Here is a 54,077-nt window from a genome sequence, read left to right on the forward strand (position 1 = left end):
ACCAGCACCACCGGCCCCTTGACGCTCTTGACGATGTCCGACACCACCGCCGCATCGCCCTTGACGCTGCGCAGCGGGTTCGCTGCGCCGATCACGCTGTAGCCGTCGGCGCGCAGCCTGGCGGCCACGCCGTTCCAGCTGCCGGCGTCGGCAAAGGCGCCGTGCACCAGGATGACGGTCGGCTTGAGGGCGGCGGCAGCACTCGGAGCGGCCATGACAGGGGCTGCGGCGGCAGCGGAAANNNGCAGCACTCGGAGCGGCCATGACAGGGGCTGCGGCGGCAGCGGAAATCGACAGGGCGAGGGCGATGGTGTTGATGGCTTTCATGGTGGTTCCTTTTTAAGAGATTAAAATAGTAAGCTATTGTATAGTGCACTACATTTTACGGCGGTCGCTTGTGTTTGTTTGCCGTCCATGTGAAACAGTATAAGTAGCGCGCTATCGAATAGCAAGCTATTTTTTAACATGTTTACTTGCCGGGTTTTCTTCGCTCCCGCAACGCGCGCCGCTCCGCCCCACCCGCCGGGCACAGTCCCCCGATACGACTGGCCCGGCCGATGGCACGAAGCGGCCCGCGTCCCGCTTGGACCATGGCGGTGACGCGAAAGTGCGATTGATGCAGCTCAGTCCTGGCCCTTGATTTCCAGCGCGCGGTCGTACAGGGCGTTTTTCTTGCGGCCGGTAATCTGCGCCGTCAGGTTGGCGGCCTGCCTGACCGAACACTCGGCCAGCAGGATATGGAGGATGCGCTCGGCCTCGGCATCCTCGGCATCGCCCTCGGCCTGCGCCCCTTCGAGCAGGACCACGTACTCGCCCTTTTCACGGTGGGCGTCGGCCTTGACCCAGGCCAGCGCCTCGGACAAGGGGCAACGGTGGATTTCTTCGAACAGCTTGGTCAGTTCGCGCGCAAACACCACCTGGCGCGCCGGCTCGAACACGCCCGCCAGCGCTTCCACGCAGTCCAGGATGCGGTGCGGCGCCTCGTAGAACACCATCGTCGCGCCGACCGTCAGCAGTTTTTGCAGGGCGCTTTCGCGCTGCCTGGCCTTGGCCGGCAGGAAGCCGACGAAATAGAACTGGTCGTTGACCAGCCCGCTGGCCGAGAGCGCCGTCACCGCCGCCGAAGCGCCCGGCAGCGGCACCACGCGCAGGCCGGCGGCGCGCACGGCGTCGACGATGCGCGCGCCGGGGTCGGACACGCCCGGCGTGCCGGCGTCCGACACCAGCGCGATGCGCTCGCCGGCCTGCAGGCGCGCGATCAGCTTGTCGGCCGCTTCGCGTTCGTTGTGCTGGTGCGCGGCGATCAGCGGGCGCGACAGGCCGAAGCGGGTCAGCAGGTGGCCGGTGTTGCGGGTGTCTTCGCAGGCGACCGCGTCCACCAGCGCCAGCACGTGCAAGGCGCGCACACTGATGTCGGTGACGTTGCCAATCGGAGTAGCCACGATATACAGGGTTGCTGTAGGATAGGACTGATGCACGGCCTCGCCAATGACGGGAAGCTGGGCGATCGGACTGGTCTGGGATTCTGTCATTTGGGAGTGGTAATGCTGATTAAAAGTCTGAAGGGTTTGTTCGCCGTGAGTGCGCTCGCCATGCTGAGTGCCTGCAGCACGCCCTGCGACAGGCCGGGGGGATTGTGCGCGCCTATCGAGCCAAACACAAGTGTCGCACCGGTCCCGCCGCGCGCGCCGGAAATCGTCGCGCCGGTCATCCCCGAAGCCGAGGTCGAGACCATGCCGGTCGATGCCCCGCCGGGCGCCAGCGTCCCCGGCGCCCAGCCGCGCGCGGCCGGCCAGGCCGCCGACAGCACGCCCGCCACCCGCATCGGCCTGCTGCTGCCGACCCGTTCCGACGCGCTCGGCCCGCCGGCCGGCGCGCTGCGTGCCGGCTTCATGGCCGCGTACGAGCGCGACCGCACCGGCTTCGAAGTAAACCTGATCGAAACCGGCGACAGCCCGCAAGACGTGCTGGCCGCCTACACTACGGCGCTGGAACAGAACGATATCGTGGTCGGCCCGCTGGCGCGCTCGGCGGTGAGCGCGATCGCCGGCGCCGGCGTGGCCGTCAGCAAGCCGACCATCGCCCTGAACCACCCTGAAGGACGCGGCACCGGCGGCGCGCTGCCGCACAATCTGCTGGTGATGGGCCTGTCGATCGAAGACGAGGCGCGCCAGGTGGCGCAGTGGGCCGCGAGCGAACATCCGGGCGCGCGCGCGCTGGTCGTGTCCGGCGCCAACGCCTGGCAGCGCCGCATCGCCAACGCCTTCGCGGCCCAGTGGAAGCAGCTGGGCAACGCGTCGCAGACGGTGGAGCTGGCCGCCACCAACGGCTACCTGAGCGAATCCGGCATTTACCAGTTGAAAGGCCGGGTCGATGCCGACCTGCCGACCCTGCTGTTTACGGCGCTCGACGCCGACCAGCTGCGCCAGGTGCGCGCCTCGCTCGGCCCTGCCCTGCCGACCTACGGCACCTCGTCGGTCAATCCGGGCACCGAGCCGGGCACGGCGCTGGCCGAACTCGACGGCGTGCGCCTGCTCGACCTGCCGTGGGAAGTGCAGCCCGATCACCCGGCCGTGATGGTGTATCCGCGCTGGAACGCCAGCCGCCGCACGCTCGACCTCGACCGCCTGTACGCGCTCGGCATCGACGCCTTCCGCGTGGCGCGCGAGATCACCCTGCATCCGGGCGCGCCGTTCACCATGGACGGGGTGACGGGCCGCCTGTCGGTCGGCTTCGGCGACGGCCCGGCGCGCTTCGAGCGGGTGCAGCCGAGCGCGGTCTACCAGAGCGGCGGCTTCAAGCCGTCCAGCGGCGTGCAGTAAGATGTGGCCGGCCCGGCTGAGCGGCAAGCAGCGCCAGGGCCAGCTGTGGGAACGCAAGGCGCTCGACTACCTGGCCGGCCAGGGCTTGCGCCTGGTGGAAGCCAATTACCGCTGCAAGGGCGGGGAAATCGACCTGATCCTGCGCCACGGCGAGGAACTGGTGTTCGTCGAAGTGCGCCAGCGCGCCAGCGCCAGCCACGGCGGCGCGGCCGCCAGCATCACTGCCGCCAAGGTCGCCCGCATGGTGCGCGCGGCCCAGACCTACCTGCTGCGCTTTCCCCATGTGCCGCCATGCCGCTTCGACGTCATCGCCATCGACGGCGAACGCATGGCCTGGCTGCGCAACGCCATCCAGTTGTAAGCAATTTTAACCGTACTTCTCCGGCTTCCCGGACTGCTGCACTATAATCCTCGACTATGAATACTCAACGCATCCTCGCCCACTTCCACGAAAGCGCCGAACTCAAGATTCAGGCGGCTTCTGCCCTGGCTCAACCCATCTCGCAGGCAATCGACCTGATGTTTTCCGCTTTGTCGAACGGCAATAAGATTCTTGCCTGCGGCAATGGCGGTTCGGCGGCCGACTGCCAGCACTTCGCGGCCGAGCTGGTCGGCCGTTTCGAGCGCGAGCGCTTTCCGCTGCCGGCGCTGGCGCTGACCACCGATACCTCGATCATGACGGCGGTGGGCAACGATTACAGCTACCGCGAGATTTTCTCCAAGCAGGTGCAGGCCTTCGGCCAGGCCGGCGACGTGCTGCTGGCCATTTCCACGTCCGGCAACTCGGCCAATGTGATCGCGGCGGTCGAAGCGGCGCTGGAGCGCGAAATGCGCGTCGTGGCGCTGACCGGCAAGGATGGCGGCGCACTCGGCAAGATGCTCACCGACGCCGACGTGCATATCTGCGTACCCCATTCGCGCACCGCGCGCATCCAGGAAGTCCACCTGGTCACCATACACTGCATTTGCGACGGCATCGACGTCGCGCTGTTCGGAGGAGATGTGAATGAATGATTCCACCTTGCGCGTCCTGCGCCCGCTGGCCAGGGCGCTCGCCGCCGTGGCCCTGCTGGGCAGCCTGCAGGGCTGCGTCGGCCTGTTCGTGGGCGGCGCCGTCGCCGGTGCCGTCGCCACGGCCGACCGCCGCACGCTCGGCGCGCAGGCCGACGACAAGGCGATCGCGCTCAAGGCCGAGATGCGCTTGCCTAAGATCACCGGTGAAGACGTGCACATCAATGTGAACAGCTTCAACCGCAAGGTGCTGCTGACCGGCGAAGTGCGCGACGACGCCATGAAGGCGGCGGTCGAGCGCGAAGTGGCCGGCATCGATGGCGTGACCATCGTCATCAACGAACTCGAGGTCGGCCCGCCCGCCACCTACACCTCGCGCTCGAGCGATTCGCTGATCACCACCAAGGTCAAGGCCAGCCTGGTGGACATGAAGACCATTTCAGCCACCTCGTTCAAGGTCATCACCGAGCGCGGCACCGTGTTCCTGATGGGCCGCGTGACCCAGCGCGAAGGCCAGGTCGGCGCCGATGTGGCGCGCGGCGTGTCGGGCGTGCAGAAAGTGGTCAAGGTGCTGGAATACATCAGCGAAGACGAACTCAAGGCGATTTCGCCACGCTCCTCGTCGGTCCAGCTGTAAGGTCGATGTCGGTACCCGCTGCGCCACGTCCGTCCCCCGGGCGGGCGCCGAGGGCCGCGCGGGCAGCGATTTTGCAGCGCGGCTATAATGACTTTCTGTTCCATACCCGCATCCACTGCCATGTCCACCCAGACTCCGCCCCGTTCTTCCTGGCTCAAACCGGCGCTCATCGGCGCGGCGCTGGTGGCCATTGCCGCCATCGGCTATTCCTCGCTCGCGAGCAGCACGCCGGCGCCGGACGTGACCTTCATCGACATCAAGGGCCAGAAGATCAGCTCGCAGAGCTTGCGCGGCAAGGTGTTCATGGTCAACTTCTGGGCGACCTCGTGCGCAACCTGCGTCAAGGAAATGCCGCAGATGGTCGAGACCTACAACAAGTTCAAGGGCCAGGGCATGGAGTTCGTGGCGGTGGCGATGAAGTACGACGCGCCGAATTACGTGCTCAATTATGCCGAGACCAACCGCCTGCCGTTCACCGTGGCGCTCGACAGCGGCGGGGACATCGCCAAGGCCTTCGGCGATGTGACCTTGACGCCGACCACCTTCCTGATCGACAAGAACGGCAAGATCATCAAGCGCTATGTGGGCGAACCGGACTTCCCGGCGCTGCACAAGCTGCTGGAAAAGACGATCGCGGGCTGAACCTGAAGACCGCCGTTCCTGCCATGCGCCGCTAGACTTCCTGCGCGGGAGCGACGATGTCGGCGATAGCGCTTAAAACCCGGCCTGCACCGACAGGTAGGCGCCGCGCTGGCGCGTCGGGTTGAACACGGTGATCTCGCCCAGCACCGCGTAGGCCGCCGTCACCGACACATGCTTGCTCGGGAACCAGGCCACGAACACGTCGTAATACGCCTTTTCATTGTCCACCCCCAGGTTGTGCGGCTTGCGCCGGTATTCCACCCCGGCCACCAGCTGGCGGTCGACCAGGTAAGCGGCCGACACCTCCAGCATGGCCTTGTAGGAATCGCCCTTGTCGCCGCCGAAGCCAAGCAGGCCCATCTGATTGGCCCTGGTCGCGCGCACGGTGCCGTTCAGCAGCAAGCTCTGCTGCAAGAGCAGCTTGGTCGCGGCCACGTACACATCGGTCCCGCTGTCGTCCCTGGCGCCCAGCTGCGTGACATTGTTCACGCCCAGCGCCCCCAGCCCGCCCACGCCCTTGTTGCGCTTGTACATCGCACCGACCGCGATCTGCGGCATCAACACATCCTGCCCGTACACCGCGTCGCCAGCCAGCCTGAGCTTCACGCCGAGGATATCCTGCTTGATGCTGAGCTGGTTCAGCGGCGCCAGGCTGCCCTTGAAGTGCTGCTGCGCCAGCGATACTTCGATGCGGTCGGCCAGCCCCACCGCCACCCCGGCCGTATCCAGGGTGTAATCCTGGGTGCGCACGCCGGTGTAGTGCGCGTTCGCACCCCAGCTGTCGCGGCTGCCGTAGCCGGTGATCAGGGCCCACGGCGCCAGCCCGCCCCCGCCCGCCCCTTCGAGCTGGCTGACGCCGCCCGTCGCCATGAGCTTGCCCATGTCGGGCCGGCCCTGCGCCTGCGCCGCAGCGCTTGCCAAACTTGCCGCCAAGAACAAACCACCCAGGCGCATGATCCGCATACTGTCTCCTCGATAAGGTGTCGCACGAAGCAAGCCGTCTCTACAATACTGCGTACGCGGGCGGCGCCCGATTGGATTCAACTATTTTGCTATATTTTGCAAATAAGTTTGTTGTATTCCGGGATGCCTTTGAGATAACCTCACCGAGCACTCCGCGCCACGCCGCGGCCACCCGAACCCACTTTCAAGGCGCTCAGTGTCCACCGACGTCAACCCGCTCGACCCGCAGCAATTACGCACCTGGCTCCTGGCCGCCGGCAAACGCGATGGCGGCGCCTTCCGTTCCCTCTACGATGCCACGTCGCCGAAACTGTTTGGCTTCGCGCTGCGTATATTGCACAAGCGCGAGCTCGCTGAAGAGGTTTTGCAAGAGAGCTATGTCGCGATCTGGAACAATGCCGCCAACTACCAGAGTCATCTCGCAGCGCCGATGACCTGGATGGCGACGATTGTCCGGAACAAGGCGTTCGACCACCTCCGGCGCAGCGATGCCGCGGTTGAAATCGATGCGGAACAGTTTGATAGTGAAGTCATGAATGCTCTACAGGATCCGCAGGCAACGCCGATCGAGGCCTTGCAGATGAGTGGCGATGCGAAGGCGCTGGCGTGGTGCATGTCCGCGCTCGAAGGCATGCATCGCCAGGTCGTCGCGCTGGCCTATTACCACGACCTGTCGCACAGCGAAGTGGCCGAGCGGATGAAACTACCAGTCGGAACCGTGAAAACCTGGATCAGGCGCAGCCTCGACAAACTGCGCACCTGCCTCGCGAAACGGGAGCAAACATGAATATCCGACATAACATCGTCCTGCGTCAGAAACTGGCGGCCGAATACGTGCTGGGCACGCTCAGGGGCGGCGCGCGCCGCCGTTTCGAAGGCTGGATGCACCAGGACGCGGACTTGCGCAACATCACGGCCCAGTGGCAGCAGCGGCTGGCGCCCATGGCCGAATTCGCCGGCGACGTGAAGCCGCCCGACAGCGTCTGGACCGGCATCGAACGGCGCCTGAACCTCAAGCCGAAGGCGGCCGCCGGCTGGCGCTTCTGGCTGAACGAGAACCTGGCCTTCTGGCGCAGCCTGGGGATGGTCTCGACCGCCATGGCGGCCATGCTGCTGGTGCTGGTGCTGAGCAACCGTCCGGTCGACGCGCCGGTGATTTCGTACGTGGCGACCCTGAGCGACGACAAGGCCCAGACCGCCATGGTGCTGACCGCCGACCGCAAGCACCGCGCACTCGATGCGCGGGTGGTCGGCGGCGACCCGGTCGCGGCCGACAAGAGCCTGCATCTGTGGGCGGTGCCGAAGGCGGGCAAGCCGCGTTCGCTGGGGGTGTTGGCCGACAACAAGGGCAAGTTTGCCTTGCCGGATAATGCGATCGGCGACGATGTGGCGCTCCTGGCCGTGACCCTGGAGCCGAAAGGCGGCTCGCCCGATCCGAACGGACCGACCGGGCCGATCGTCTACAAGGGGCATTGGGTAAGCTTGTAAGCGGAGACATTCCGTTACCGGCAACACCGTCGTTCCCGTCCCTGGCGCGACCCACGCCAGCGCCGGAGCGCCCTGCCGCTCCACTCACCTGGGTTCCCGCCTGCGCGGGAACGATGGTTGTCGGGATGGCGGGGATGGCCGGGATGGCCGGGACGGCCGGGACGGCAAGAGCGCATTACTTCGTCACGATCTCCCTCTGCATCGGCGCCAGCCTGGCGACCAGCTTGTTCTGGACCGCCGGCGCCACGCCGTGCCTGTCCATGGCCGCCTGCAAATCCTCGGCCAGCGCGTTGAACTGCGCGTTGGTGATGTTCAGGCCATCGTGGATCTCTTTCATGTCCTTGCCCCTGTACGTGCAGGGACCGCCGGACAGCGCGCAAAACTGCTCTTCCAGCCGCATCGACAGGTTCTTCAGGTCGGTATCCCTGAACGAATCCCTGATGCGCGCGTCCGCCAGGATCAGCGGCACGAAGGTGTCCACGATCTTCTTGATGCCGCCCTGCCCGCCCAGCCCCTGGTAGGTGCTGTCGTCGGCGGCGGGGCCGTGCGCGCAGCCGGCGGCCAGCGCCAGCGTGCCGATGCAAACAAGCTCAGTCAGCGTTCTCATGCGTGCTCCTGTCGTGGTTGGAAGGATGGTCAGACGGAAGGATCGGCCTGGTCCGCCTTGGGCGCCAGCGCCTTGTCCACCGCCGCCGTGAAGGCGTCGATATCGATCGGCTTGGTGAGGTAGGCGAAAAAGCCGGCCGCGATGCTGCGCTTGACGTCGCGCTCCATCGCGTTCGCACTGAGCGCGATCACCGGAATGTGCGCCGTGCGCGGGTCGTCGCGCAGCAGGCGCTGGGCCTCGTGCCCGTCCATGCCGGGCAGGTTGATGTCCATCAGGATCACTTGCGGCAGATAGCTCTGCGCCAGGGCGATGCCGAGCTCGGCGCTGGGCGCGGAAATCAGCGCCAGGTCGGGCCGGAAGCCGACGATTTCTTCGACCAGCATCAGGTTGGCCGGATTGTCTTCCACGTACAGCACGGTGGCCACCGAGGGGTCGCCCGCCGGGGCCGCCGGCAAGGCGCGCGGCGCCGCCGCGGCGGCCGCGCCATTGACCGGATGGGCGCTGCCGCTGAGCTCGAGCTCGATCCAGAACACGCTGCCGATGCCGGCCGTGCTCGACACGCCGATGGTGCCGCCCATCAGCTCGACCAGGCGCTTGGTCACCACCAGCCCGATGCCGGTGCCCTCCTCGCTGCCGCCTTCCTGGCCGAGCCGGTTGAAGGGCTGGAACAGGGCGCTTACCTGGTCGGGCCGCAAGCCCTTGCCCGTATCCTGCACCGAAATGCGCACCCGCGCGCTGCCGATCAGGTTGACGTTGACCACCACCACGCCCTGCTCGCGGTTGTACTTGATGGCGTTCGACAGCAGGTTCAGCATGATCTGCTTGAGGCGCGTGTGGTCGGCCACCACCATCAGCGGCTCCGGTTTCGGAAACACCATGCGGATGCCGCGCTGGGCGGCGCTGTCGCCGACCATGGCTTGCACTTCCTCCAGCAGGCCGGACAGGATCACCGCTTCCAGCGACACGCTCAGGGTGCCCGACTCGATCTTGGCCAGGTCGAGGATTTCGTTAATCAGGGTCAGCAGATGCTCGCCGGCGGTCAGGATATTGCGCACGAAGTTGCGCTTTTGCACGGCGGTCGAAGGCAGCTTTTCGTTGGCCAGCAACTGGGCGAAGCCGAGTATCGCGTTGAGCGGGGTGCGCAACTCGTGCGACATGCTGGTCAGGAACAGGTCCTTGGCCTGGTTGGCGCGTTCCAGCTCGACCTTCTTGTCGTTGAGGGCGCGCTCGATGCGCTTGCGGTCGGTGATGTCGCGGATCGCCGAGGACACCAGCACCCCGTCCTCGGTGTCCAGCGGCGACAGGCTGATTTCGACCGGAAACTCGCTGCCGTCGCGGCGCAGGCCGTACAGCTCCAGTCCGGCGCCCATCGAACGCGGACGGGGGCCGGCCGAAAAACTGCTGCGGAAATGCGGATGCTGCTCGGCGAAGCGTTGCGGAATCAGGATTTCGACCTTCTTGCCGAGCAGCTCGCTGCGCGGATAGCCGAACAGCTTTTCGGTCTGCGAATTGACGAGTACGATTTCGCCGTCGCGGTTGACGATCACGATCGCGTCCGGCGCCGATTCGAGCAAGCCGCGGAATTTCTGCTCGGCCTTCTTGCGCTCGCCCACATTGCGGATCGCGCTGATGACGAAGGTGCCGGCATCGGTGCTGATGGGCGAAAGGCTGATTTCCACCGGGAACTCGACCTGGTCCTTGCGCACCCCGTACAGTTCCAGCCCCGCGCCCATGGTGCGCGTGCGCGACTGCTCGAAGTAGCGCGAGCGGTGCCCCACGTGGCCATGCTGGAAGCGGGCCGGCAGCAGGACCTCGATCAGTTGGCCGTTCAGCTCGCCCGGCGCATAGCCGAACAGGCGCTCGGCCTGGGCGTTGGCCAGCACGATGGTGCCGGTCGGGTTGGCCATGACGATGCTGTCCGGGGTCGACTCGAGCAGGTCGCGGAATTTCGCTTCGATCAGCAGGGTGTCGCGCGCGGCCTTCGCTTGCGTCATGTCGCGCTTGGTCGAGACGATGTAGGCGATCGTGCCATCGTCGCCGTACACCGCCTTGCTGGAGGCGTCGACGTAGATCAGGGCGCCGTCCTTGCGCCGGCGCAAGCCTTCATGGTCGGACACACCGCGTTCGAGCACCCTGCGCGCGTAGACGTCGTCGAGTTCGCGCTGGCCGGGCAATGCGATCAGCTCGCGCAGGTCGCGCCCCAGCGCTTCCTCGCTGGTATAGCCGAAGATGCGCTCGGCGCCGTTGGTCCAGCGCAGCACCGTGTAGCCCGGCGTGGTGACGATGACCCCGCCAGGGGCCTCGGTGAGTATGAGCTGATCGAAGTCGATGGGCATCCGGCATTCTCTGGCTGATGGACAGGGCGTCCGGCCATGATGCGCTTTTCCGTGCAATTGTCAAACGTAAGTTGTTGTATGTGAAACATAAAAAACACGTCCGCGCAACGCACCTGATGCCTTATTTGGGATACAAAATCATCTGGGTGCAGCGGAACAGGGCGATGGTCTTGCCGTTCGCTTCGTTGCTCACCACCACGTCCCAGACCTGGGTGGTTTTGCCGAGGTGGGCGGCCTTGGCCACGCAGGCGATCGCGCCGTCGCGCGCGGTGCCCAGGTGGTTCGATTTGATTTCGATGGTGGTGAAGCTGTTCGCCCCTTGCGGCAGGTTGGCCACGCAGGCGTAGCCGGCGGCGGTGTCGGCCAGGGTGATGACGGTGCCGGCGTGCAGGAAGCCGTTGGGCGCGAGCAGATGCGGCTTGATCTCCAGGCGCGCCGCGACTTCGCCGTCGGCCACTTTGGTGATTTCCACGCCCAGGTAACCGGGAAGCGTGGCGGCGCCGAAACTGTTCATCGATTCAGGGGTAAACTGCTGTTGCGTGCTCATGGTGTGCCCGTTCGTGTGAGAAATAAGCACGATTGTACGTTTTTATTCCCGGCGCGGTGAACAGAGGTCCGATCTTGAAAAAACTGGTGTTAACACTGATGTGCACGTCCGCCCTGCTGGGCGCGCGCGGCGCCCTGGCCCAGGACGCCGCCCCGGCGCGCCTGGTGGAGGCGGCGCGCGCCCAGATCGGCGTGACCGTCCGCTACGACCCGCGCTACGAGCGCATCGCCTTTCCCGGGGGCGACGTGCCGCAGGAGCGCGGCGTGTGCACCGACGTGGTCGTCCGCGCCTACCGCAAGGTCGGCGCGGACTTGCAGGAACTGGTGCATCGCGACATGAAGACGGCCTGGAACGCCTATCCGAAGCTGTGGCAGCTCAAGCGTCCCGACCCGAACATCGACCACCGGCGCGTGCCCAACCTGGCCACCTTTTTCACGCGCCACGGCAAGGCCATGAGGCCGGCGCGCGAGGGCGCCGCCTACCAGGCCGGCGACGTGGTCACCTGGATGTTGCCGGGCAACCTGCCGCACATCGGCATCGTCTCCGGCCAGCGCAGCGCGGCCGGGGTGCCGCTGGTGATCCACAACATCGGGCGCGGCACCCAGATCGAAGACATGCTGTTCGCCTATCCCCTGACCGGGCATTACCGCTGGAATCCCGCCGCTAGCGCAAGCCGCTGACCGTGCCTTCCTTCGGATAGTCGATCTTGTACTCGACCTGGAAGCGGGCGCTGGCGCCCGCCGCCAGCGTCTTTTTCCAGGCGACCACACCGCGGCGCTGCTCCCAGGTCGTGGTCAACGGCGCCGGATCGAACGCCGCCTCGACCCTGACTTCCTCGGACGTGCTGACCGGCGAGGAATCGAACACCAGCAGCTCGACCGGCGTCTTGCGGCGGTTGGCCACGGTGAACACGTCGGCGCGCACGCTGCTGGCGCGGCCGCCGAAGAGGCCCTTGCTGCCGGTCTTGCCGGCCACCGGATCGAGCGAGACCACCACCCGGTCGTCGCGCCCGAACGAGAACAGGGCTTTCTCGCCCTCCTGCAAGTTCCACTGGGTGGCGCCGATGTAGCCGCCGTCGCGGAACAGTTGCATGCTGCCGGCCGGCCACACGCCTTCCGGACGGGCCGCTTCGGCCATGACGATGGCAAATTTTTCCAGGCGCGGGGTCACGCGCAGGTGCTGGGTGACCGGCAGCGCCAGGGTGGACAGCGTGACCGAGGTGGCGCGCCCGTCCGAGGCCAGGTTGACCCGGCCCGGCACCTCGAATTCGGTGGCGAAGGCGCCCTGCAGTTCGGCCACCTCGTCGTCGTTCGCGCGCTTGCTGGCGCTGCCGGCGAGCTCCACTTTCTGGCGCCGCTCCATCAATGCCGGCGCCGGCGCCGGCGCCGGCGCATACTGCATCGGCGGCTGCGGCGGCTGCGGCGGATAGTATGTCAGCAGCCACGGCTGCGGCTCGCGCCCGCTCGGCGACAGGCGCGGCTGGCTGGTCGAGAGCGTCAGCTTGACGTTGCTCCAGTCTTCCCCGGTGCTCTGCGAGATGGTGGCAAGGCGCTCCAGGTCGACCCGGGACGCGGCCGAGTCGAGGCTGGCGCGGTAGCCCGGCTTCCAGCCGGCATTCTCGCGCTGGTAGCTGATGCTCAGGCTGCCGGCCCTGGCTTCCGACAGGCGCACCACCAGGCTGCGCACCTGCTTGCCGCCGGAGCGCAGGCCGGCCAGGTCGCTGTCGAGCGCCGCGATTTTCTTGTCGAGCGCGCGTTGCTGCACCGCCAGCTTTTCGATCTTGAGCAGCGCCTCGCTGGCGCCCCGTCCCAGGGTATCGATCACGCCCGCCAGCGCCCTGGCTTGGTCCGGCCCCTGGGCCTTGCCGCCCTCGGCGGCGCCGCCGTTATAGCGCTCCAGGTAAGCCTTGACGATGCCGGCCGACCTGGCCTCGGCTTCCAGCATGGCCTTCTGGTCCTTGAGACGCTCGATCTCGCCCGCCAGCCTTGCCTCGGCCGGGTTGACCGCGTCGCTGCCGGCGCTGTCGCGCGAGACCACGTCGGCCACGCGGATGCCGGGAGCGGCCTGCACGCGCACCGATTCGATATTGAAATTGGCGGGCAGGCCGTCGATGACGACCTCGGTGGCGCCGGCGGCAACCTGGGCGGTGCGCACCACGGTGGCGCTGCCGGGATACAAGGTGACCGCCGTGACCGGGGCATTGGCGTGTGCCATGCCGGACTGCACCAGCAGGGTGGCGGCGGCGAGGAAGGAATAACGCATGGGGTGCCTTTCAGACAGGAAGAAAGAAAAATCGCTCCTCACTGAAACGGATGAGGAAGAAAAACGGGGTGAACCGGCGATGAACAACATGCAGCGTATCGGAGTTTCATATTTACAACATAACTGACGTAATGACATGAACAACTTGCAACTTGACCGACCGTCGGTTAGGCTTCCGCTTTGATTTCAAATCAGAAATATCTATTTCAACATTACAACGGAAAAAACACCATGACGAACCGTCCGATTGCGCGCGCGCGCACCGTCAGCACCCTGCTGGCAAGTTGCCTGCTGGCTGGCGCGGCCCTGCTGACCGGCTGCAGCACCCCGATGCACCTCGATACCTCCACCAAGGAAGTCCCGGTCTCGGAAATGAAAAAAGTCGCCAATCCGCAACCGGTCCAGCTGACCTTCGAATTCCTCAGCCGCGGCGCCCCATCGGCCGCCGCCACCGCGTTCCTGAAAGACGCGGTGACGGCCCAGGTGGCGGAAAGCGGCCTGTTCGCACAAGCCGGCAGCGCCGCGCCCGCCGCGATGCTGATGATTTCCATGGACAACATCAAGGTCGGCGACGACAAGACCGGCAGCGCCTTCCTGACCGGCATGACCTTCGGCCTGTCCGGCACCGCCGTGACCGACGGTTACATCTGCACCGTATCCTACCTGCCCGCAGGCCAGGCCAAGCCGATCGTCAAGGTGGCGCGCCACGCGATCCACACCACCATCGGTAACGCCAGCCCGCCGCCGAGCGCCGGCAAGCCGATGGCGCCCGAAGTCGCGGTCAAGACCATGGCCCGTGAAGTGCTCAGCAACGCCCTGCGCGACCTGTCCTTCGACCCCGCCTTCAATCCACAATAAGGAATTCACATGCACCCGATCTTCCGCCTCACCTCCCTGGTCGCCACCGGCATCCTGGCCGTTCAACTGGTCGGCTGCGCACCGATGAAAATGTCGGCGCCGGCACCGTCGATGGACAATACCGTCAAGCTGCGCAATCCCGCTTTCGACAAGGTTGCCGTCGGCAGCTTCGTGCTGGACGCCAGCAAGAGCGCCAGCATCGACCAGAGCCACAGCCTGCGCGCGGCCGCGGTCGCCGCACCGGGCGGCTCGTTCGCACAATACCTGGGCGAGACCCTGAAAGTTGAACTGCAATCGGCCGGCCTGCTCGACGCCAGCGCCGCCACCACCATTACCGGCACCCTGACCGAGAGCGAGGTCGACGCCGCCATCGGCACCGGCAAGGGCGTGCTGGCGGCGCGCTTCGTGGTCACCCGCGCCGCCCAGGTGCGTTTCGACAAGGAAGTCAAAGTCGAGTCGAGCTGGGATTCGTCCTTCATGGGCGCTGTCGCCATTCCACTGGCGGCGCGCGAATACGAAGCGCTGCACCGCAAGCTCGTCAGCAAGCTGCTGGACGACGCCGCCTTCCGCCAGGCCCTCGGCAAGTAAGCGCTTTTTTATCCAGTAACATGCTGTGACAGCGCCTGCGTCCGCAGGCGCTTCCAGGCCCCGGCGGCGCGCCAGCGTCAGCCGCCCGGGTCTTCTCCTTTTCCTCCCGCTTCATGCGCCAACAGCGCGCTCTCCCAGTACGGCGGCGTCCCCACGCGCTCGCGCAGCCAGGCGATGAACAGCTGCGCCTTGACCGGATGCGAGCGCCCCGGCAGCCGCACCGCGTGGATGCCGTCGTCCACCACCGCTTGTCCCTGGCTGGCCGGGCCGAACAGCGGCACCAGCTGCCCGGCCACCAGCGCCTCGCTCGCGAGCCAGCTCGGCAGGTGCGCCACGCCGGCCCCGCCGACGGCCGCGTCCAGCATGAAATCGACATCGTCGCTGCGCAGGGCGCCGCTCACCGGCAAGGGCTTGTTGCGGTTGACGCCCTCGAACGTCCACCAGCATGCCAGGGCGCTGCGGCTGATATAGCTCATGCAATTATGGTCGAGCAAGTCGAGCGGGGTGGCCGGCGTGCCGCGCCGTTCCAGGTAGGCCGGACTGGCGCAGGCGATGCGGCGGCGCGGCGCCAGCCAGGTGGCCAGCAGGTCGCTGTCGGGCAAGGGGCCCAGGCGGATCGCCACATCGACGCGCTGGGCCGACAGGTCGACCACGTCGTCATTGAGTTGCAGCTCCAGTTCCAGCAGCGGATAGCGGTGCAGGAAGTCGCCCAGCAGCGGGGCGATATGGCGCCGCCCGAACGCGCGCGGGGCGGTCACCGTGAGCACGCCGCGCGGCTCCGGATCGACCGCCGTGACGGCCGCCTTGGCCTCGGCCAGCTCGGCCACCAGGTGGCGCGCGCGCGGCACGAAGCGTTCGCCGGCATCGGTCAGCAGCACCAGGCGCGAGCCGCGCACGAACAGGCGGGCGCCGACGTCGGCTTCGAGCCAGTCGATCCGGCGCGACACCGACGACACCGCCAGCTGCAGGGTCTTGGCGGCGCGCGACAGGTTGCCGCTATCGACCACGGCGAGAAAGCAATGCAGGGCATCGAACATGGACAAGGTTCCGGTGAGGTTTGCGCACAACGCAAAGATAGTTTGCACATTGCCATATTGTTCCGCGCGGCGCAACGCTGCATACTGCCCTTGCTGCTGCAAATTAGCATTTTCCCATCACCCTTACCGAAAGACGCCATGAGCAATTTCTCCCGCACCCCGCGTACCCTGATCCTGGCGGCCGCCCTGGGCCTTGCCGCCTTCAGCGCCGGCACCGTCCATGCCGCCGCGCCGCTGGCCAAGGTGTCGGCGCCGGGCTACTTCCGCATGATGCTGGGCGAGTTCGAAGTGACGGCGCTGTCGGACGGCACCACCGAACTGCCGGTCAACAAGCTGCTCAAGACCGCCCCCGCCAAGGTCGACAGGGCGCTCGCCAGATCCTTCCTGGCCAGCCCGCTGGAAACCTCGTTCAATGCGTACCTGATCAATACCGGCGGCAAGCTGGTGCTGGTCGACAGCGGCGCGGGCGGCCTGTTCGGCCCCAACCTGGGCAAGCTGGTGGCGAACCTGAAAGCGTCCGGCTACCAGCCCGAGCAGGTCGATGAAATCTACATCACCCACCTCCATCCGGACCATGTGGGCGGGATTGCGAAAGAGGGTGCGGCGGTATTTGCCAACGCCGTGGTGCGGGCCGACCGGCGCGACGCCGACTTCTGGCTGAGCCAGGAGAACATGGAGAAAGCCCCGGCCGAGGCCAAGGGCTTCTTCCAGGGTGCGATGGCCTCGCTCAAGCCCTACATCGATGCCAAGCGCTTCCAGCCGTTCGAAGGCGACACGCAGCTGGTGCCGGGCGTGAAATCGACCTCCACCTACGGCCACACGCCGGGCCACACCAGCTACCTGGTCGAGAGCGGCGGCAAGAAGCTGCTGCTGGCCGGCGACCTGATCCACGTGGGCGCGGTGCAGTTCGACGAGCCGACGGTGACCATCGCCTTCGATACGGATGAGAAAGCCGCGCGCGCCCAGCGCCTGAAAGCCTTCGGCGCCGCCGCCAGGGAGGGCACCTGGGTAGCGGCCTCGCACCTGCAGTTCCCGGGCATCGGCCACCTGCGCAGCAGCGGCAAGTCGTACCAGTGGGTGCCGGTCAATTACACGCAGCTGCGTTAAGGGCGGGCTGGGCGGTGTATCGATAGCGCAAGCATGTGCACGGCGCGGCGGTCCGGTCCGGATCGCCACAGGACACGGCGTGATGACCTCGACCGTCACGGCCGGAGTCTATGACGGGCTACGCTGACGATATGTGCGAGATGGGCCGCTCCCAACCGGGGAAGCAGATCTTATGCCTGACTGCCACGCAAGCAGGAACAGGCGGACACGCAATTCCTTCCTGAGCGCTTTGGTCAGGCCAAGGTCGTTGGCGACAATGTCGCCATGGCGCAAATCATCCGGCAAGGCCGTATCGTAGACTCGGACACGCGCTGCGGTCGCATCGACCTGGACGGCGCGTACGTGTGCAGCGACAAAGGCGACTATCCCCACATACGTCCGGTCCGGCTGGGGTGCCCGCTCTGGCGAACCGCGACGGACCGACGCAGCCCGTGCTTCGCCATTCCGATGAAGCGCTGGCATACTCTGCTGCAATTCGTCCTGCAGGCGCTGGACCGACGCACCATACCTGAACGCATCGAGAACGAAGGTCTCATCGAGTTCACCCCTTGTCGTCGTGCGAGCAGGAGAAAATACAAACCGCACGAGCGTCTCGTCGTCACGGACAGGACCAGGGGAGATGCCAGTGACGCTGACTTGCTGACAGTCACCTGTCCTGTCAATGCCGAGCACATGGGTAACGAAATCGCGCCGCGGTCCCTGGTAGCTGCCGATCGCTTCGCAGTCCATACGCACCCTAGATATCAATGACGGCGTGTAGCGGCGCGGGTAGCGCGCCGCCAGTCCAGGTACCGGACGTGACATTGCCGCGATTTGCCGCCGACCACGCAAATTCGCCGTCCGCATCGAAATCCATGCTCGCGTATGCTTCGGCCCGACGCCAGAATGCCGCCACCGTCCCATCGTTCAACAGCATGAGTGTGGGGGCCGGGACCCCTGCCAGCAACAGCATGATCAGTCCGCGCTGGGCGGCATCGGTCCGGGCCGAATCAGGCGCCGTGACCGGCGCTGCCGACCAGTTCGCCGGTTTGGCACGCAGGCGCTCGATGGCACTGAACTGGGCCGCATAGGCATCGATATGGGCTGCGCCGAACGCCTGCGCCCGTGTCGGAATCGAACAAAGCAAGGCGCAGGAAGCATCTGACAGGGTGCCGACCTTGCGTCGCAACTCATCCAGGGCCCGTAGCGGAACGCCAGGCTCGTCGTCAGCGGCGCGAGGGGCCAGGCCGGCCCATGACGCAGGTTTCGGTTTCATGCTAACTCCACGGTCCCAGGTTTGCCATAGTGAGGTCGCAAAACGGACCCCATCGACATATTGGACCTGATAGCGAGCTATTGGTTCATTGCCGGCCTGATGTGGCCCACGAAATCGCGCACCAGCGTTGCCGTGTGACGAGGAGATGCTTGCAGCAGCAGATGCGGCCCCGGCAGCGCCACCAGGCGCCAGTCCGGGCACAGCGACGCCAGCAGGCGCGCGGCGGCGGGCGGGACGATCCGGTCGTGCAAGGCTTGCAGGTACAGCACGGGCACCGCGATCGCTTGCGCGCTTGCCGTGTAGTCGACCGCCATCACTTCCTTCAAACGCTGGCGCAGGCGCGCGGGCCGGACCTTGTCGAGCGCGCCACGCAAGGCTTGCCGCAGCGCCGCCGGCGCGCCGAAGCCGAGCAGGAAAGGGGCGATCAGGGGAGTCAGCACGGGCCACATCGGCAGCACGCCGACCAGGGGTCTGAGCGGCGCCAGCAGCGGGCGCGGCATGCGCGCAAAGGTGCAACACAGCACCAGCGCGATCAAACCCGGCGGCGTCGATGCGGCCAGCGCAATGGCGACCGGCCCGGAGAACGATTCGCCGAGCAGCACGAACGGGCGATCGCGCGGCAACTGCGCGCGCGCATGCCCGGCCAGGCCGGCGTAGCCGAGCGCCGGCGCGGCAGGATACGACACGACGATCACGTCGAACCGGTCGCCGAGCGCGGCAATGAAGCCGGCGAACAGCTCGCCGCTTCCGTCCATTCCCGGAAGCAGCACCAAGGCGGGCACCAGGGTGGGTACCGGCGCCGTGTTTAAGCGCTGATGGCCACGCCCGCGTTATGCGCCTGCTCGTCCGCGTGGTAGGAGCTGCGCACCATGGCGCCCACGGCCGCGTGCACGAAGCCCATCTTGTAGGCTTCTTCCTCGAACATCTTGAACACGTCCGGATGCACATAGCGGCGCACCGGCAAGTGGTCGCCCGACGGCGCCAGGTACTGGCCGATGGTCAGCATGTCGACGTTGTGGCTGCGCAGGTCGCGCATCACTTGCAGGATTTCCTCGTCGGTTTCGCCCAGGCCGACCATGATGCCGGACTTGGTGACCGCGTTCGGATACAGGGCCTTGAAGTCGCGCAGCAATTCCAGCGAGTGGGTGTAGTCGGAACCCGGACGGGCTTCCTTGTACAGGCGCGGCACGGTTTCGAGGTTGTGGTTCATCACGTCCGGCAAGCCGTCGGCGAAGATCGCCAGCGCCTTGGCCAGGCGGCCGCGGAAGTCGGGCACCAGCACTTCGATGCGGGTGTTGGGCGAGAGCGCGCGCGTCTGCTTGATGCACTCGACAAAGTGGCCGGCGCCGCCGTCGCGCAGGTCGTCGCGGTCGACCGAGGTGATCACCACGTACGACAGGCGCAGCTCGGCGATGGTCCTGGACAGGTTGACCGGCTCGTTGACGTCGAGCGGGTCGGGGCGGCCGTGGCCGACATCGCAGAACGGGCAGCGGCGGGTGCACTTGTCGCCCATGATCATGAAGGTGGCCGTGCCCTTGCCGAAGCACTCGCCGATGTTCGGGCAGCTCGCTTCTTCGCACACGGTCACCAGCTTGTTGGCGCGCAGGATGTCCTTGATTTCGTAGAAGCGCGTCGACGCCGATGCCGCCTTGACGCGGATCCAGTCCGGCTTTTTCAGGCGCTCGACTTGTCCGATCGGCACGATCTTGATCGGAATGCGCGAGGTCTTGCTGGCGCCTTTTTGCTTGTCGCTGGCGTTGTAGACTGGGGCGATGCTGGTATCGGTGTCGGAAGTCATTTGGCTGTTTGCCCGTGGGGCTCTGTGGTGTTGTTCGATTCGGTAGGCGATTCGTTGTCCGGTGCATTGCCTGCGCCAAGCTGCTGCACCAGTTCGCGCGCCAGGGCTTGCTGCACGTCGGCCAGCGCGGCCGCGGCGCCCATGCTGCGCATGTCGACCGTTTCCAGGCCCGCATAGCCGCACGGGTTAATCCAGGAAAACGGCGCCAGGTCCATCGCCACATTCAGCGACACGCCATGGTAGGTGCAGCCGTTGCCGCGCACCTTGAGGCCGAGCGCGGCGATCTTGGCGCCCTTGCGCGGCCCGCCGGCGACATAGATGCCGGGCGCGCCGGCGATGCGCTCGCCAGCAAGATTATACGCCTCCAGCACATTGATGATCGCCTGCTCGATTTTTTCGACGAACTGGCGCGCGTACAGCTTGCCGCCCGGCTTGTTGCGGCGCAGGTCCATCAGCAGGTAAATCACCGCCTGGCCGGGACCGTGGAAGGTCACTTCGCCGCCGCGGTCGGTCTGCACCACGGGGATGCCGTGGGCGGGCGTGCCGGCGCCGGCCAGCAGGTGGGCGCGGTCGGCGCCCAGGCCCAGGGTGAACACGGGCGGGTGCTCGACGATCCAGAGTTCGTCGGTAGTGTCAGGCGTGCGGGCGTCGGTAAACGCGCGCATGGCGGCAAACACCGGCTCGTAGTCGGCACGGCCAAGGTTGCGGATGATCGCCTGCGCAGGGCGGATGGGGGGCATGGGTCGTCGATCGGGGATAAGGGAGCCCTGCCATTATAAGCCAGCGCCGGGCCGGATGCCGGCCGGGGGCCGCATGAGCACCGTCGGCTTTCGCCGCCTGTGCGGCATTCGCGCATCCGGGATGGACGTCTTGAACAATGCCGATCCATGCCTGGATTGAGCCGAAGATCGCGGCATGCGTCCCGCAACGCGAAAAAACCGGTGATGGGCCCTGCCCGGCCTCCCTGGTCGCTCATCCCGCTAGCATGTCAAGGCGCGCGGGCCGCCGCCGCACACCGCGCTTCGATCGAACGCCGGTCCATCCGGCTGGAGGCACAAAACCGATTGTCGCCGCCTTGATCCCGGACAAGCAATCGCCTCCCGCACCGCGCCATCAGCCGCATTAGCATAGTTGAAATGCTTCGTTGCCGCGCCAAACGGGCGCCGATAAGCTGGGTGCTCGATCATCACCCGTTCACCGCCATGGCCGCCGTCCTCGACACCCGTTTCGACATCGTCCCCTTCGACGCCCCGCTGGGCGCGGCCATCATCGGACTCGACCTGTCGGTCCCGCTGAGCCGGGACGACTTTGCCCTGATCCACCGCGCCCACCTCGAGCACCATGTGCTGGTGTTGCGCGACCAGCACATCACGCCGGCCCAGCAGGTGGCGTTCAGCCGCCGCTTCGGTCCGCTGCAAATCCATGTGCTGCGCCAGTTCCAGCTGCCCGCCGCGCCGCAAGTACTGCGCATTTCCAACATCAAGGAAAACGGCCAGCCGATCGGCCTGGGCGACGCCGGCCATTTCTGGCATTCGGACCTGTCCTACAAGCCCACCCCCAGCCTGGGCTCGATGCTGCACGCGCAGGAGTTGCCGGCCGAGGGTGGCGATACCCTGTTCGCCAACCAGCACCTGGCCTGGGACAAGCTGCCCGGCTACCTGCGGCGCGCCATCGACGGCCGCAGTGCCGAACACAGCTACCTGGCCAAGTATGCCGAACTGCAAAAGCGCAGCCCGTGGCGTCCCAACCTGACGCGCGCCCAGATCGAGGAAGTCAAGCCGGTCACCCATCCGATCGTGCGCACCCATCCGGAAACCGGGCGCCGCGCGCTGTTTGTCAGCGAGCATTTCACCACCCGCGTGATCGGCTTGCCGGACAGCGACAGCCGCGCCCTGCTCGATGCGCTGTTCGCCTTCAGCACCCGTCCCGAGTTCATTTACCGCCACCAGTGGCAGGCGCGCGACATGGTGTTCTGGGACAACCGCTCGGTCGTGCACCTGGCCGCCGGTTGCCCGGAACATCAGCGCCGCTTGCTGTACCGCACCACCATCGAAGGCAATGCGCCGTTCTGACCGGCACCGACCAAGGACCCCACCATGACTCTGTTGAAGAAAGCCGCCATCGCCCTGGCCTGCTGCGCCACCCTGGCCGCCAGTCCGGCCCGGGCCGAAGGGCGCATCCGCATCGCCGAGCAGTTCGGCATCGTGTACCTGCTGCTGAACGTGGCGCAGGACCAGAAACTGATCGAAAAGCATGGCCGCAAGCAGGGCGTGGAGATCGACGTGGACTGGGTCAAGCTGTCGGGCGGGGCGGCCATCAACGATGCGCTGCTGTCGGGCTCGATCGACATCGCCAGCGCCGGCATCGGTCCCCTGCTGACCGTGTGGGATCGCACCGCCGGCAAGCAGAACGTCAAGGGCGTGGCATCGCTGGGCAACTTTCCGTATTACCTGATCAGCACCAATCCGAACGTCAGGACCATTGCGGACTTCAGCGACAGGGACCGGATTGCGCTGCCGGCGGTGACGGTGTCGGTGCAGGCGCGGATTTTGCAGATGGCGGCGGCGAAACAGTGGGGCACGGCCGAGTTCAAGAAACTCGACCGCCTGACGCAGGCGCTGCCGCATCCGGACGCGGCCGCCGCGATCATCGCCGGCCAGACCGAAATCAATGCCCATTTCGCCACCCCGCCTTACCAGGAACAGGAACTGGCGGCCAATCCCAGGGCCCATATCGTGCTCGATTCCTACGCGGTGCAGGGCGGGCCCGGTTCCTCGACCGTGCTGTACGCCACCGAAAAATATTTGAAGGACAATCCCAAGACCTACCGCGCCTTTGTCGACGCGCTGGCCGAGGCGGCGCAGTTCATCAGCGCCAGCCCCGAAGCGGCAGCCGATGCCTACCTGCGCGTGAACAAAAGCAGCATCGAGCGCGCCCTGCTGCTGAAAGTCATCAAGAACCCGAAAATCCAGTTCCAGGTGGCGCCGCAAAACACCTTCGGCCTGGCGCAATTCCTGTACCAGGCCGGCGCGCTGAAAAAGCAGCCCACCAGCTGGCGCGATTACTTTTTCCAGAGCCCGGCCGTGGCCTCGGGGAGCTGACATGGACGCGCACCGCTTTCCCATCGGCCCCGGCGACGCGCTGCTGCGCGCCGAGGGCGTCACGCTCGACTACCGCAGCGGCACGCGCATCGTGCGCGCCACGGACCGGGTGAGCTTCGACGTGCACCGGGGCGACCGCCTGGTGCTGCTGGGGCCGTCCGGCTGCGGCAAGTCGACCTTGCTCAAGGCCATCGCCGGCTTCATCACGCCGCGCGCCGGCAGCCTGACCCTGGACGGCCAGCCCATCCTGCGCCCCGGACCGGACCGGATCGTGGTGTTCCAGGAATTCGACCAGTTGCCACCATGGAAGACGGTCAAGGGGAATGTCATGTTTCCGCTGCTGGCCGGGGGCATGGCCAGGGCCGAGGCCCAGGCGCGCGCGCTGCACTGGATTAACAAGGTTGGCCTGTCGCAGTTCGCCGATGCCTTTCCGCACACCTTGTCGGGCGGCATGAAGGCGCGCGTGGCGATTGCGCGCGCGCTGGCGATGCAGCCGGCCATCCTGCTCATGGACGAGCCCTTCGCCGCGCTGGACGCGCTCACGCGCCGCAGCATGCAGGAGGAATTGCAGACCCTGTGGGAAGAAATCCGCTTCACGATGCTGTTCGTCACCCATTCGATCGAAGAAGCCCTGGTGGTCGGCAACCGCATCGTGCTGCTCTCGCCCCATCCGGGCCGCGTGCGCGCCGAACTGAACAGCCACCAGTTCGACCTCGGCAGCGCCGGCGGCGAACAGTTCCAGGCGGCCGCCCGGCGCATTCACCGCCTGCTGTTCGGGGACGATGCGCTGGCGACCGGATCGCCAGCGCAATTGTCCACACCGTTGCCCACAGACTTATCCGACCACTTATCCGACCACTTATCCCAGCGCTTATCCACCGGTTTATCCACCGGGCTCAACCAGGAGTTATCCCCCCACTTATCCCACCAGTTATCCGCGCGCTTGTCCAGTCACTTGCCCACAGAGTTATCCACGCAGTTATCCACCGGGCTGCACGCATGAGCGCGCGCCTTCTGCCGCCGATCCGGCCGGAATATGTGGTGCCCCTGAGCGCGCCCGCCCCGGCCGTGCAGGCCGATCCGCCGGCGCCGCTGCGGCGCGCGCTGGGGCACGCCTGGCTGCGCAAGTCGCTCCTGCTGCTGCTGCTGGCGGCGCTGTGGGAGGCGCTGGCGCGCTGGCAGGACAAGGACTTGCTGCTGCCGGGCGCGCTGCAGACGGCGCGCGCCTTTGCCGCCGGCATGGTCTCGGGCGAATTGCCGGGCTACGTGGCGGCCTCGCTGGCGGTGCTGGTGCAGGGTTACGCGCTGGGCGTGGCCGGGGCGCTGGTGCTGACTTCGCTGGCGATCGGCACCCGCTTCGGGCGCGATCTGCTGGAAACCCTGACCGCGATGTTCAATCCCCTGCCCGCCATCGCGCTGCTGCCGCTGGCGCTGCTGTGGTTCGGCCTGGGCCGCGCCAGCCTGGTGTTCGTGCTGGTCCATTCGGTGATGTGGCCGCTGGCGCTGAACGCGTATGCCGGATTCGGCAGCGTCCCCGAGACCTTGCGCATGGCCGGGCGCAATTACGGCCTGAACGGGACGCGGCTGGTGTTCCAGGTGATGATTCCGGCGGCGTTGCCGGCGATTCTGTCGGGCCTGAAAATCGCCTGGGCCTTCGCCTGGCGCACCCTGATTGCGGCCGAGCTGGTGTTCGGGACGACCTCGGGAAAAGGCGGGCTCGGCTGGTATATCTTCCAGAGCCGCAACGAATTGTTCACCGACAAGGTGTTCGCCGGACTGGCGGCGGTGATCGTCATCGGCCTGCTGGTCGAGGGCCTGGTGTTCCAGACGCTCGAACGCCTGACGCTGCGGCGCTGGGGCATGCAGCGCCAGGCCTTGGGCACGCCCTGACGATTACATGACGATCTTGACCATCGGGTGGGCCGACAGCGCGCGGTACAGATCGTCGAGCTGGGCGCGGCTGGTGGCGCGCACGGTGACGGTCAGCCCGGTGTAGTTGCCTTTCGGCGAAGGGCGCACTTCCATGCGGCCGATATGAAAGGTGGGATCGAATTCGAGCACCACGTCGACAATGGTGGCGGCGAAATCGTCGTGCGTGGCGCCCATCACCTTGATCGGGAAGTCGCTCGGGTATTCGATAAGGGATTCAGTCGGTTCCATACACATTCCAATTCTAAAAATGACAACACAGCCGCGCTCCCCGCATGGGAACGCGCTTTGCGACATTGTAGCCAAAAAAAGGCCAGCGCTAGGCTGGCCTTGAACTATTCCCTTGGGGGGGAACAGGTGAGACTGGTACGGATCAGCGGATCTGCTGCTGCACGTTGTCGCGCCGGTCCTGGCGATCCTGGCGCTGCTCGCGCGCGCGTTCGCGCTTGTCGGCCTCTTCGGCCTGCTTCTGCTGCTGGGCCTGCTGCTTGGCCTGCTGCTGCTGGGCCTGCTGCTGTTGCTGGGCCTGGCGAGCCTGGGCCTGCGCCGCTTCGCGTTGCTGGGCGTCGCGCTGCTGGGCTTCACGTTGCTGGGCTTCACGCTGCTGGCGCTCGGCCTGCTGGCGGCGTTCGTTATCGGCATCGCGCTGCTGGCGTTCGGCCTGCTGGCGGCGCGCATTCTCGGCATCCTGCTGTTGCCGCTCGGCCTGCTGGCGGCGCGCGGTCTCGGCCTCGCGCTGCTGACGCTCGGCCTGCTGCTGGCGGTCGGCCTGCTGCTGGCGCTCGACCTGGCGCAAACGTTCCTGGTCGGCGTCGCGCTGCAGCCGCTCGGCGATCTGGCGGTTGCTGGCGTCGCGCTGCAGGCGTTCGGCCTGCTGGCGGTTGAGGGCGTCGCGCTGCCCTTGCAGCTGCGCTTCGGCTTCGCGCTGACGCCGCTCGCTGTCGAGGGCGTGCTGGCGCTGTTCCCTCTCGGCGCCGCGCAGGCGCTCGCCGTCGGCCTGGCGCTGGCGTTCGGCCAGCTCGGCTTCACGCAGGCGTTGCTGGGTTTCGAGGCTGCGGCGGCCGTCCGTTTCCATCTCGCGCAGGCGGCGTTCGTTGACCTGGTCGCGCTCGCGCCGCTCGATCTCGGCTTCGCGCTGGCGCCGGTCCTTCTCGGCCAGGCTGCGCTGCGGCTCGTTGGTGGTGAGCACTTGCGGCGGCGTGCGCACGAAGCGCTCGTTGTCGCCTGGGCGGCCGTCGCGCCGGCTGAACGGCTGGCCGTCGCCGGACGGCACCGTGATCACCCGGCCCGGCCCGTTGCGGTCGGAGCGGCCGTCGCCGTCGCGGTCGAAGCGGTTGCGCCAGTTGCCCTGCGGGCGCGGCGGCGCGCCGAACGGCGCATTCTGGGTCGTCAGCGGCGTGAGCAGCGGACGCGGCGCGCGCGGCACCACGATCTGGCCGCGCCCGACGAACAGGTTCAGGCCGACCACGGTCAGGCCGTCGTGCCGGCCCGGACGATAATCGGGACGCGCGTGGCGGTTGTGGTGGCGCAGGTGCTCGGGCGGCAGGTGGTAGCCGGGCACGTAGGATTCGCCCGGATTGAGCGGATACCAGCCCTGCGCGGGCGCGTTGCGGCGCGTGCCGTTGTCGTTGAAAGCGAGGTTCCAGTTGTTGCCGCCGACCCAGCCGACCAGCGCCGGCGCCCAGACCGGACGGCCGATATTGCGGCCCGGCGCCCACGACCAGCGCTGCCTGACCAGCACCCAGCGCCCGTAGTGCGAGGGCGCGTAGCCCCATGGCGCGTTATCGACCCAGGTCCAGCCCCACGGGGCCAGGTAGGTCCAGCGGCCGTCGCGGTAGGGCACCCAGTCGGCCGCCACGCTGCGCGGGGTCCACAGGGGGCCGTAATCGCTGTCGTCGCGCCAGACGCCGTGCTGGTCGAGTTCTTCGTAGCCGGTCATTTCGGTGGTGACGTAGCGGTCCGAGGTGGTGCGCTCGTCGCGCGCATCGCGCTGCAGCGACCAGTCGTCGAAACTGTCGCGTACCGCCAGGGCCGTGCGCACATCGTCGTCATGCACGTCGACCCGCTTGCCGGCGCGCACCGCCAGGCTGGAACCGCCGCCGTCGACCTGGGCCGTGCCCTCGAACACCGAGACGTTGGTGGTGTCGCGCACGCGTTCGGCGTCGATGCGCAGGCGGCCCGGTTCGCGCATGCGCACCACGCCCTGCGGGGTCGAGATGTCGAGCCCGCGCAGCACCTCGGCGTTGCGCACGCGCAGGCTCAGGCTGCCGTAATGCAGGTGCAGGCGCAGCGTATCGTCATCGAGTTCGACGACGTCGAGCGAGGAGTCGCCGTCGAGCCGCACCGAGGTCGAGCCGATCCGGATTTCGGTGCGGCCGTTGCGCTGCGTGACGATCTGGTTGCTGGTCGTCACCGGCCAGTTGACCAGCGCCGCCGTGGCTTCCTCGCCCACCTCGCTGCTGATGTTGACCGGCCCCTGGGCCAGGGCGATACGGCCGACGCGCGCTGGCGTATCGGCCAGCGCCAGGCCCGACAGGGCGGAGAACGCCAGCACCATCAGGGTTTTACGGAAAGGAATAATCATACAAGCTCCAGGGCGCACGAGGGACGTCGTCCCCCTGTAACGCGCGAACGCGGCGGCGGACGACAGGGGTTACAAACAGTTGCACATTCTGCGCTACTGTTACCCGCGAAGCAACTCAGGCGGGATGGCCGCCGCGCTTGACGAAGAACAGGGCGCCGCCGATGCAGGCCAGCACGGCGCCGAAGAAACGGTTCTGCTTGCGCAGCGCGCCGGCATCGCGGAAATACTGCTGCATGGACGAGGCCAGGAAGGCATAGCCGTGCATGACGATGGTATCGATGGTCACCATGGTGGCGCCCAGGATCGCCAGCTGCGGCAGCAGCGGCAGGGTGTTCGAAATAAATGTCGGCAGCACCGCGACCATGAAAATGATCCCTTTCGGGTTAGTCGCATTGGTCAGGAAGCCGGTCAGGAAGCGCTTTTGCCAGGCCGGATGGGCCGCCACGGGCGCGTCGGCGCGGCCGGCGCCGGCGACCACCGGTGCGCGCCACTGCTGCACGCCGAGGAAGATCAGGTACAGGGCGCCGAGCGTCTTGACGATGTTAAATGCCAGTTCCGAGGCCAGCAGCAGCGAGCCGACGCCGGCGCCGGCGATGGCGAACACCAGCAGCAGCCCGCATTGCAGGCCGGCCACGGTGGCGCTGGCCTTGCGCAAGCCGTAGGCCAGGCCGTGCGACATCGACAGGACCGCGCCCGACCCGGGCGAAATGGCAATCAGCGAGCCGGCGATGACGAAGGCGATCCAGTTGGCGAGCGGCATGGGGAAATCGGGGAAGAAAGATGAGAGGGGTACGGCGGTGTCAGGCAAGGGGCGGGACCGGCGCGGTCCCGAAGCCAGGCGGAAAACACGCGGCAGCTGAAGCGGCGAAGCCGGTCGGGGACCGACGTCGCCGCTTCAGGCCGCGCGCAGGGCCTGCGTGCTTCGCTTACTTCTTCTTCGGGTTGACCGCAGCCTTCAGGGTCGCGCCAGCCGAAAACTTAGGCGACTTCGACGCCGCGATCTTGATCGCTTCGCCAGTCGATGGATTGCGGCCCTTGCGCGCAGCGCGCTTGGCAACGGAGAAGGTACCGAAACCGGTGATCCCTACCGTGTCGCCTTTTTTCAGACGCTCGGTGATGATCTCGATGATCGTGTTCACCGCGCTGTTGGCAGCTGCGCCGGACATTTCTGTACGCTTCGCAAATTCCGCAATCAGTTCGCCTTTTTTCATAAAAATCCTCCCGTGTTAAAAGAGCGGGAAGATTAGCATAATTATTGCCTAATGTAATAAATTCTAAAGTGTACGCACAAAAGTAAGCCCCGCTGTGACTGGATCACGACGAGATCGGGGGCCATTGCGCGCAGCCGCGACGGCGGCGCGCGCGGCTTACTCGGCCAGTGCGGTCTCGGGACGCGCCTGCGGCAGGCGCATGCGCAGGGCCGCGTTGATCAGGGTCTGGTAACCCTTGCCGCTCTGCTCGGAGAGCGAGCGGAACTGCTGCAACACCTCGTCGTCGAGGTAGATGGTGATGCGGGTCTTGCGCTTGGCCGGACGGCCGGCGGCTGGGGTTGCATTGGAAAAATCGTACTCGGATTTCATGGTTGCCTCGCTTTACATCGTGTGGTTGGCTTGCGTCGCTTGGTATCGATCGTGACAGGCCCGGACTGGCGTGGTGAAGGGCCGGGGCCTTGTACTGATACGACTATACGTACATGCCATCGCGACAAGGGGCGGAAAGCGACGAGTTGCAGATTTTGGGGGGTGAAACGCAAAAAGCCGGGCTGGACGGACTCGGGTTAAGATGCACGCTTTCGACCAACATTGGAGCAGGACAGATGGCTGCAAGCAGTTTACTGGCATTAATCGACGATATCGCGACCATCCTCGACGATGTCGCCGTGATGAGCAAAGTGGCGGCCAAGAAGACCGCCGGCGTGCTCGGCGACGACCTGGCGCTCAATGCCCAGCAGGTGACGGGCGTGAAAGCCGACCGCGAACTGCCGGTGGTGTGGGCGGTGGCCAAAGGTTCGTTCGTGAACAAGGCGATCCTGGTGCCGGCCGCGCTGGCCATCAGCGCTTTCTTGCCGCAAGCCATCACGCCGCTGCTGATGATCGGCGGCGCTTACCTGTGCTTCGAGGGTTTCGAAAAGATCGCCCATAAATACCTGCACAGTCCGGATGAAGATGCGGCGCACCACGACCAGCTGGTCAAGGCGCTGTCGGACGAATCGGTCGACCTGGTGGCGCTCGAGAAAGAAAAGATCAAGGGCGCGGTGCGCACCGACTTCATTCTGTCGGCCGAGATCATCGTCATTTCGCTGGGCACGGTGGAGGGAGTCGATTTCGGGCGCCAGGTCGCGGTGCTGACGACGATTGCGATCGTGATGACGGTCGGCGTGTACGGGCTGGTGGCGGGCATCGTCAAGCTCGACGATGCCGGGCTGTACCTGAGCCAGCGCGCCAGCGCCGCTGCGCGCGGCTTCGGGCGCCTGCTGCTGGCGGCCGCGCCCAAGCTGATGAAGACCTTGTCGGTGGTCGGCACGGCGGCCATGTTCATGGTCGGCGGCGGGATTCTGGAGCATGGCTTCCCGGTGCTGCATCATTTTGTCGACGACGCCTCGGCGGCGGCCGGCGCGGTGGCGGGCATCGGACCGGTGCTCAAGGCGATCGTGCCGACCCTGGTCGACGCCATCATCGGCGTGATCGCCGGCGCGCTGGTGCTGGGCGTGGTGATGGGCGCCAAGCGCCTGTTCAGAGGCAAGGGCGGCGCCAAGCCGGCGTAACGTCTCCTGATGTCCACCGCGGTGCCTGGCACCGAAGTGGACATTTCCCTCCCCGATGTCCACCCCGGTGCCTGTCCACCCCGGTGCCTGTCCACCCTGGTGCCTGGCACCGAAGTGGACAATTTTCCCCTGATGTCCACCCCGGTGCCTGTCACCGAAGTGGACAATTTCCTCCGCTTTCCATCCCGTGTCCACGCTGGCGCCTGCCGCCGTGTCCACTCTGGTGCCTGGCACCGCAGTGGACACGACGCCGTCGGGTCGCCGGCTTCCTTACGCGGAACTGACGAATAAATCCAAACTGTTGTTATCAGATCTGCATAGCCGGTTCTGGAATTGACATTGCTTTCTCTTCGTTCCAGTATGGATTAGCAAGTTTTCCACTATTTAGACGGCTGAGTTGATAGGTGTTTTAAAACAATATTCATAGTTAACCCGAGGGAGCAGGTATGCAGAAACGATTCGCACCGCAGAAGCACGTACTGGCATTATCGATTGCAACGTTGTTTTCCACCGGCGCCGCCGTGGCGCAGGATGCAGCACCGAATGACACGTCGAATACCGTGGTCGTGACCGGTACCCGGGTCGCCAACCGCACCGCCCTCGACACCGCCTCCCCGGTCGATATCATCTCGGCCGACTCGCTCAAGAATTCCGGCACCACCGAAATCAACCAGGCCCTGGCCGTGGCCCTGCCCTCGCTGAACTTTCCGCGCCCGGGCCTGGCCGACGGCACCGATACCATCCGCCCCGCCACCCTGCGCGGCATGGCGCCCGACCAGACCCTGGTGCTGGTGAACTCGAAACGCCGCCACGCGTCCTCGCTGGTGAACGTGAACGGCACCATCGGGCGCGGCTCGGCCGCCGTCGACCTGAACACGATCCCAACCGCGATCGTCAGGAACATCGAAGTGCTGCGCGATGGCGCGGCCGCCCAGTACGGCTCGGATGCGATTTCCGGCGTGGTCAACCTGCGCCTGCGCAACAACCGCGACGGCGGCGAGGCGACCGTCAATTACGGCGCGCGCCTGACCGAATACGATTTCCTGACCGGCGGCGCGCCCGCCAACGCTACCTGGCAGGCGCAGAACTCGCGCAAGCGCACCGACGGCCAGACCGCCACCGTCAGCCTGTGGAAGGGCCTGGCGCTGGGCGACACCGGCTACCTGACCATCGCCGGCGAATTCAAGGACCAGAAGCACACCGAACGCAGCGGCTACGACATGCGCCAGCAGTACGCGCTGGTGGGCGGCGCCTTCGACCCGCGCGAAAACACCATCAACCGCTTCAATACCTGGTATGGCGAGCCGGAAATGAAGCAGTCCACCGTGTTCGCCAACGCCGGCGACACGCTCGGCAACGGCGTCAAGGTGTACGGCTGGGCCAGCTATCAGAAACGCGAGGCCAGCTCGGCCGGCTTCTTCCGCTGGTCCAACGACCCGCGCAACATCCCGTCGATCTATCCGGACGGCTTCATGCCGATCATTTCGCCCGTGGTCGACGACTTTGCCGCCACCGGCGGCGCCAGCTGGACCATGGGCGAGTGGGAAATGGACAGCTCGCTCGGCTACGGCAAGAACAAGATGGACTTCACCATCGAGAACACCCTGAACCGCTCGATCGGCCCGAGCAGCAAGACCTCCTTCGAGGCCGGCGGCTTCGAATACGACCAGCTGGTATTCAACCTGACCGGGGTGCGCTCGATCGCGCTGGCCAGCCTGTCGTCGCCGTTGAACGTGGCGGTCGGGGCCGAGGCGCGGCGCGAAGGCTACAGCCTGTTCGCGGGCGAGCCCGATTCCTACCGTTTCGGCGGCCAGCTGTTGCCCAACGGCCAGCCGACCGCGCCGGGCGCGCAAGTGTTCTCGGGCTTCCGTCCGCAGAACGAATCGGATACGCACCGCACCGCCGTGGGCGCCTTCGTCGACCTGGAAGCGAACATCACGCCGGAACTGCTGACCTCGATCGCGGTGCGCGCCGAGCGCTATTCGGACTTCGGCAACAGCCTGGCCGGCAAGCTGGCGGGCCGCTACGATTTCAGCAAGGCCTTCGCGCTGCGCGCCTCGCTGCAGAACGGTTTCCGCGCACCCTCGCCACAACAGCAGAACTTCACCTCGACGGCGACCAACTTCATCACCGGCGTGCCGTTCGAGATCACCACCTTCCGCCCGACCGATCCGGTCGCGGTGGCGCTCGGCGCCAAGCCGCTCGACGCCGAAAAATCGGTCAATGCCTCGCTCGGCGCGGTGCTGCGCCTGGGCAGCGCCAACGTGACCATCGACGCCTACCGCATCAAGGTGCGCGACCGCATCGTGCTGTCCGAAAACCTGACCTCGGCCGACGTGCGCAACTTCCTCACCAGGCAGGGCTTCATCGGCGTGGGCGGCGGGCGCTTCTTCATCAACGGCGTCGACACCACCACCGACGGCGTCGACGTGGTGGTGAACTGGGCGGCCAATGGCGGCGATATCGGCAAGTTCGACTTCACGGTGGCGGGCAACTTCACCAGCACCGATGTGACCAGTGTCCCGGCCACGGCGCAGCTGGCGGCGCTGCCGACCCCGACCCCGCTGTTCGACCGCCTGAATGTGCTGTCGCTGGAACAGGGCCAGCCGAAGAACAAGTTCAACGCCAGCACCAACTGGAAGCTGGGCCAGATGGGCGCCACCCTGCGCGCCACCCGCTACGGCAAGGTCCTGTCGCCGAACGCTTCGCCGGCGCTGGACGTGACCCTGGGCGCGAAAACCGTGATCGACCTGGAAGGACGCTATGCGCTCACGTCCAAGCTGAACCTGGCGCTCGGTGCGGAGAACCTGTTCGACAAGTATCCTGAATCGGTCGGCAATGCGCTCAATCCGAGCGGCAATGCGCCGTTCCCGAACTACGCGCCGTTCGGGCGTGGCGGGCGCTACGTGTACGCGCGCGCCACCTACGCGTTCTGACATGCGCCTGAGGCCCTTATTGCCGCCCGCGCGGCAATAAGGGTGCAAGACCAGGGCCGCGCGCTTCGCCGGCCCGTCTCTTTCCCTTCCCGCGCTCTCGATCCCGCCCCAATTGCGCCACGCCCATCAGCGCGGGCGCAAAACCCGCTATCATCCCGACTCCCGCAAACCGGTCGCCCCGCCTGGCAAGCGCCCCTGTTGCCAGACCCGGCGCCAGCGGGGGCCGCGACAGGCGCCGTCGGTCGCCGGGCTGGCGGCGCGCGGGCGTCATGCGGTCGTCGACGAAGCAGGCCACGGCCGAGGCGACGGCGGCCGAAACAAGGCTGCGCCGGGTTGCGGATGTCCAGGTGTCCATGGTGTCCTCGTGGAATTTAGTGAACGTGTTGGTGGATACAGGCTCGATGGGTATGAACGGTAAGGAGGTCGGATGCGCATTTTGCTGACAGGAGCGAGCGGGTTTATCGGCAGGCATGTGCTGAACGTGTTGCTGGCCGAGGGGTATTACGTGGTGGCCGCCGTGCGCAAGCCGCCCGCCGCCAGCACGCGCCCGCGCCTGAGCTACATCGAGGCCGATTTTGCCAAGGATACCGACAAATCGGCCTGGCTGGCGCGCCTGGACGGCATCGACGTGGTGATCAACACGGTCGGCATTTTCCGCGAGCATGGCAAGCAGACCTTCGCCACCATCCACAGCGATACGCCGCGCGTGCTGTTCGCCGCCTGCGTCGAGTCGGACGATGTGCGCATGGTGATCCAGCTGTCCGCGCTGGGCGCCGACCAGCAGGCCGACACCGCCTATCACCTGAGCAAGAAGGCGGCCGACGATTACCTGGCCCTGCTGCCGCTGCGCTCGGTCATCCTGCAGCCGTCCCTGGTGTACGGCAAGGATGGGGTGAGCGCGCGCGTGTTCCGCACCCTGGCCAGCATGCCGCTGTGCGCGCGCTTCGGCGACGCGCCGCAACTGGTGCAGCCGATCCACGTGGACGATGTGGCCTGCGCCATCGCCAGCCTGGTGCGGCGCCCGCTGCCGGTCGGGCCGGCCGGCGCCACGGCCCAGCGCATCCCCCTGGTCGGCCAGACCGCCCTGCCGTTCACCGATTACCTGGCGGCCTTGCGCAGCGGCCTCGGCCTGGGCAAGCTGCGCGTGCTGCGCTTGCCGGCCTGGTGCGGCAAGCTGCTGGCGGGACTGGGACGGCTGGTGCCGGGCAGCCTGCTCAACCGCGATTCCTTGCGCATGCTCGACCGTGGCAGCAGCGCCGATCCGGGCATGACGATGCGCCTGATCGGGCGCCTGCCGCGCGCCATTGCCAGCTTCATCGACGACCCTGCCGCCGAGCGCATGCAGGCCAAGCTGCACTGGCTGATGCCGGTGCTGCGCGTGTCGATCGCGGCGGTGTGGATCGCCACGGCGGCGGTGTCGGCCGGGCTGTACCCGGTCGAGCAAAGTTATCAGTTGCTGGAACGCACAGGCGTGCCGCCCCAGCTGCAGCCGCTGATGCTGTACGGCGCCTGCGCGCTCGACCTGCTGATCGGGATCGGCATCCTGACGCTCAAGCGGCGCCGCTGGCTGTGGGGCGCGCAATTGCTGCTGATCGGCTTCTACACGCTGGCGATCGCCTTCAGGCTGCCGGAATTCCTGCTGCACCCCTACGGTCCGCTGAGCAAGAACCTGCCGATGCTGGCGGCCATCTGGCTGCTGTTCGAGCTTGAAGAAAAGAAACCTGAGGAAAAATAATGGACTACCTGATCGTCAAATGGCTGCACATCCTGTCGTCGACCTTTTTGTTCGGCACCGGCATCGGCTCGGCCTTCTACATGCTGTTCACCAGCCTGAGCCGTGATGTGCGGGCGATCGCCGTGGTCAGCCGCCATGTGGTGCTGGCCGACTGGATCTTTACCACCACCACCATCATCGTCCAGCCGCTCACCGGCCTGTATATGATCCACCTGGCCGGCTTTGCGTGGACCAGCGCCTGGATCGTGTGGTCGATCGGCCTGTATTTCTTTGCCGGCGCCTGCTGGCTGCCGGTGGTGTGGATGCAGCTGCGCATGCGCGACATGGCCCAGGTAGCCGCGCGCGACAGCACCGAGTTGCCGCCGCTCTACTGGCGCTACCTGCGCTGGTGGGTGGCGCTGGGGATTCCGGCGTTTTTCGCGCTGGTGATCGTGTTCTGGCTGATGGTGGCCAAGCCCGCATGAGCGCGCCCATGATCCCGTACGCCAACCTGGCGGGCGACTCCGGGGTCGAGGCCTACCGCCCTGGTGTGCGCCGGATCACCGTGCAATTCGTCGGCGGCGCCCAGTATGTCTACACCTATGCCAGCGCCGGCCAGGAACATGTGGAGCGGATGACACTGCTGGCGCAGGCGGGACGCGGACTGGCCACCTACATCAGCCGGCACGCGCACGACGCGTGGGCCAGCAAGCGGCCTTAGACCGGCAAGCGCACGCGGAAACAGCAGCCGCCCGGCTCGCCCGGCAGGCAGCGCACCTCGCCGCCGTGATGGCGCGCAATCTGGCGCACCAGCGACAAGCCCAGGCCGACGCCGCCGGCCGCTTCGCTCGCGCCCGGCACCCGGTAGAAAGGCTCGAAGATGCGCTCGCGCTGCGCCTCGGGCACGCCGGGGCCGCTGTCGCAGATGTCGAGCACGATCGCCTCGTTGCCCTTGTTTCCCTTGTTTCCCTTGTTTCCCTCGCTTCCCTCGTATCCCCCGTTTCCCTCGTAGCGCAGGCTGGCGTGCACCTCGGTGCCGGCGCCGTAGCGCGCGGCGTTTTCCAGCAGGTTGCGCACCAGGCGCCGCAACAATTTGGCGTCGCCCGCCAGGCTGATCGGCTGCGCGTCGAACGTGGCCTTCAGGCGCGTGCATTCCTCGGCCACGATGGCGGCCAGGTCGACCTGCTCGTCGCGGCGCGCCAGGTCGGCGGTGGCGTCGAGCCGGCTGGCCAGCAGGACTTCGTCGATCAGCTGGTCGAGTTCGCCGATGTTGCGATTGAGTTCGTCGCGGATCGGCGGCGCCGCCTGGTCCTGCATCAGCTCGACCGCCATGCGGATCCGCGCCAGCGGCGAGCGCAGTTCGTGCGAGGCGTTGGCCAGCAGGCTCTTCTGCGAACCGACCAGCGCCTCGATGCGCGCCGCCGCCTGGTTGAAGCTGGTGGCCAGGCGCGCCACTTCATCCTTGCCTTCCACCGCCACGCGGGTGCCGAGCTGGCCGCCGCCCCAGGTTTCCACGCTCGCCTGCAGGCGCTCGAGACGCCGCGTCAGGCGCCGCACCACGGGATAGGCGGCGGCGGCGACCATCAGCGCGATCAGCAGCAGGATCGCGACCAGGCCGAGCGAGGCGCTCTTGCCGTAGGCGCGCTGGGCGACCAGCCAGCGCCCGTCGGGCAACTGCAGGGTGAACACGGCCATCGGCCCGAGCAGCATGCTGTCGCGCCGCGCTTGCGCCAGCGGCGGCAGCGGCTCGCCGGCGGCGGCGATCGGCGCGCCGTCGGCCTGGTGCAGCGCCAGGTTGGCTTGCAGGCGCCGGGTCCAGCGCGCCAGCACGGCCTGCTGGTCGGCAGGCGAGGCGCTGGCCGGCGGCAGGATGCTGGCCGCCACTTCGGCAAACGCCTCGTTGCTCGAACTCATGTGTTCCGGATCGTAGGCCCAGTGCACCAGGCCGAACAGGCAGACCGCCAGCGCCAGGCTGACCAGCAGGGCCACGTAGATGCGCAGGTACAGGTGGTGCGCCATCGAAAAGCGCCGGCCGCGTTCGCCACGTCCGCGTTCCCGGCCGCGCTCGCGCTTCCAGCCGCGCGGTCCGCCCTGCCAGCCGTGCTCGCATCGCTGCTCGGCGCCATGCTGGCCGTGTTCGCGCCTACGCATCCTGCACCTTGGCGAACACATAGCCGGCGCCGCGCACGGTGATGATGCGCTTGGGCTGCTTGGGATCGTCCTCGATGGCCTGGCGCAGGCGTCCGATATGCACGTCGATCGAGCGGTCGAACGGTTCCAGCGACTCGCCCTTGACGGCGTCGACCAGGTGTTCGCGCGAGAGCACCCGACCGGCGCTGGCCGCCAGCGCCAGCAGCAGGTCGAACTGGTACGAGGTCAGGCTGCGCGCCTGGCCGTCGACCGTCACCCGGCGCGCGCCGGTATCGATCAGCAGGCGGCCGAACTGGCGCAGGCCGCTATCGAGCCCGGCCAGCTGCGGACGGCGCAGCACGGCGCGCAGGCGCGCCAGCAGTTCGCGCGGCTCGAAGGGCTTGGGCAGGTAGTCGTCGGCGCCCAGTTCGAGCCCGACCACGCGGTCGAAGGGATCGCCCTTGGCGGTGAGCATGACGATCGGCACCGAGGCCAGCGGCGCGCCGAGGGCGCGGATGCGCCGGCACACGTCGAGGCCGTCGGCGTCGGGCAGCATCAGGTCGAGCAGGACCAGCGCCGGGGGGCTCGCTTCGAGCTCGGCCAGGCCGGCGGCGGCGCTGGCGGCGTGCGCCACCTCGTAGCCGTTCTGGCGCAGGTAGGTGACGACCATGCCGGCCAGGCGCTCGTCGTCTTCAATCATCAAAATACGCGGAAGCATGTCGGCGCTGACTTGTCGTCCAAAGTGTCGGAAGGCCCAAGGATACATGGCTGGAGGGAATCGGTGGCGGCGCTCATTGCATGCGTTTTTTCATGTGCGCGGCGAAACGCAGGCGCTGCTCGGGCGTGAGCACCTCGGCCGCGTCTTCCACCGCCGCCAGGATGCGCTTGCTGACCAGGTCGACCCGCTCGACTTCCTGCACGCGCAACTGTTCCAGCGCGCCCCGGTCGATGGCCGGCGCCGCCAGGAGCTCGTGGGCCCTGGCGTGGCTGGCCTTGAAGTCGCGGTGCAGCGGTTGCAGGTCGGCAAAGGCGGACTTGGCGATGGCCGCCAGGCGCGCCTTTTGCTCGGCCGTGCCGTCGCTGAGCAGGTGCTCGACCATTTTGTCGATGTGCTTGCCGGCGGTGGCCGGGTCCATGCTGGCGAAGTGGCCGCGCTGGCCGTGCATGCCGCGTCCTTCGCCGGCGAAGCTGGCGCCGGCCAGGCTGATGGCGCCGGCGGCCAGGCCGAGGGCGGCGCCGACCAGCCAGCGCCGTCCGCGCCGCTGCGGTCCGTGGCCGTGGCTGCCTTCGTGGTCGTGCTGATGATGGTGGTGGTGGTGACCGTGTTTGTTCGGATTCATGTCGTGCCCTTTCGTGGGGCGGCGCCGGACTGGCTCCGCATGCTTGTACTGTAGGCGGCGGGCCTGTCCGCTTCATGTGTGGGCGGTAAAGTTTTGTAAAGCGGGTGCTTGCACGCTTTCGCTATTGCCCATACGATGGAAATCCCCACGATCGAGGTTCGCACATGGAAAACAAGAATGCACTGGCGGCACTGGCCGCGCTGGCCCAGGAGTCGCGCCTGGCGGTGTTCCGCCTGTTGATCGAGGCCGGCCCGGGCGGCATGTCGCCGGGCCAGATCGGCGAGCGGCTGGGCCTGCCGCCATCGTCGCTCTCGTTTCACCTGAAGGAACTGACCCACGCGCAACTGATCGCGCCGACCCAGCACGGGCGTTCCCTGATTTACGCGGCGCAAATGCCGACCATGAACGCCCTGATCGGCTTCCTGACCGAGAACTGCTGCGGCGGCAATCCCTGCGGCCCCGCAGCCGCGCCGCTACCGGCGGCAACGCTGCCGTAGTAACATCTGCTTACATATTGACATTCAGTTAAAAATTCCGAAGGTGAGATGGCGAACAGTGTTGCCTAATATATAGGCATACCCTGAATGCAAGAATGTTAATACGGGCAGTACATGAGCTACCGGGGCACCAGGGACCGCAAGGCCTATGGCATGGCGCGCATGGTCAAGGCCATCGATCGCGCCATCGATTCATCGTCGGATGAGGAGAAGGCGCGGGCCGCGCGCTGGGCCTCGGCATGGGGCGCCATCAGCGGGATTCACTCGCGCGGGATCCGCCTGCGCCGCACCGATCTGTTCAAGCAGCGGCCGCGCAGGAAGACCGCTTCCAGCGCCTGAGGTGCGCGGCCGGCAAGGCGCGGCCAGGCAGAATCAGGCGCGGCCGAACGCCGCCATGACCACCTTCGTCGCCGCCGCCAGGATCTCGCTGTTGGCCTTGGCCTGCGGATCGGCCTGCGTGTAGTACAGCGCCAGCACCACCGGCGCGCCCTGCGGCGGAAACACGATGCCGATATCGTTACTCGAGCCATACGCCCCGGTCCCGGTCTTGTCCGCCACTGCCCAGCCGGCCGGCACGCCCGCGCGGATGCGGGTATCGCCGGTGGTATTACCGCGCATCCAGTTCTGCAACTGGTCGCGCTGCGCCGCGGGCAAGCCGTCGTCCAGCGCCACGCGGCGCAGCAGGCTCGCCATCGCCGCCGGGGTGCTGGTGTCGCGCGGGTCGCCCGGGATCGCTGTGTTGAGCTCGGTTTCCCAACGGTCCAGGCGGAACACGGTGTCGCCCACGCTGCGCGCAAAGCCGGTGACGCCGTCCGGGCCGCCGATCAGCTTCATCAGCAGGTTGGCGGCGGCGTTGTCGCTGTACTGGATGGTGGCGGCGCACAGTTCGCCGATGGTCATGCCAGCGTCCACGTGCTTTTCGGTGAGCGGCGAGTAGCTCACCAGGTCCGCCTTGCCGTAGCGCACGCGCTGGTCCAGCCAGCCTGGCACGTTCTTGCCGTGCGCGAGGATGGCGGCGGCGGCGATCGCCTTGAAGGTGCTGCACATCGGAAAGCGCTGGTCGGCGCGGTGGCCGAGCCGGCGCCCGTCGCCGGTATCGATGGCGTCCACGCCCAGGCGCCCGCCGGCGGCCGTCTCCAGTGCGGCCAGGCGCGCCTGCGCCTCGGACCGGGCGGCGCCGGCGCCGGCGCCGGGAGCGGTGGCGCAGGCCGCCAGCAGCGGCGCGCAGGCGCCGGCGATCAACAGGGTACGGCGGCGCGGGGAAAAGGACAGCGAAGAAGTCATGGCGGCTTTCTGTTCGGAGGGTGGACGGCACGGTGTTGTATAGCCGCCATTCTCCACCATGCCTTGTCCCACCTCAACCATTGTCGTGTGGAAATATGGTCTTCTGTGGACTCCCCAACGTCGCTTGCGCACGGTGCGCAGGGTCGCCGGGCTGTTCACAGAAAAGGAAACTCCCGATGAACACCGAATCGTTCCGCCTGACTATTTTCCATAAGCTGGTGATGACCTTGCTGGCAGTGGCGCTGATTCCCCTGATCGGCGTGTGGTACGCGGGCAGCAGCCAGGCGCGCGCCGATGCGACGGCCAACATTTCCCAGCAACTGGTCATGACCGCCAGCGGCATCGCCAACGGCATCACCAGCTGGGACGAGGCGAATGTGCGCGCGCTCCAGCAGAACGCCAGGCTGGACGATATCCGCAGCATGGACCCGGCGCGCCAGACCCCGGTCCTGCGCGCCATGGGCGAGAGCTACGACTGGGCCTTCGTGGTGTTTACCATCGAGCCGACCGGGGAGAACATCGCGCGCAGCGACGACAAGCCGATGGCCCGCTTCGGCGAGCGCAGCTATTTCCAGGCCGCCATGAAAGGCGCGCCGTCGAGCCGCCAGGTGCTGATCAGCAAATCGACCAGCCGCCCCGCGCTGACGGTCGCCGTGCCGGTCAGGAACGCCATGGGCAGCACGGTCGGCGTGCTGGCCATGGCCATGAAGCTGGACGATATTTCCAAGGTCATCAAGGACACCCGCATCGGCGAGACCGGTTACGCGATCCTGCTCGACGCCGACAACAAGGTGATCGCCTCGGGCCGTCCCGACCAGTCCACCGACGCGGTGCAGGACATGGCCAGCTATCCGGCCCTGAAGGTGGACGGCATCGCCGACCAGCCGACCGTGTACGCGGCGGGCGGGAAGCGCATGGTCGGCTACGCGCGCACGTTGCCGCAGGGCTGGACTTTGCTGGTGGAACAGGACTACGCCGAAGCCTACGCTTCGCTGGACCGCCTGGAGACCGGCGCGCGCGCCCTGATCGTGCTGACCGCCGCCCTGGTGGTGGGGGTGGCGGCCTTCCTGGCCAAGCAATTGACGATGCCGATCAACCAGCTGATCGTGGTCGCCGAACAGCTGAGCAAGGGCGAGTTCACGGAATCGATACCGGGCACCGCGCGCGGCGACGAGATCGGTTCGCTGGCGCGCGCCATCGAACGGCTGGGGATCAGCATCCAGATGGCCATCAGCCGCCTGAGCCGCAGGGCATGAGGGATCCGGGGAGAACGCCATGACACACCAGGAGCTGATGCCCTTCGGCGGCATCGTCGAGCAATTGCGCCAGTTCTGCGACCAGCGCCGCACCGGCACCGCCTTCATCGTCAGCGACGACAACCGCATGGCCCAGGTGCATATGGACAGCGGCAACATCGTCATGCTGCTGTGCCGGGGCCGGCGCGGGGCCGATGCGCTGGCCGCGATGCGCACCATGCTGCGCGCCAGCGTGCGCTTCGACGACAGCTACGTGGCGCGGAAAGACAACCCGAAGGCGGCCGGCGTCAGCCTGGCGGACTTGCTGGACGATCCGGCGCCGCTGCGTCCGCGCGTGCCGCTGCGGGCCGGACCGCAACCGACGCGGCCACGCCCGCCGCCGGCCGTGTTCGCCAGCGCCGACCTGCTCAGGCTGGAACGCATGCTGGCCGGGCACATCGGGCCGATGGCGACCATCGTCTGCGCCGAGCACGCCAGCGAGGCGAGCGACCTGCGCGCGCTGGTGCTGGCGCTGGCGGCCGACATTCCGGACAAGAAGCAGGCCGCCGATTTTCGCCTGGAAGCGGGACGGGCGCTGGGGCTGGGAGCGGTGTAGGCGCGCACCCGGCGCCGACTTCACATTCAGCGCATTCCCACTGCACAGGCGTTCGCTACGCTGCGGGTCTGTTCAGTTTCCCTGGAATGCCATGATCGCCCAGCCAGCCTGCGCCAACGCGCCCGCCATCCCGCCAGCCTCGTTCCCGCTGCTCCCGTTTCTTGTCCGTACCGCGCTCTGGTTCGCCGGCGTGATCCTGCCGGCGACGGCGCTGGCCGTCGCGCTGTTCTTCCTGTACGTGGTGGGCGCCGACCTGTCGCTTGCCATGGGCGTGCCGGTCCTGTCGCTTGCCAGCATTCCCCTGGCCAATAGCGTTCTGCTGCGCGCATTGGGGACAGCGCGCCCTGCCCTGCCGCGCCGGCTTGGGCATCTGCACGGTTTCGCCATCGGCAGCGCCCTCCTGTCGACCGTGTTGTGCCTGCCGCACATCCCGGCTGGCGTCGCCGGCCTGCGCTACTTCGGCGGCGGCCTGCTGCTGTTCGCGCCTGCGCTGGCGCTGATGACGGCGCTGGCCGCGCGTCGCCTGCTCCAGGCGCACACGCCGCTGCCCGCCGCATGGCCCGGCGCGCTGCTGGCGCTGGCGATCATCGGTGCCCCCGAACTGCCGCAGGCCGTCAACCAGGCCGGCGTGCACATGGCGACCAGTGCCGTCCCCGCCACCCGCGCGAACGGCATGCGCCTGCTGCGCTACCTCGGCAACGAAAAAATCCTGTTGCGGCTGTGCGATACCGGGAACGACCAGCTCGCCAGCCTGACCGACCTGCTCATGATCGCGAACCAGGGAACCCGCGCCGGCGATGCGTGCGAGGCCTACTACCGCCTCAGCGGCACCAAGCCATGAGCATGCATCGGGAAGCCGCGGCGCCGGCGCCGCGCCTGGTTGGCCCCGCCGTGCGCACCCTGCTCTGGTTCGGCGGCGTCATCCTGCCGCTGCTGGCGCTGGCAGGCGCCATCGTCATCGGCCTGTGCTGGATGCCCGGGCTGTTTTCGGCGACCATGTGCGCGCACGCCCTCCTGATCGTCAGCGTGCCGCTGGCCAATGCGCAGCTGCTGCGCGCGCTCCACGGCGAATCTCCCTTGCCGTCGCGCCGGATGGCGCTGCTGCACAGCTTTGCGACCGGGGTCAGTGCGGTGTTCGCCGTGCTGTTCCTGCCGCTCACCGCGCTCGGCGTGATCGCCATCGTCTACTTCGGCGCCGGCCTGCTGCTGCTGGCGCCGCTGCTGTCGCTGTGCGCGGCGCTGGCCGCGCGCCGCCTCCTGCGCCGGACCAGGCCGCAGGGCGGCGCGGCGCTCGGCCCCCTGTGGCCCGGCATGCTGCTGGCGCTGGCCATCGTCGCCGCGCTCGAACTGCCGACCGCCGTCACGCGCATCGGCATGAGCATGGCGAACGGCGCCAACCCGGCCACCCGCGACAGGGGGGTGCTGCTGCTGCGCCACCTGGGCAACGAAACGATGATGCGCGGCTTGTGCTACCAGATACCGTCGCCCGGCACGGACCTGGTCGGCGTCTTGCAGCCCTTCAGCTTCCCGATCGGCGCGGAACAGGCGCGCGCCATCTATTACCGCGTCAACGGCATCGCCTTCAACGCCCTGCCGGTGCCGTCCGCGCTCGACCCCGGCCGGCTCGGCCTGAACCGCGACGCCGGCGCCAGCATCGTGGGCGGGCGCGCGGCGGGCCTGCGCCTGGCCGGTTCGCGCATCGAGGGCACGCTCGATGCGCGCGCGGCGCTCGCCTCCCTGGACTGGACCATAACCTTCCGCAACGACGCCCTCAACCAGCAGGAAGCGCGCGCGCAGGCGAACCTGCCGGCCGGCGCGGTGGTGACCGGGGTGGCCGTGCTGGACGGCGCCAGCGTGCGCGAAGGCCTGGTGGGCGGCGCCGCGCTGCGCGCGCGCCAGCAGGCGGCGCAGGCGTCCGGGCGCGCCCCGGCGCTGGTGACCACGGCGGGCAAGGACCGCATCATGCTGCATCTGCGCGACATTCCGGGCCAGGGCGAGCTGACCGTGAGGATCGCGCTGGTGGCCCCGCTGGTGCTCAACGAACTGCGGCTCGGCTTCGTGCAGCTGCCCTCGTTCAGCGAACGCAATGTCGACATCGGCGACGGCATGCGCCACGCGGTATCGCTGGAATCGGCCAGCGCGCTGCGCGGCGCGCCCGGGATGCGCGAGGAACCCGGCGCCACGCTGCCGTTCGCGCTGCGCGGCGAGCTCGCCGAACCGCTGCCGGGCATGGGCGCGGCCATCGTCGGCGCCTTGCGCGCGCCCTCGGACACGCACGCCTGGAGCCCCGACCCGAGCACGCCCGGCGGCGCGATCGTGCAGACCATCGTCCAGCGGGCGGCGCGCATCCCGCGCCGGGTGGCGCTGGTGGTGGACGGCTCGGTGGCGCTGGCGGCGCAAAGGGAACAGCTGGCGCGCGCCGCCACCTCTTTTCCCGGCAACGTGGAACTGGGCGTGATCGTGGCCGGCAGCCAGGCGCCGCAGGTGTTCCTGCACGACCCGTCCGATTCGCTGGCGAGCGTGCGCTACCTGCAGGACATCGCCTTCGAGGGCGGCAACGACAACAGCGCGGCGTTGCTGGCGGCGTGGGAATGGGCGGCGGCCAGCAGCGACGGTGCGGTGGTGTGGATCCACGGACCGCAGCCGCTCATGCCCGGTTCGGGGGACGCGCTGCTGCAGCACTACCGCCAGCGTCCCGGCCAGGTGCGCCTGTTCGACCTGGAAGCGGCCAGCGGCCGCAACGTGCTGTGGGAGCGGATGGACGGCATCGCCGCCCTGGCGCGCGTGCCGCGCATCGGATCGCTGCACGACGACCTGGTGCGCCTGCTGAGCGGCTGGAAGCCGGCCGCGCAGCAGGTGGTGGTCGAGCGCAGCCGCGCCGGCGCGTCCCAGCCGGCAGCGCAACAGGCCTCGCCGCAACTGGCGCGCTTGTGGGCGGGCGAGCGCGCCATGGTCCTGCGCGCGAAGGACGCGCTGGCCACGCCCGGGGAAGCCGGCGAACTGGCGCGGCTCGAGCGCCTGCTGGCCGCCACGGCGCAGGCGCCGGGAGCGCCGGCCCTGGCCGTCCCCGAGGCGGCGCCGTCAGGCGCGGCGGCGGCGCTGGCGCAACCGGGATGGGAACTCTGCCTGCTGATCGCCCTGGCGCTGGTCGCGGCCGGATGGCGCGTGCATTTCCACCTGCGCACGCCGTATCCATCCTCGCCGCACGAGGCGCGAGCTCAGTGAGCGGCGACGCCGGCCGCCACATCGGCCACCAGCGCGATCAGGCGGTGGCGCGTGCGCGCGGGTGCGAACGTGTGCGCGTAGCGCCATGCGCGCGCGGCGAAGGCGGCAAAGCCGTCGTCGCGCCACGGCGCCGAACCGGCCAGCGCCAGCTCGGCGCCGACGGCCTGCGCCAGCGCCGCGATGTCGCCGGTCGGCACCAGCCGCGCAAAGCCGCCCGCGATGGCCGGCGTGTTCGAATTGTCGTAGCAGACCACGCGGCAGCCGGCCGACAGCGCTTCGACGATCGGCACGCAAAAGCCCTCGTGGTAGGTGGGCAGGACGAATACATCGCCCTCTGCCAGCAGGCGCTGTTTGAGCTGGTCCGGCGCGTCGCCGTGCAGGCGCACCGAGACGCGCCCGCCGTACCTGCGCGGCCATGCGTCGGCGGCGGCGCGCACCGCCGCGACCAGCGCCGGATCGGAAAAGCCCAGGTTGGCCACCAGGTCGAGCGCGATGCGCGCGCCGCTGTCGGCCTGCAGGCAGCGCGCCACCGCGTCGAGCAGGTCGGCCACGCCTTTGGACTGCACCAGGCGGCCGATGAAGACCAGCCGCACGATGCCGTCGGCATGGCCCGGCTTGGCGGCGCAGGGCTGCGCCTGTCCATGCACCGCCAGCGGCAGCACGCCGGCCGGGGTGGTCACGCCGGATGCGCGCAGCACCGCCAGGTTGCTGGCGCTGTCGCAGGCCACGTAATCGGCGAACATGGTGTTGCCCATCTGCGCGAACGACTTGTCGATGGTGGCGTGATGCGCGGCGCCGACGAAACGCTTGGGCGTGATGTTATGGAACACCACCAGGCGGCGCGCCCGCTCCGGCACCAGCATGATCAGGTCGAACAGCGGATAGAAAATCCCGAAATGGAAAATGACGATGTCGCTGGCCTGGAAATGCGCATCGGGCAGGATGTCTGTGACATCGCGCACCAGCCGGTGCGGCACGCCAGCGTGCTCGCAGGCGTAGGCGAACAGCACCACCTCGTGGCCGGCCCCGGCCAGCCAGCCGACGTTGTCGGCGATGGCGTTGGAAATGGCGTCGTTCCTGACGCAGATGCCGTGCACCACCGAGATCTTCATCGGCGCCCCCGCCCGAAGCGCTCCAGCGCGATGCCGTACAGGGGCAGGCTGTCCGTCGCCATGCGGCGCGAAATGAATTTTTCCTCGAACAGCGCGCGCCCGGCCCGCCCCATGCCGGCGCGCAGTGCGGGCGAGGCGGCCAGGGCCTCGATGGCGCCGGCCAGGGCGGCGCTGTCGCCGGGCGCGACCAGCAATCCGTTGACGCCGTCGCTGACCACTTCGGGCATGCCGCCGGCGGCGCAGCCGATCACCGGGCGCGCCTCGCGCATGGCTTCGACGAACACCAGGCCGAACGACTCGTAGCGGCTGGGCGCGACGAAGATGTCGCACTCGCGGTAGGCGGCGCGCAGGGTGGCGTCGTCGACGCGGCCTTCGAAGCTGACACGTTCGCCCCACGCGGCCAGCTTGCCGTTGCGGCGGCAGTCTTCCTTGTAGCTGATCTGCGCACCCGACATCGGCAGCGTATCGTCGCCGAGGATGCGAAAGCGCAGCTGCGGATGGCGCGCCAGCAGCGGGTCGATCGCGGCCAGCAGCACGTCGATGCCCTTGCGCGCTTCCAGCCGGCCGACGAACAGCACCGTGACGCCGCCATCGCCGCGCGCCGCCGGCGCGGCGGGCGCCGCCACGTCGGGCATCCCCAGCGGCACCAGGCGCAGGCTGGCGTCGTCGAAGCGGAAATCGTAGGCCTGCTCGATGTCGCGCCGGATGGCGGCGCTGTTGGCGCGGATCGCCTGCGAGTGCAGCATCAGTTCTTTTTCGAGCGCCAGCATGGGCGTGCCGAAGCGCGCCATCCAGGCCGCGTCGTCGCGCAGCTCGGCGCGGCCCTGCAGCGAAAAATGCAAGGTGGTGTGCAGGCTGGTGACCAGCGGCCAGCGGCCCTCGAACAGGAAGGCCGCGCCTTCGGCGTCCCAGATCGGCGCTTCGACCAGGTCCAGCGGACGATGGCTGGCGATGCGGCGCGCCTCGTCCAGCGCGGTGGCGCACCAGTTCCAGATCTCTTGCGGAATGGCGCGTTCCAGTGCGTCGTAGGACAGCGCGTGCTCGCGCAGCACGACCCGGTGCACCCACACGCCGCCCACCAGTTCGACCCGGCTGTGGGTGCTGCTTTCGGCGATCACGTGGACCTGGTGGCCTTCGGCGGCCAGCGCTTCGGCCAGGTCGCGGCTGAAGGTGGCGATGCCGCCGCGGTGATGCGGCGGGTAGTCGCGCGAGACCAGCGCCAGCGTCATGGCCTGCGGATGGCCGATGGTGGCAAACGGCAGGAAGGCGCCCTGCCAGCGCGCGCGTTTGGCGGCGTCGATGGCGCCGGCGACCGGCGCCAGGCCATGGCGCGTGCCGGTATCCCAGGCGCGCGCGGCTTCGTCGTCGAAGCGGACGCGCCGTTGCGCGTCGGCGCTGCCGTTGGCGATCATGAACTCGACGTGGCGCCGGTGCGAGTCGGCCTTGTCGCGGTTGAGCGCATCGATGCGCTCGCGCGTGGCGTATTCCAGGCCGTGCTTGAGCGAGAAGTAAATGGTGTTCTTCAGGATCGGGTAGATCGCGCGCGGCAGCCGCGCCGCGTCGCGCACGCCGTTGGGGGCGGTCTTGTGGTGCACGTAGGCGTGTTCCAGCTGCTTGAGCAGGAAGCCGGCATCGACCAGGCGGCAGCAGACGTCGGTCTCGTCGAGGAAGTACTCGAACTCCTCGTCGAAGCCGCCCACTTCCAGCAGGGCCGAGCGCCGGAAGGAGGCATTCGTTCCCTGCAGGTAGGGAAACTCGCGCGAGCCGGGAAAGCACAGCTGCGGCGTGGCCCGGCGCTGGCCGGTGTCGACCTCGCCCAGCCGGCTGGCGCTGGCGTAGTGGTACTGGAAGGTGTAGCCGCTGCTGTCGTACACGCGCCCGCCGGCCCCGCCCACGCCCGCGTCGTCATAGGCGGCGGCCAGCCCGGCGAGCCATTCGGGTTCGGGGATGGCATCGTCGTCGATGAAGGCGACCACCTCGCCGGCGGCCATGCAGATGCCGATATTGCGCGACACCGACAGGTTGGCGACCGGGCAGCGCGCCGTGCGGATGCGCGGCAGCCAGGACGCGATCACGCGCTCCGTCCCGTCGGTCGAGGGGCCGTTGACGACGATGACTTCGAACTGGCCGGCATAGCGCAGGCGGCACAGGCTTTCCAGCGTTTCCTGCAGCAGGGCGGCGCGGTCGAGGGTGTTGATCACGATCGAAAAAGTGATCATGGGCGGCGCTCGGCCTCCAGCCGGTCGAGGCGTTCGCGCAGGGCGGCCAGGTCGCGCGCGATCATGCGCAGCGCGACCGGGGTGGACGCGATCAGATTGTCGGGGTCGCGCTCGGCCGCCAGCACGCGGGCGTTCAGGTCGGAGATGTTCTTGAGCAGCATCGGCAGCTGTTCGCGCATCAAGGCGTCGCGCCGCAGGTTGTCGTCCGGCAGGCGCACGACGGCCACCACGGTCCGGACCAGGCGTCCCAGCAAGGGCCATCCCGCCATGCTGCGCGCAGCACGTTTGATCAGCGTTTTCATCGGGAGTTACCTGTTTTCCGTAGCAAGACTGCGGGATTTTGCGGGCCCATTAAATATCTGTCAATAGTGCATTTTTGAAACGTGCGCTTGACGAATTCAAATAGAATCGATATTCTATTTGAATGGTCAGACTCGCTAAATACAATGCAAACACCTTCATCGACGGCGCCATCGGCATTGCCGCCGCCTGCGGCATCGGCGCGGTGTCGATGTCGGCCATCGCCATCGGGGCCGGTGCGCCGATCGGATCGGTGTATCACCGCTTCGACTCGCGCAGCACCCTGCTGGCGCATGCCTGGCTGACGGTGAAGGCCGATTTCCGCGAACGGGTGGCGCGCCACTGGGACGAGGAAGACAGCTGGATCCCGGTGGCGGCCCTGCTCGACTGGTGCCGCGGCAAGCCGGTGTATGCGCGCTTCCTGCTGCAGTACGAAGACTGCCCCGACCTGGGCGGGCCGCTCGCGCCGGAACTGAGCGAATTGCTGGAAGTGGAGCAGGCCCGCCTGGACGCCTGCTTCGAACGCTGCCTGCGGCGGCGCGGCGCCGATGGCGACGACGCGGCCCACACGCTGCGCTTCATGCTGATCGACGCGCCGATCGCCATCGTCAAACCCTACCTGGCCCAGAACAAGCCGATCCCCGCCACCCTCGACGCCATCCTGCGCGCCTCGCACGACGCGGTCGATGCCCTGGCCGCCTCCCCCCATTGAGAAACCCCATGCGCTACTCGACCCAGACAGAACACGGCAAACCGATTCCCCTGCACGACGAGGAGGCCTTCGAGGCCATGCGCGCGGCCGGCCGGCTGGCCGCCGCCACGCTCGACTTCATCGCGCCGCACGTGCGCCCGGGCGTATCGACCGCCACCCTGGACGCCATGTGCGAGGAATTCATGCGCGCCGGCGGCGGCATTCCGGCCACCATCGGCTACCACGGCTACAGGCACGCCAGCTGCATTTCGGTAAACCATGTGGTCACGCACGGGGTGCCGTCGGACAAAAAGATCCTGCGCGAGGGCGACATCGTCAACATCGACGTCACGCCGCGCCTGAACGGCTGGCACGGCGACACCAGCCGCACCTTCGAAGTGGGCACGATCTCGATCCTGGCCAGGCGCCTGGTCGATGCCGCCTACGACGCCATGATGGCGGGAGTGCGCACAGTGCGTCCGGGCGCCACCCTGGGCGACGTCGGCGCGGCGGTCGAGGCCCACATCAAGTCGCAGGGCTTTTCGTCGGTGCGCGATTTTTGCGGCCACGGCATCGGCAAGGTGATGCACGACGCGCCGCAGGTGACGCACTACGGCCGTCCCGGCACCGGCATCGTGCTGGAACCGGGCATGATGTTTACCATCGAGCCGATGGTCAACGCCGGCACCCACCATGTGACGGTGCTGCCCGATAAATGGACCACCGTGAGCAAGGACCGCAAATGGTCGGCCCAGTTCGAGCACACGGTGGCGGTGACCGACAGCGGCGTCGAGATCTTCACGCTGTCGGCCGAGGGGCGCTAAGCGCCTGTCTCAGCAGATCGGAAGGTGCTGATTTCGGCCTGCGCCGCCGCGCGCAGCGCCGCCGCGTCGACCCCCAGCGCCGCCAGCGAGCGCGGCGCCACGCCCTGGCGCATGGCCGCCACCAGCGCCACCACGTGCGCACCGAGCAGGGGGCCGCTGTCGCTGGCGCGCTGCTGGGCCAGGGTCTGCATCAGGTCCGCGCCCGATGCCGCCGCCCGGTACAGGCCCCGCCCCCCTTCCAGCGGCGCCGCTGCCGCCAGCGCGGCGTCGGCAGTATCGAGCGCAGCGGGCGCCAGGCCGGCGAAGCGCAGGCCGTCGCGGTACTGCTGCGCGATCGCTTGCGGCAGCTGCGCCGGATCGGCGTCGACCTGGGCAAAGGCGCGGCGCGCCGTGCCGTCGTCCAGGTCGAGCGCGGAGAGCAGGAAATGCTCGGCCGCCGGTTCGCGCTGCTGGTCGGCCAGCGCGTACTTTTCCGCTCCCTGGCACAAGTGCCGGATCGTCTTCATGTCGCCCAGACGCTGGCGTATGCGTTGAAACATCGTCTACCTCCCGATTAACTGTCCTTGTCCGTCACCGAACCCGAAAGGCGCTTGTGGGCGGCCTGCTTCGACACGCCCAGCGCCTGCGCAATGTCGCTCCACGACCAGCCTTGCTTGACTGCGGCGTTGACCGCCTTGCGTTCGAGCGCATCGGCGTAGCGGCGCAGCGCCACGACCGCCGCCAGGGCGTCGGCGGGGTCGTCGGGTGAGGGCATGTGGTGGGGATCGATCATGGGACGGAAGATAAGCCAGGCGGAGCGCCTTGTCAACATATGTTGACGAAACGTGGCGCTGACGGCGTTCGTGGCGTTAATACCAATTTTTTGAGCCCGAAAAATTGGTATGCACAAAATGCGGGTTTTGCGTGCCGGCACCCGCAACTGGGCATACCTCCCGGCGCAGTTAACTCAGGTATTGGTGCAGGCTTTGCCGGACAGTCCGTCGGCCACCCCGCGCAAGGCCGGTTTCTGCCGATAGGCGCCGTCGAACAGCAGCGGCCAGTCGGCGTGGGCGTTCTTGAACAGGTCGGCGATCAGCCAGCTGCCCGGATCGCTCACGCCCCACACCGTCACGCCGCCGCGCAGCCTGGCAGGTACCGTGTCCATGTACGCCTTGACGACCTCGCAGTAGCGCTTTTTCTGCGCCAGCGCCAGGGCCGGGGTCAGCTCGCGCTTGATGTCGCCGGCCTGGTACGGCGGGCTGAAGGGATTGTTGATCGGGATATCGAGCTCGGTGATCTTCACTTTCAGGTTGCGGTCCACGGCTTGCCTGAAGGCCGCCGAGATGGTGCTCACCGAGGGGTAATCCATGTAGATGTGCATCTGGAAGCCGACCCCGGTGAGCGGCACCGAACGCGCCTTGAAACCGTCGAGCATTGCGGTCAGGGTTTGCAGCTTGGCGGCGTCGGCCTCGATGTTGTAGTCGTTGTAGTACAGGTCGGCCTTGTGGTCGGCCGCGCGCGCATTGATGAAGGCTTGCTCGATGTAGTCGGCGCCGGTCTTCTGGTAGAACAGCGAATTGCGGTAGCCGCCGCCGTCGTTGATGGCTTCGTTCACCACGTCCCAGCTCGCGACCTTGCCCGAAAAATGCGACGCGATCGTCTGCACGTGCGTCTTGAGCATCGCCAGCCAGGCCGCCTTGTCGCCCTGGTAATTTTTCATGAAGGCCGGCACCTGGTAATCGGCATGCCAGATCAGGGCATGCCCGTGCAGGGTCTTGCCGTTGTCCCTGGCGAACTTGAGGAAGTCGTCGGCCTGGGTGAAGTTGTAGGTATCCTGGGCCGGATGCAGATAGCTCATCTTCATGATATTGCCGGCCGTGAGCTGGCTGAAATGCGTCTTGATGGCTGCCTGCTGCGCCGGGCTGTTGTTGTAGCTGTAGGCTTCATTGCCGTAGGCGACAGACACGCCGACCGGGAACCCGGCCAGCTTGCTCAATTTGCTCACCTCGGCGCCGCTGGTTTTTTCGGACCGGCCGGCGTCGCTACCGCTCAAGACGCCGCCGGCCTCGCTCTCCACCGCTGGCGGCGGCGCATCGGCCAGCGCATCGGCCAGCGCGGCGACGGTATCGGCCGCTGGCGGCGGCGCCGGCGTGGCCGTGGGAGCGTCCGGGGCTGCATCGCCGCCGCAGGCGGAAAGAAGCAGGCAGGCACTGAAGGTGGCGGAAGTAAGGGAAGGCAGTCGCATCGGATCTCCGGGGTGGTTTTTGTCGGTTGCAAGATTGAGTGCAACATTAAATGCAACATTAATTGCAACAAATTATGAAAACGTTTTCATTAGCAAATGTGCAACGTTCTGTTTGCCGATTGTGCGGTAAACACACCCCGGCGTCAACCGCCCCGATGCCCCGCTTTTACGCATGCAACATAACCTTCCATCGCGCACTGGTATTGCACATAGGGGCAATTTTGAAAACCAGTTGACTACCAATTTCCCGAACAGCATCCTGACGCCTTTTGAACCGCAAGCGAGCGCGCGATGTCGGCCGGCCAGGCTCAGTGCGTGCTTACCGACCTCGTCCCGCCCGAAAGGAAAACCAGCATGAACAGATTGACCACCGCCCTCACCACCATCGCCGGCGCCTGCGCGCTGCTGTGCAGCGCCAGCGCCATGGCGCACGGCTACATCACCCAGCCGGAATCGCGCAACCTGCTGTGCAAACAGGGCGGCAACAGCGCCTGCGGCGCCATCCAGTGGGAACCGCAAAGCCTGGAGGCGCCGTCCGGCTTTCCGGCGCAGGGACCGGCGGACGGCGTGATCGCCTCGGCCGCGCTGGCGCAGTTCGGCGAACTCAATGAGCAGACCAGCAGCCGCTGGACCAAGCGCCCGATGACGGCCGGCGCCAACGTCTTCAAGTGGCAGTTCACGGCCAACCACGCGACCCGCAACTGGCGCTACTACATCACCAAGGCCAACTGGAACCCGAACCAGAAGCTCACGCGCGCGTCGTTCGACCTGACCCCGTTCTGCGTCGTCGACGGCGGCAACCGCCAGCCGCCGGCGCAGGTCAGCCACAACTGCACGGTGCCGCAGCGCAGCGGCTACCAGGTGATCCTGGGCGTCTGGGAAATCGGCGATACGCCGAACAGTTTCTACAACATGGTGGACGTGCTGTTCAAGGATGGCCCGACAGTGCCGGTGCCGGAATGGACCCAGCGCGGCGCGATCTATCCATCGGTCGACCTGGCGGTCGGCGACAGCGTGGCCACGCGCGTGTTCGACGCGGCCGGCGAAAAACCGGAACTGCAGACCAAGGTCACCATCAACAGCGCCAGCGAAGGCCTGCGCAACAACTGGGCCTACCTGCTGGCGACCCGCGTCAACGCCGAACAGCCGCTGCTGCACGCGGGCCAGCTGGGCCAGGACGGCAAGATCACGCCGGTGTACGGCCAGAACACGGTGTACGCAAAAACCAGCAGCGCGCTGACCCGGGTGGAAGTGCAGATCAACAAGGACCAGACCCCGCCGCCGGCCGAGTTTTCGGTGAGCGACCTGCGCTCCTCGTATGCGATCAAGGGCGGCGAGCTGACCATCAACTTCAGCGTCAGCGCGAATGCCGACATGGAGCTCAGCGCCTACGT

General features: G+C 67.3%; 56 protein-coding genes and 1 pseudogene (2 of these 57 running past the window's edge). 30 read left to right on the plus strand and 27 right to left on the minus strand.

Annotation, left to right across the window (positions count from 1 at the left end; genetic code table 11):
* Together EJB06_RS15355 and rsmI are read right to left on the minus strand one after the other, a co-directional pair.
* A protein-coding gene (locus EJB06_RS15355) for an alpha/beta fold hydrolase (protein WP_126074904.1) crosses the window boundary here: on the minus strand, nt 1-215 show its 5' portion. Its footprint begins 517 nt before the window's first position; 215 of the gene's 732 nt are visible here — the first part of the coding sequence; it begins with the start codon at nt 213-215; the stop codon falls past the left edge of the window.
* A gap of 408 nt (nt 216-623) precedes the next feature.
* Nucleotides 624-1,532, minus strand: a complete 909-nt coding sequence (gene rsmI / locus EJB06_RS15360; RefSeq protein WP_126074905.1) for a 16S rRNA (cytidine(1402)-2'-O)-methyltransferase — start codon at nt 1,530-1,532, stop codon at nt 624-626.
* Between the two features lie 12 nt (nt 1,533-1,544).
* Here rsmI and EJB06_RS15365 point away from each other — a divergent pair, with 12 nt between their 5' ends.
* From EJB06_RS15365 to EJB06_RS15385, 5 genes are all read left to right on the plus strand, one after another.
* Nucleotides 1,545-2,822: a penicillin-binding protein activator gene (locus tag EJB06_RS15365; RefSeq protein WP_229427102.1), complete on the plus strand. Its 1,278-nt coding sequence runs from the start codon at nt 1,545-1,547 to the stop codon at nt 2,820-2,822.
* Between the two features lies 1 nt (nt 2,823).
* Nucleotides 2,824-3,183 (plus strand): YraN family protein, encoded by a 360-nt coding sequence (locus tag EJB06_RS15370; protein ID WP_126074906.1) that lies wholly within the window; start codon nt 2,824-2,826, stop codon nt 3,181-3,183.
* Between the two features lie 56 nt (nt 3,184-3,239).
* Nucleotides 3,240-3,836: a phosphoheptose isomerase gene (locus tag EJB06_RS15375; RefSeq protein WP_126074907.1), complete on the plus strand. Its 597-nt coding sequence runs from the start codon at nt 3,240-3,242 to the stop codon at nt 3,834-3,836.
* Nucleotides 3,829-4,470 (plus strand): BON domain-containing protein, encoded by a 642-nt coding sequence (locus EJB06_RS15380; RefSeq protein WP_126074908.1) that lies wholly within the window; start codon nt 3,829-3,831, stop codon nt 4,468-4,470. Before EJB06_RS15375 ends, EJB06_RS15380 begins: the two co-directional genes overlap by 8 nt.
* 120 nt (nt 4,471-4,590) lie before the next feature.
* Entirely contained in the window at nt 4,591-5,112 is a 522-nt protein-coding gene (locus EJB06_RS15385) for a peroxiredoxin family protein (RefSeq protein ID WP_126074909.1), read from the plus strand.
* Between the two features lie 72 nt (nt 5,113-5,184).
* Here the strand turns inward: EJB06_RS15385 and EJB06_RS15390 are convergent, their stop codons facing one another.
* Nucleotides 5,185-5,994 carry a DUF3034 family protein gene (locus tag EJB06_RS15390; protein WP_229427113.1) on the minus strand — a complete coding sequence of 270 codons (810 nt, stop codon included), beginning with the start codon at nt 5,992-5,994 and terminating at the stop codon, nt 5,185-5,187.
* Nucleotides 5,995-6,271: 277 nt separating this feature from the next.
* Here EJB06_RS15390 and EJB06_RS15395 point away from each other — a divergent pair, with 277 nt between their 5' ends.
* On the plus strand, nt 6,272-6,862 hold the full coding sequence (locus EJB06_RS15395) for a sigma-70 family RNA polymerase sigma factor (protein ID WP_126074911.1): 591 nt from the start codon (nt 6,272-6,274) through the stop codon (nt 6,860-6,862).
* Nucleotides 6,859-7,563, plus strand: coding sequence for an anti-sigma factor (locus tag EJB06_RS15400; protein ID WP_126074912.1), 705 nt, complete (start codon nt 6,859-6,861; stop codon nt 7,561-7,563). The genes EJB06_RS15395 and EJB06_RS15400 overlap by 4 nt, the downstream gene beginning before the upstream one ends.
* 175 nt (nt 7,564-7,738) lie before the next feature.
* Here the strand turns inward: EJB06_RS15400 and EJB06_RS15405 are convergent, their stop codons facing one another.
* From EJB06_RS15405 to EJB06_RS15415, 3 genes are all read right to left on the minus strand, one after another.
* Complete coding sequence (locus EJB06_RS15405) at nt 7,739-8,170, minus strand: group I truncated hemoglobin (protein WP_126074913.1); 432 nt, start codon at nt 8,168-8,170, stop codon at nt 7,739-7,741.
* Between the two features lie 29 nt (nt 8,171-8,199).
* Nucleotides 8,200-10,506 (minus strand): PAS domain S-box protein, encoded by a 2,307-nt coding sequence (locus EJB06_RS15410; RefSeq protein WP_126074914.1) that lies wholly within the window; start codon nt 10,504-10,506, stop codon nt 8,200-8,202.
* Between the two features lie 121 nt (nt 10,507-10,627).
* On the minus strand, nt 10,628-11,053 hold the full coding sequence (locus EJB06_RS15415; RefSeq protein ID WP_126074915.1) for a PaaI family thioesterase: 426 nt from the start codon (nt 11,051-11,053) through the stop codon (nt 10,628-10,630).
* 86 nt (nt 11,054-11,139) lie between these two features.
* On the opposite strand from EJB06_RS15415, the gene EJB06_RS15420 reads away from it, so the two are divergent.
* Entirely contained in the window at nt 11,140-11,733 is a 594-nt protein-coding gene (locus EJB06_RS15420; RefSeq protein WP_198420839.1) for a DUF1287 domain-containing protein, read from the plus strand.
* Here EJB06_RS15420 and EJB06_RS15425 read toward each other — a convergent pair.
* A complete protein-coding gene (locus tag EJB06_RS15425) occupies nt 11,717-13,315 on the minus strand; it encodes a mucoidy inhibitor MuiA family protein (RefSeq protein ID WP_164557925.1) in 1,599 nt (532 codons plus the stop codon). The genes EJB06_RS15420 and EJB06_RS15425 overlap by 17 nt on opposite strands.
* Before the next feature lie 231 nt (nt 13,316-13,546).
* On the opposite strand from EJB06_RS15425, the gene EJB06_RS15430 reads away from it, so the two are divergent.
* Entirely contained in the window at nt 13,547-14,173 is a 627-nt protein-coding gene (locus tag EJB06_RS15430; protein WP_229427103.1) for a hypothetical protein, read from the plus strand.
* 9 nt (nt 14,174-14,182) lie between these two features.
* On the plus strand, nt 14,183-14,761 hold the full coding sequence (locus EJB06_RS15435) for a hypothetical protein (protein ID WP_229427104.1): 579 nt from the start codon (nt 14,183-14,185) through the stop codon (nt 14,759-14,761).
* 77 nt (nt 14,762-14,838) lie between these two features.
* Here EJB06_RS15435 and EJB06_RS15440 read toward each other — a convergent pair whose 3' ends face one another.
* The gene (locus EJB06_RS15440) at nt 14,839-15,798 is read right to left on the minus strand and encodes a LysR family transcriptional regulator (protein ID WP_126074917.1); all 960 of its coding nucleotides are present in this window, start codon (nt 15,796-15,798) and stop codon (nt 14,839-14,841) included.
* A 138-nt stretch (nt 15,799-15,936) separates the two neighbouring features.
* Here EJB06_RS15440 and EJB06_RS15445 point away from each other — a divergent pair, with 138 nt between their 5' ends.
* Together EJB06_RS15445 and EJB06_RS15450 are read left to right on the plus strand one after the other, a co-directional pair.
* Nucleotides 15,937-16,905: an MBL fold metallo-hydrolase gene (locus EJB06_RS15445; protein WP_126074918.1), complete on the plus strand. Its 969-nt coding sequence runs from the start codon at nt 15,937-15,939 to the stop codon at nt 16,903-16,905.
* Between the two features lie 264 nt (nt 16,906-17,169).
* A complete protein-coding gene (locus tag EJB06_RS15450; RefSeq protein WP_126074919.1) occupies nt 17,170-17,655 on the plus strand; it encodes a hypothetical protein in 486 nt (161 codons plus the stop codon).
* Here the strand turns inward: EJB06_RS15450 and EJB06_RS15455 are convergent.
* The 4 genes from EJB06_RS15455 to lipB form a co-directional block, all read right to left on the minus strand.
* Complete coding sequence (locus EJB06_RS15455; RefSeq protein WP_126074920.1) at nt 17,642-18,160, minus strand: hypothetical protein; 519 nt, start codon at nt 18,158-18,160, stop codon at nt 17,642-17,644. The two genes, EJB06_RS15450 and EJB06_RS15455, sit on opposite strands and share 14 nt — an antisense overlap.
* Before the next feature lie 77 nt (nt 18,161-18,237).
* Nucleotides 18,238-18,933: an alpha/beta fold hydrolase gene (locus EJB06_RS15460; RefSeq protein ID WP_198420840.1), complete on the minus strand. Its 696-nt coding sequence runs from the start codon at nt 18,931-18,933 to the stop codon at nt 18,238-18,240.
* Between the two features lie 32 nt (nt 18,934-18,965).
* Nucleotides 18,966-19,958 (minus strand): lipoyl synthase, encoded by a 993-nt coding sequence (gene lipA / locus EJB06_RS15465; RefSeq protein WP_126074921.1) that lies wholly within the window; start codon nt 19,956-19,958, stop codon nt 18,966-18,968.
* A complete protein-coding gene (gene lipB, locus EJB06_RS15470; protein WP_126074922.1) occupies nt 19,955-20,698 on the minus strand; it encodes a lipoyl(octanoyl) transferase LipB in 744 nt (247 codons plus the stop codon). The genes lipA and lipB overlap by 4 nt, the downstream gene beginning before the upstream one ends.
* Before the next feature lie 462 nt (nt 20,699-21,160).
* Here lipB and EJB06_RS15475 point away from each other — a divergent pair, with 462 nt between their 5' ends.
* The 4 genes and pseudogenes from EJB06_RS15475 to EJB06_RS15490 all read left to right on the plus strand — a co-directional run bounded on the left by EJB06_RS15475 (nt 21,161) and on the right by EJB06_RS15490 (nt 24,949).
* Nucleotides 21,161-22,030 (plus strand): TauD/TfdA dioxygenase family protein, encoded by an 870-nt coding sequence (locus tag EJB06_RS15475; protein WP_126074992.1) that lies wholly within the window; start codon nt 21,161-21,163, stop codon nt 22,028-22,030.
* Between the two features lie 24 nt (nt 22,031-22,054).
* The gene (locus EJB06_RS15480; RefSeq protein WP_126074923.1) at nt 22,055-23,059 is read left to right on the plus strand and encodes an ABC transporter substrate-binding protein; all 1,005 of its coding nucleotides are present in this window, start codon (nt 22,055-22,057) and stop codon (nt 23,057-23,059) included.
* Nucleotide 23,060: 1 nt separating this feature from the next.
* Nucleotides 23,061-23,867 (plus strand): annotated as a pseudogene (locus EJB06_RS15485) (ABC transporter ATP-binding protein); the annotation flags it as partial.
* A 191-nt stretch (nt 23,868-24,058) separates the two neighbouring features.
* The gene (locus EJB06_RS15490; RefSeq protein ID WP_126074924.1) at nt 24,059-24,949 is read left to right on the plus strand and encodes an ABC transporter permease; all 891 of its coding nucleotides are present in this window, start codon (nt 24,059-24,061) and stop codon (nt 24,947-24,949) included.
* 3 nt (nt 24,950-24,952) lie between these two features.
* Here the strand turns inward: EJB06_RS15490 and EJB06_RS15495 are convergent, their stop codons facing one another.
* The 5 genes from EJB06_RS15495 to EJB06_RS15515 all read right to left on the minus strand — a co-directional run bounded on the left by EJB06_RS15495 (nt 24,953) and on the right by EJB06_RS15515 (nt 29,152).
* Nucleotides 24,953-25,219, minus strand: a complete 267-nt coding sequence (locus tag EJB06_RS15495; protein ID WP_126074925.1) for a DUF493 family protein — start codon at nt 25,217-25,219, stop codon at nt 24,953-24,955.
* A 142-nt stretch (nt 25,220-25,361) separates the two neighbouring features.
* Nucleotides 25,362-27,572 (minus strand): DUF6600 domain-containing protein, encoded by a 2,211-nt coding sequence (locus tag EJB06_RS15500; RefSeq protein WP_126074926.1) that lies wholly within the window; start codon nt 27,570-27,572, stop codon nt 25,362-25,364.
* A 115-nt stretch (nt 27,573-27,687) separates the two neighbouring features.
* On the minus strand, nt 27,688-28,332 hold the full coding sequence (locus EJB06_RS15505) for a LysE family transporter (protein ID WP_126074927.1): 645 nt from the start codon (nt 28,330-28,332) through the stop codon (nt 27,688-27,690).
* A gap of 166 nt (nt 28,333-28,498) precedes the next feature.
* On the minus strand, nt 28,499-28,783 hold the full coding sequence (locus EJB06_RS15510; protein ID WP_126074928.1) for an HU family DNA-binding protein: 285 nt from the start codon (nt 28,781-28,783) through the stop codon (nt 28,499-28,501).
* Between the two features lie 156 nt (nt 28,784-28,939).
* On the minus strand, nt 28,940-29,152 hold the full coding sequence (locus EJB06_RS15515) for a BrnA antitoxin family protein (protein WP_126074929.1): 213 nt from the start codon (nt 29,150-29,152) through the stop codon (nt 28,940-28,942).
* A 236-nt stretch (nt 29,153-29,388) separates the two neighbouring features.
* On the opposite strand from EJB06_RS15515, the gene EJB06_RS15520 reads away from it, so the two are divergent.
* The 5 genes from EJB06_RS15520 (at nt 29,389) to EJB06_RS15540 (ending at nt 35,707) form a co-directional block, all read left to right on the plus strand.
* Nucleotides 29,389-30,336, plus strand: coding sequence for a DUF808 domain-containing protein (locus EJB06_RS15520; protein WP_126074930.1), 948 nt, complete (start codon nt 29,389-29,391; stop codon nt 30,334-30,336).
* A gap of 446 nt (nt 30,337-30,782) precedes the next feature.
* Nucleotides 30,783-33,272: a TonB-dependent receptor plug domain-containing protein gene (locus EJB06_RS15525; protein WP_126074931.1), complete on the plus strand. Its 2,490-nt coding sequence runs from the start codon at nt 30,783-30,785 to the stop codon at nt 33,270-33,272.
* Nucleotides 33,273-33,699: 427 nt separating this feature from the next.
* Nucleotides 33,700-35,007 (plus strand): SDR family oxidoreductase, encoded by a 1,308-nt coding sequence (locus tag EJB06_RS15530; RefSeq protein WP_126074932.1) that lies wholly within the window; start codon nt 33,700-33,702, stop codon nt 35,005-35,007.
* Nucleotides 35,007-35,471 (plus strand): DUF2269 family protein, encoded by a 465-nt coding sequence (locus EJB06_RS15535; protein ID WP_126074933.1) that lies wholly within the window; start codon nt 35,007-35,009, stop codon nt 35,469-35,471. Before EJB06_RS15530 ends, EJB06_RS15535 begins: the two co-directional genes overlap by 1 nt.
* On the plus strand, nt 35,468-35,707 hold the full coding sequence (locus EJB06_RS15540) for a hypothetical protein (protein ID WP_229427105.1): 240 nt from the start codon (nt 35,468-35,470) through the stop codon (nt 35,705-35,707). The genes EJB06_RS15535 and EJB06_RS15540 overlap by 4 nt, the downstream gene beginning before the upstream one ends.
* Here EJB06_RS15540 and EJB06_RS15545 read toward each other — a convergent pair.
* From EJB06_RS15545 to EJB06_RS15555, 3 genes are all read right to left on the minus strand, one after another.
* Nucleotides 35,704-37,137 carry a sensor histidine kinase gene (locus tag EJB06_RS15545; RefSeq protein WP_229427106.1) on the minus strand — a complete coding sequence of 478 codons (1,434 nt, stop codon included), beginning with the start codon at nt 37,135-37,137 and terminating at the stop codon, nt 35,704-35,706. The two genes, EJB06_RS15540 and EJB06_RS15545, sit on opposite strands and share 4 nt — an antisense overlap.
* A complete protein-coding gene (locus EJB06_RS15550; protein ID WP_449823132.1) occupies nt 37,130-37,834 on the minus strand; it encodes a response regulator in 705 nt (234 codons plus the stop codon). The genes EJB06_RS15545 and EJB06_RS15550 overlap by 8 nt, the downstream gene beginning before the upstream one ends.
* 73 nt (nt 37,835-37,907) lie before the next feature.
* Nucleotides 37,908-38,456 carry a Spy/CpxP family protein refolding chaperone gene (locus EJB06_RS15555; RefSeq protein WP_126074935.1) on the minus strand — a complete coding sequence of 183 codons (549 nt, stop codon included), beginning with the start codon at nt 38,454-38,456 and terminating at the stop codon, nt 37,908-37,910.
* Nucleotides 38,457-38,620: 164 nt separating this feature from the next.
* Between EJB06_RS15555 and EJB06_RS15560 the strand changes: the two genes are divergently transcribed.
* The gene (locus EJB06_RS15560; protein ID WP_126074936.1) at nt 38,621-38,953 is read left to right on the plus strand and encodes an ArsR/SmtB family transcription factor; all 333 of its coding nucleotides are present in this window, start codon (nt 38,621-38,623) and stop codon (nt 38,951-38,953) included.
* A gap of 114 nt (nt 38,954-39,067) precedes the next feature.
* Nucleotides 39,068-39,292 (plus strand): hypothetical protein, encoded by a 225-nt coding sequence (locus EJB06_RS15565; protein WP_126074937.1) that lies wholly within the window; start codon nt 39,068-39,070, stop codon nt 39,290-39,292.
* A 33-nt stretch (nt 39,293-39,325) separates the two neighbouring features.
* On the opposite strand, the gene bla is transcribed toward EJB06_RS15565, so the two are convergent.
* On the minus strand, nt 39,326-40,237 hold the full coding sequence (bla, locus tag EJB06_RS15570) for a class A beta-lactamase (RefSeq protein ID WP_370660131.1): 912 nt from the start codon (nt 40,235-40,237) through the stop codon (nt 39,326-39,328).
* Between the two features lie 176 nt (nt 40,238-40,413).
* Between bla and EJB06_RS15575 the strand changes: the two genes are divergently transcribed.
* The 4 genes from EJB06_RS15575 to EJB06_RS15585 all read left to right on the plus strand — a co-directional run bounded on the left by EJB06_RS15575 (nt 40,414) and on the right by EJB06_RS15585 (nt 45,313).
* Nucleotides 40,414-41,493 carry a cache domain-containing protein gene (locus EJB06_RS15575; protein WP_164557926.1) on the plus strand — a complete coding sequence of 360 codons (1,080 nt, stop codon included), beginning with the start codon at nt 40,414-40,416 and terminating at the stop codon, nt 41,491-41,493.
* Between the two features lie 19 nt (nt 41,494-41,512).
* Nucleotides 41,513-42,088, plus strand: coding sequence for a DUF8082 domain-containing protein (locus tag EJB06_RS15580; protein WP_126074939.1), 576 nt, complete (start codon nt 41,513-41,515; stop codon nt 42,086-42,088).
* A 91-nt stretch (nt 42,089-42,179) separates the two neighbouring features.
* Nucleotides 42,180-42,929, plus strand: coding sequence for a hypothetical protein (locus tag EJB06_RS31895; RefSeq protein WP_164557927.1), 750 nt, complete (start codon nt 42,180-42,182; stop codon nt 42,927-42,929).
* A complete protein-coding gene (locus EJB06_RS15585) occupies nt 42,926-45,313 on the plus strand; it encodes a hypothetical protein (protein WP_164557928.1) in 2,388 nt (795 codons plus the stop codon). Before EJB06_RS31895 ends, EJB06_RS15585 begins: the two co-directional genes overlap by 4 nt.
* On the opposite strand, the gene EJB06_RS15590 is transcribed toward EJB06_RS15585, so the two are convergent.
* Genes EJB06_RS15590 through EJB06_RS31900 form a run of 3 tightly spaced genes read right to left on the minus strand, consistent with a single transcriptional unit; the run spans nt 45,307 to nt 48,946 of the window.
* Complete coding sequence (locus EJB06_RS15590) at nt 45,307-46,425, minus strand: glycosyltransferase family 4 protein (RefSeq protein ID WP_126074941.1); 1,119 nt, start codon at nt 46,423-46,425, stop codon at nt 45,307-45,309. The genes EJB06_RS15585 and EJB06_RS15590 overlap by 7 nt on opposite strands.
* On the minus strand, nt 46,422-48,644 hold the full coding sequence (locus tag EJB06_RS15595; RefSeq protein ID WP_164557929.1) for a glycosyltransferase: 2,223 nt from the start codon (nt 48,642-48,644) through the stop codon (nt 46,422-46,424). The genes EJB06_RS15590 and EJB06_RS15595 overlap by 4 nt, the downstream gene beginning before the upstream one ends.
* Nucleotides 48,641-48,946: a hypothetical protein gene (locus EJB06_RS31900; RefSeq protein WP_164557930.1), complete on the minus strand. Its 306-nt coding sequence runs from the start codon at nt 48,944-48,946 to the stop codon at nt 48,641-48,643. Before EJB06_RS31900 ends, EJB06_RS15595 begins: the two co-directional genes overlap by 4 nt.
* Before the next feature lie 122 nt (nt 48,947-49,068).
* On the opposite strand from EJB06_RS31900, the gene EJB06_RS15600 reads away from it, so the two are divergent.
* Entirely contained in the window at nt 49,069-49,656 is a 588-nt protein-coding gene (locus EJB06_RS15600) for a TetR/AcrR family transcriptional regulator (RefSeq protein ID WP_126074943.1), read from the plus strand.
* Nucleotides 49,657-49,664: 8 nt separating this feature from the next.
* A complete protein-coding gene (gene map, locus EJB06_RS15605; protein WP_126074944.1) occupies nt 49,665-50,459 on the plus strand; it encodes a type I methionyl aminopeptidase in 795 nt (264 codons plus the stop codon).
* Here the strand turns inward: map and EJB06_RS15610 are convergent.
* The 3 genes from EJB06_RS15610 to EJB06_RS15620 form a co-directional block, all read right to left on the minus strand.
* Nucleotides 50,456-50,998, minus strand: a complete 543-nt coding sequence (locus tag EJB06_RS15610) for a Clp protease N-terminal domain-containing protein (protein ID WP_126074945.1) — start codon at nt 50,996-50,998, stop codon at nt 50,456-50,458. The two genes, map and EJB06_RS15610, sit on opposite strands and share 4 nt — an antisense overlap.
* A 14-nt stretch (nt 50,999-51,012) precedes the next feature.
* Nucleotides 51,013-51,213 (minus strand): helix-turn-helix domain-containing protein, encoded by a 201-nt coding sequence (locus tag EJB06_RS15615; RefSeq protein ID WP_229427107.1) that lies wholly within the window; start codon nt 51,211-51,213, stop codon nt 51,013-51,015.
* Nucleotides 51,214-51,405: 192 nt separating this feature from the next.
* Entirely contained in the window at nt 51,406-52,683 is a 1,278-nt protein-coding gene (locus EJB06_RS15620; RefSeq protein ID WP_126074947.1) for an endo-1,4-beta-xylanase, read from the minus strand.
* 354 nt (nt 52,684-53,037) lie between these two features.
* Here EJB06_RS15620 and gbpA point away from each other — a divergent pair, with 354 nt between their 5' ends.
* A protein-coding gene (gbpA, locus tag EJB06_RS15625; RefSeq protein ID WP_126074948.1) for an N-acetylglucosamine-binding protein GbpA crosses the window boundary here: on the plus strand, nt 53,038-54,077 show its 5' portion. Its footprint extends 388 nt past the window's final position; the window shows 1,040 of its 1,428 coding nt (coding positions 1-1,040); the start codon lies at nt 53,038-53,040; its stop codon lies beyond the right edge, outside the window.

It is taken from the genome of Massilia atriviolacea (genome assembly GCF_003953935.1).
GTDB classification, from domain to species: Bacteria; Pseudomonadota; Gammaproteobacteria; order Burkholderiales; family Burkholderiaceae_D; genus Telluria_A; species Telluria_A atriviolacea.

What these genes read in the sequence shown, in the direction of transcription:
- rsmI (WP_126074905.1), bottom strand. Translation starts at nt 1,532, where the DNA reads ATGACAGAATCCCAGACCAGTCCGATCGCCCAGCTTCCCGTCATTGGC.
- EJB06_RS15365 (WP_229427102.1), top strand. Translation starts at nt 1,545, where the DNA reads ATGCTGATTAAAAGTCTGAAGGGTTTGTTCGCCGTGAGTGCGCTCGCC.
- EJB06_RS15370 (WP_126074906.1), top strand. Translation starts at nt 2,824, where the DNA reads ATGTGGCCGGCCCGGCTGAGCGGCAAGCAGCGCCAGGGCCAGCTGTGG.
- EJB06_RS15375 (WP_126074907.1), top strand. Translation starts at nt 3,240, where the DNA reads ATGAATACTCAACGCATCCTCGCCCACTTCCACGAAAGCGCCGAACTC.
- EJB06_RS15380 (WP_126074908.1), top strand. Translation starts at nt 3,829, where the DNA reads ATGAATGATTCCACCTTGCGCGTCCTGCGCCCGCTGGCCAGGGCGCTC.
- EJB06_RS15385 (WP_126074909.1), top strand. Translation starts at nt 4,591, where the DNA reads ATGTCCACCCAGACTCCGCCCCGTTCTTCCTGGCTCAAACCGGCGCTC.
- EJB06_RS15390 (WP_229427113.1), bottom strand. Translation starts at nt 5,994, where the DNA reads ATGGGCAAGCTCATGGCGACGGGCGGCGTCAGCCAGCTCGAAGGGGCG.
- EJB06_RS15400 (WP_126074912.1), top strand. Translation starts at nt 6,859, where the DNA reads ATGAATATCCGACATAACATCGTCCTGCGTCAGAAACTGGCGGCCGAA.
- EJB06_RS15405 (WP_126074913.1), bottom strand. Translation starts at nt 8,170, where the DNA reads ATGAGAACGCTGACTGAGCTTGTTTGCATCGGCACGCTGGCGCTGGCC.
- EJB06_RS15410 (WP_126074914.1), bottom strand. Translation starts at nt 10,506, where the DNA reads ATGCCCATCGACTTCGATCAGCTCATACTCACCGAGGCCCCTGGCGGG.
- EJB06_RS15415 (WP_126074915.1), bottom strand. Translation starts at nt 11,053, where the DNA reads ATGAGCACGCAACAGCAGTTTACCCCTGAATCGATGAACAGTTTCGGC.
- EJB06_RS15425 (WP_164557925.1), bottom strand. Translation starts at nt 13,315, where the DNA reads ATGCGTTATTCCTTCCTCGCCGCCGCCACCCTGCTGGTGCAGTCCGGC.
- EJB06_RS15430 (WP_229427103.1), top strand. Translation starts at nt 13,547, where the DNA reads ATGACGAACCGTCCGATTGCGCGCGCGCGCACCGTCAGCACCCTGCTG.
- EJB06_RS15435 (WP_229427104.1), top strand. Translation starts at nt 14,183, where the DNA reads ATGCACCCGATCTTCCGCCTCACCTCCCTGGTCGCCACCGGCATCCTG.
- EJB06_RS15440 (WP_126074917.1), bottom strand. Translation starts at nt 15,798, where the DNA reads ATGTTCGATGCCCTGCATTGCTTTCTCGCCGTGGTCGATAGCGGCAAC.
- EJB06_RS15445 (WP_126074918.1), top strand. Translation starts at nt 15,937, where the DNA reads ATGAGCAATTTCTCCCGCACCCCGCGTACCCTGATCCTGGCGGCCGCC.
- EJB06_RS15450 (WP_126074919.1), top strand. Translation starts at nt 17,170, where the DNA reads ATGGCGCAAATCATCCGGCAAGGCCGTATCGTAGACTCGGACACGCGC.
- EJB06_RS15455 (WP_126074920.1), bottom strand. Translation starts at nt 18,160, where the DNA reads ATGAAACCGAAACCTGCGTCATGGGCCGGCCTGGCCCCTCGCGCCGCT.
- lipA (WP_126074921.1), bottom strand. Translation starts at nt 19,958, where the DNA reads ATGACTTCCGACACCGATACCAGCATCGCCCCAGTCTACAACGCCAGC.
- lipB (WP_126074922.1), bottom strand. Translation starts at nt 20,698, where the DNA reads ATGCCCCCCATCCGCCCTGCGCAGGCGATCATCCGCAACCTTGGCCGT.
- EJB06_RS15475 (WP_126074992.1), top strand. Translation starts at nt 21,161, where the DNA reads ATGGCCGCCGTCCTCGACACCCGTTTCGACATCGTCCCCTTCGACGCC.
- EJB06_RS15480 (WP_126074923.1), top strand. Translation starts at nt 22,055, where the DNA reads ATGACTCTGTTGAAGAAAGCCGCCATCGCCCTGGCCTGCTGCGCCACC.
- EJB06_RS15490 (WP_126074924.1), top strand. Translation starts at nt 24,059, where the DNA reads ATGAGCGCGCGCCTTCTGCCGCCGATCCGGCCGGAATATGTGGTGCCC.
- EJB06_RS15495 (WP_126074925.1), bottom strand. Translation starts at nt 25,219, where the DNA reads ATGGAACCGACTGAATCCCTTATCGAATACCCGAGCGACTTCCCGATC.
- EJB06_RS15500 (WP_126074926.1), bottom strand. Translation starts at nt 27,572, where the DNA reads ATGATTATTCCTTTCCGTAAAACCCTGATGGTGCTGGCGTTCTCCGCC.
- EJB06_RS15505 (WP_126074927.1), bottom strand. Translation starts at nt 28,332, where the DNA reads ATGCCGCTCGCCAACTGGATCGCCTTCGTCATCGCCGGCTCGCTGATT.
- EJB06_RS15510 (WP_126074928.1), bottom strand. Translation starts at nt 28,783, where the DNA reads ATGAAAAAAGGCGAACTGATTGCGGAATTTGCGAAGCGTACAGAAATG.
- EJB06_RS15515 (WP_126074929.1), bottom strand. Translation starts at nt 29,152, where the DNA reads ATGAAATCCGAGTACGATTTTTCCAATGCAACCCCAGCCGCCGGCCGT.
- EJB06_RS15520 (WP_126074930.1), top strand. Translation starts at nt 29,389, where the DNA reads ATGGCTGCAAGCAGTTTACTGGCATTAATCGACGATATCGCGACCATC.
- EJB06_RS15525 (WP_126074931.1), top strand. Translation starts at nt 30,783, where the DNA reads ATGCAGAAACGATTCGCACCGCAGAAGCACGTACTGGCATTATCGATT.
- EJB06_RS15530 (WP_126074932.1), top strand. Translation starts at nt 33,700, where the DNA reads ATGCGCATTTTGCTGACAGGAGCGAGCGGGTTTATCGGCAGGCATGTG.
- EJB06_RS15535 (WP_126074933.1), top strand. Translation starts at nt 35,007, where the DNA reads ATGGACTACCTGATCGTCAAATGGCTGCACATCCTGTCGTCGACCTTT.
- EJB06_RS15540 (WP_229427105.1), top strand. Translation starts at nt 35,468, where the DNA reads ATGAGCGCGCCCATGATCCCGTACGCCAACCTGGCGGGCGACTCCGGG.
- EJB06_RS15545 (WP_229427106.1), bottom strand. Translation starts at nt 37,137, where the DNA reads ATGCGTAGGCGCGAACACGGCCAGCATGGCGCCGAGCAGCGATGCGAG.
- EJB06_RS15550 (WP_449823132.1), bottom strand. Translation starts at nt 37,834, where the DNA reads ATGCTTCCGCGTATTTTGATGATTGAAGACGACGAGCGCCTGGCCGGC.
- EJB06_RS15555 (WP_126074935.1), bottom strand. Translation starts at nt 38,456, where the DNA reads ATGAATCCGAACAAACACGGTCACCACCACCACCATCATCAGCACGAC.
- EJB06_RS15560 (WP_126074936.1), top strand. Translation starts at nt 38,621, where the DNA reads ATGGAAAACAAGAATGCACTGGCGGCACTGGCCGCGCTGGCCCAGGAG.
- EJB06_RS15565 (WP_126074937.1), top strand. Translation starts at nt 39,068, where the DNA reads ATGAGCTACCGGGGCACCAGGGACCGCAAGGCCTATGGCATGGCGCGC.
- bla (WP_370660131.1), bottom strand. Translation starts at nt 40,237, where the DNA reads ATGACTTCTTCGCTGTCCTTTTCCCCGCGCCGCCGTACCCTGTTGATC.
- EJB06_RS15575 (WP_164557926.1), top strand. Translation starts at nt 40,414, where the DNA reads ATGAACACCGAATCGTTCCGCCTGACTATTTTCCATAAGCTGGTGATG.
- EJB06_RS15580 (WP_126074939.1), top strand. Translation starts at nt 41,513, where the DNA reads ATGACACACCAGGAGCTGATGCCCTTCGGCGGCATCGTCGAGCAATTG.
- EJB06_RS31895 (WP_164557927.1), top strand. Translation starts at nt 42,180, where the DNA reads ATGATCGCCCAGCCAGCCTGCGCCAACGCGCCCGCCATCCCGCCAGCC.
- EJB06_RS15585 (WP_164557928.1), top strand. Translation starts at nt 42,926, where the DNA reads ATGAGCATGCATCGGGAAGCCGCGGCGCCGGCGCCGCGCCTGGTTGGC.
- EJB06_RS15590 (WP_126074941.1), bottom strand. Translation starts at nt 46,425, where the DNA reads ATGAAGATCTCGGTGGTGCACGGCATCTGCGTCAGGAACGACGCCATT.
- EJB06_RS15595 (WP_164557929.1), bottom strand. Translation starts at nt 48,644, where the DNA reads ATGATCACTTTTTCGATCGTGATCAACACCCTCGACCGCGCCGCCCTG.
- EJB06_RS31900 (WP_164557930.1), bottom strand. Translation starts at nt 48,946, where the DNA reads ATGAAAACGCTGATCAAACGTGCTGCGCGCAGCATGGCGGGATGGCCC.
- EJB06_RS15600 (WP_126074943.1), top strand. Translation starts at nt 49,069, where the DNA reads ATGGTCAGACTCGCTAAATACAATGCAAACACCTTCATCGACGGCGCC.
- map (WP_126074944.1), top strand. Translation starts at nt 49,665, where the DNA reads ATGCGCTACTCGACCCAGACAGAACACGGCAAACCGATTCCCCTGCAC.
- EJB06_RS15610 (WP_126074945.1), bottom strand. Translation starts at nt 50,998, where the DNA reads ATGTTTCAACGCATACGCCAGCGTCTGGGCGACATGAAGACGATCCGG.
- EJB06_RS15615 (WP_229427107.1), bottom strand. Translation starts at nt 51,213, where the DNA reads ATGCCCTCACCCGACGACCCCGCCGACGCCCTGGCGGCGGTCGTGGCG.
- EJB06_RS15620 (WP_126074947.1), bottom strand. Translation starts at nt 52,683, where the DNA reads ATGCGACTGCCTTCCCTTACTTCCGCCACCTTCAGTGCCTGCCTGCTT.